Consider the following 57,671-nt stretch of genomic DNA (forward strand, 5'->3'; position numbering starts at 1 on the left):
ATCGACAAGGCAGAGGCCAAAATCGTCGATCTTCAAGCTGGAAGAATGCCGATTTACGAGCCAGGTCTCGAAGACCTTGTCTCCAAGAATTCCGCGACAGGGCAGCTCGCCTTTACAAGCGCGCTCGCGCCGGCAGTCGCAGACGCGGATGTGGTGTTCATTGCCGTCGGGACGCCTTCGAGGCGAGGCGACGGTCATGCCGACCTTTCCTATATTTACGAGGCGGCGCGGGAAATCGCGGCAGCGGTTCGCGGCTTTACGGTGGTCGCGGTCAAATCCACGGTGCCAGTGGGAACCGGAGATGAAGTCGAACGGATCATTCGCGGCTGCAATCCGGCGGCGGATGTGGCCGTCGTGTCGAACCCGGAATTCCTTCGCGAAGGAGCTGCTATCGACGACTTCAAACGGCCGGACAGAATCGTTATCGGTCTGCCGTCGGACGAGCGCAGCCGCGAAGTGATGGCGGAAGTCTACCGGCCGCTCTATCTCAACCAGGCGCCGATCATGTTCACCGGGCGTCGCACGTCGGAACTGATAAAGTATGCGGCCAACGCGTTCCTGGCGCTCAAGATTACATTCATCAACGAGATTGCAGATCTCTGCGAGAACGTGGGTGCGAACGTGCAGGAGGTGGCGCGGGGCATCGGGCTCGACAACCGCATTGGTCCAAAATTCCTGCACGCGGGCCCTGGTTATGGCGGGTCCTGTTTTCCGAAGGATACGCTGGCTCTCGTCAAGACGGCGCAAGACAGCGGCGCGCCGCTGCGGCTAATCGAAACGACGGTCGCCGTGAACGACCAGCGAAAACGCACCATGGCCCGCAGGATCGTGCTCGCCTGCGGCGGCAATGTTCGAGCAAAGACAGTGGCCGTACTCGGTCTCACATTCAAACCCAACACAGATGATGTCCGGGACGCGCCTTCCCTCTCGATTATCCAGGCTTTGATCGATTTCGGGGCGCATGTTCGAGTGTATGACCCCGAAGGCATGGAACAAGCACGGCTCATGCTTGGCGGGAGCGTCGAGTATGCGAAAGGAGCATATGAATGCGCCAAGGGTGCCGATGCCCTGGTGATTGTCACCGAGTGGAACCAGTTTCGTGCCCTGGATTTTGCGCGGTTGTCACGCACCATGTCGAAGCAGGTCGTGGTCGACCTTCGTAACATCTACAGGCGGGAAGATATCTGCAAGCATGGATTTGAATACGTGAACGTCGGCGAGGGAGTGGCAGGGGATAGTCCTGTGTTTGCCGCGGCCGCCGAATGAGGTATTTCGTCACCGGAACCGCAGGATTTATCGGATTCCATCTGGCGCGCCGCCTGCTGGATGAAGGTCACTCCGTGACCGGCTTCGACGGGATGACGCCATACTACGACGTTGCCTTGAAGCATTCCCGACATGCCTTGCTTCAGCGGTACGACGCCTTCCGCTTCCATATCGGGCAGTTGGAAGACATGGATGCCCTCCGGCGGGCGGCAGACTCGGCCATGCCCGATGTGATTGTCCATCTGGCCGCGCAGGCTGGCGTGCGGTACTCGATCGACAATCCGCGAAGCTACACCGACAGCAATCTGGTCGGCTCCTTCAACGTCCTTGAACTTGCCCGTGATCTGAAGCCAAGACATCTGCTGCTTGCCTCCACAAGTTCGGTCTATGGCGCGAATGAACAAACCCCGTTCGTAGAGACTGACAAGACCGATTGGCCACTAACGTTCTACGCGGCGACCAAGAAGGCGGTGGAGGCGATGTCACACTCGTATTCGCATCTTTTCCAGATCCCAACGACATCCTTCCGCTTCTTCACCGTGTATGGCCCCTGGGGTCGACCCGACATGGCGCTTTTCAAGTTTGTCGACGCCATCGAGAACGGGCGTCCGATTGAAGTCTATGGCGAAGGTGGGATGAAACGCGATTTCACCTATGTCGGCGATCTTGTGGAAGCCATCGTCCGACTCATCGGATGCGTGCCGGTGGCCGGCCGGCCGGTGTCTGGCCCGGATGTCGTCGACACGCTGTCGCCCGTGGCGCCGTGGCGTGTTGTCAATATAGGCGGCGGCGAGCCGGTCGGGCTGCTGCCTTTCATCGAGACAATCGAGAACTGCCTTGGCAAACGCGCTATCCGCAAGATGCAGCCGATGCAAGCTGGCGACATGCAGGCGACCTATGCTGACCCTCGCCTCTTGGAGGCGCTTACGGGCTATCGCCCTCGGACCAGTGTCGAGGAGGGGGTAGCTGCCTTCATACGTTGGTATCTGGAAGAATGGCCATCGCGGCCGACAATCGCCGCCTAGGACTGTCGCCTAACAGAATTACCAGGCGCTTAAGTGCGCTGCCTTGGATTCCGCGCGTCTGACCGTGGCACACGGAAAGCCAACATGGGACCCTCTCAGGCCGACATCAGCTTGGCGTGTATCTTGGGCCTGGCGCCGCGCCAGGATGTCACCTCAATGGTTGCTCCGTCGCCGCAAAGCACGGCAAAGCCGCTGTCGGTAAGCGTTTGCACCTGGCCAGTCAGCCCTATGTAGCGCCCTCGCCCCGCAAACATGCGTGCCTTGTCGACGACGATCTTGGCCCCGGCATCAAGGGTGAAGGCGCCCGGATAGGGATCGCCAACAGCGCGGACAAAACGCAGAATATCTTCGGCCGTCTGCGTCCAGTCGATGATCCCGTCCTCCGCCGAACGCTTGGCACAGTAGCTGGCGAGGGAGACGTCCTGCGCCACGCCCACCCTATTGTCACGGGCGATCGCTGACACAACGAGAGGTGTCATCTCCAACAGGGCCTGCTTGTGCTTTTCATAGAGCGAACGCGCGGTCTCGTCCGGCGCGACGGCAAAGAGCTTCTGCAGGACAATCGGACCGCTGTCGACGCCTTCATCGAGCCGGAAGAATGTCGACCCAGTCTCCTTCTCGTTCGCGATGATCGTCCAGGGGATCACCGCCCTGCCTCGAAAGCGCGGCAACGGCGCCGGATGGAAGCCTACCGAGCCGAAGCGGGCGACAGAACGAAATTCGGCGCGGCAAATCTGCGACCAGCCGACCACCAGCGTCAAATCGGGTCGACTTTCCTGAAGCTTCGCGATTGTATCGGGCGCGTTGATGTTCTTGGTCAGGTGGACTTCTATTCCCGCTGCGCGCGCAGGACCTGCCAAATCGACGAAATCGGAGTGGCGTGCGGAAGCGTCGACCGCAAGGGTGACGAGCAGCGACGGCGGCAGGCCCGCTTCGACGAGGGCGTCGAAAGCAACACGCGATCCTTCCACCGCGCCGACAAAGGCTATGCGCATGAAATCCTGACTCCAATTCATGTCCGCAAGCGACAGCGGACGCCGCCTTTTCTATTGTTCGCTTCGCTTCTACGCCCAAGTCCACCTTTAGAGGTAACCGATCCTCTGCGAGGCATCCCAATGTCCAACTCTTCCGAGAGACAAAAGCCCGGATAGTAAGAGGATCGGGGCTTTGGGATTGGAACGGTCGATGGACTATGGCGTCGGCTTGGCACTTCTGGATGGCGATGCCGTTGCGGCCGAGCGTCTGCGCATTGGCTCGCGCCGGCCGCATGTGTTGATCGTGCTGCCTGGACTGGGCGCCGGCGGCACCGAACATGTCGTCAACGTCCTCGCCAACCAGTGGGCCGCAAGAGGCTGGCTTGTGACTCTGGTTACATTCGAGCCACCCGGTCCCCCGCCTTACTATCGTTTCGATCCAGCGGTCAGGATAGAGCGGTTGGGATTGCCACAGGTGAAACGATCGAAGTTAGGGGCAATTGTCGCAAGCGCGCGTCGGGTATTTCTGCTGCGCCGAGCGCTCAAGAGGCTGGCCCCGGATGTGACCCTGAGTTTTCTCACGCGCACCAACGTGATGTCGCTGGCGGCAAGCCGGGGGCTCGGCCTAAGCGTTGTGGTTTCGGAGCGCAACAATCCTGCCCTGCAGGACGTGGGCCCGATCTGGCGCTTCCTTCGGACGAAGCTTTATCCATCGGCCTTCGGATTGGTCACCATGACCAATGGTGCGCTGAATTACTTCAGCCCTGCCATGCGCAAGCGAAGCTGGGTCATTCCCAATCCGGTCGATCTTCCCGCGGCAGGCAAACCGCGCCGGGGCGGCAACCGGCTCGTCGCCGTCGGCCGGCTGGTCCCGCAGAAAGGTTTCGACCTTCTGCTCAAGGCATTCGCCAACATCCACCACGATTTCCCCGAATGGAAATTGGTCATTTGGGGCGAGGGTCCTGACCGCGCCGAGCTTGAGGCCGAGCGTGATCGCCTGGGCATGCGCGACTGCGTTGAAATGCCCGGGATAACCACCCAGCCCGGCATCTGGGTGGAGACCGCCGATGCCTTCGTGCTTTCATCGCGCTACGAGGGTTGGGGGATTGTGCTGCTGGAGGCCATGGCAGCCGGCCTGCCCGTCATATCCTTCGACTGTCAGTGGGGGCCTCGGGAGATGGTTGAAAATGAGAAGAACGGACTTCTCGTCGAAAGCGGAAATGTCGATGCGCTCGCGGCGGGCCTACGACGGCTGCTTGGCGACGAAAAACTGCGCCAGAGGCTGGGCGCGGCGGCGGGAGTAAGTGCTGCCAGGTTCACTCCCGAATATGTGATGCAGAACTGGGACCAAGTCATTCGCGCTGCCCTGGCGTCGCGCGGCAACAAAGAGCTCTCGCCATGCTGACCACCGGTCGCGCTTTGCGCAAGATGGAAACACGCATCAAAATGACCTGGGCTGGCTCCGGGGCAGATGCATTCCTTGTTTCCTATCCAAAATCGGGGCGAACCTGGTTCAGGCATATCCTATCGGATTATTTCAGTCGGACAGCGCATGACGGGAATGTCGATCTCTTCCGCATGTTCGAAGTTCTTCCGAACTTCGACCTTGATCCGCAGCGCGGGATTCCTGCCTTCCGCTACGCGGAACAGCGCCCTCGGGTGCCGCTCATCCTCGTTTCGCATCTTGACTACAGGCGAACGCTGTTCTTTCGCCGGCCGGTCATTTTCATGGTTCGCGATCCGCGCGACGTGGTCGTATCGGCCTATTTCCACGCCACGCGCCACAAGCATCGCTTCGAAGGCGACATGGATGCCTTCATCTATGATTACCGGCAAGGTCTGCCCGCCCTCATTGTCTATCTGAACAGCTGGGCGAAGGGCCTGACGCATCACAGGCATGCCGTGTTGAGCTATGAAGAACTGACAGACGACCCTGTCAGCACATCCTCGCGCATCCTGCGGTTTCTCGGGCATGTCCCGTCCGCACCGGACCTCGAGGAGGCTATCGAGGCTTCCCGTTTTGAAGCGATGCGTGAACATGAGGTGGCGGGTGGCCTGCCGGCACATGTTTATGACCGGGGCGATGCGGAAAGTCGTCGCATGCGTCGCGGGAAGGTCGGTGGCTTCGCCGACTACCTCACTGACGCGCAGGCCGAGCTCATTGAGCGAACCTGCACCGAATGGTTGACCCCGGCCGCGAAGGAGTTGCTTAGCCGCGGCGGAACCCATTTCTCGCGGTACAATTGAAGGCTCGCCATCGGATTGAAACCTGGTGGGCGGTCCGTGCGCGCAACCTCGATCGTCCTGGCAATCCGGCGCGAGCGGGCAGACCCGCCGCGCGAGTGACAGAGGCGGTTGAATTCAGATGCATGACCAGGTCCGGCGGGCCGTGAATTCCTTACCGCTAATGGGCTAGGCCATCAGTCGTAGCAATGATCGGGTCGTGACTTATTGAGGTTGCAACAGAGCCGAACTTGGTTGTGGCGGGTTCTTCTTTTCCGCCGATGATGAGAGGCGTCAGCGGGGCTCTGGCGTGGACTTGGGATCTGTGTGCTCCGCAAGGACGGAGTGTGGGGTGAGTTTGACAACGATTGCGATGATCAGAGGACTGGCTCGACGTGTGACGGAGGCCCTCAAACACAGGAGCGCCGGCCGCACGCGCCTGGCCAACATCGCACATCTTTTGACGGGCAATTTTCTCGGCTCATTGCTCGGGCTCGTGGCCTTTACGCTTTCGGCGCGAGCACTTGGCGTGGCAAACTATGGCCAGCTTGCATTGATCATCGCGTTCACGCGGGTCGTTGAGCGCGTCGTCAGTTTCCAATCGTGGCAGCCAATCATCAAATATGCGGCGGGCCTCAACGCGTCCGAAGACCGCGATGGCCTGCGTATTCTCATGAAATTCGGCCTGCTTATCGACGTTGGAGCCGCCGTTTGCGCCTGGGTCATCGCCGTGGGCGTCGCCCTTCTCGTCGCACCATTTTTCGGTTGGTCCGCGGAAATCGTGCATCTTCTCGTTCTGTATTCCAGCGTCCTGCTGTTCCAGATCTCAGGCGTTCCGGTCGCGGTGCAGCGCATGGCCGGCAACTTCCGCCTCCTGGCCTATGGGCAGTTGCTCAACGCGGTTTTGCGGGTGTTGCTGTGCCTCCTCGGCGTGCTGCTCAAAGCCGATCTCGCCTATTTCGCCGCGGTTTGGGGAGGAACCCAGATACTCGGTTCGCTGACGCTGTTGACGTTGACAATGCGGGCGCTGCACCGGCAGGGCGTCCACAATATCCTGCGCGCGCCCCTGGCCGGAATCACAAGCCGCTTTCCCGGCATCTGGAATTTCGCGTGGTCTTCAAACATTTCGCTGACCTTGCGCGTAAGCGCGCAGGAACTCGATACATTGCTGGTCGGATTCCTCGCCGACCCCGCTTCAGCCGGCCTGTACCAAATCGCCAAGCGCATAGGACGTGTCGGCCAGCAAGTCGGCCCCCAGGTGCAGAATGTCCTCTATCCTGATGTAGCCCGCCTTTGGGCGAAGGGAAGCATCAAAGAATTCAAGCGGGCGATCTTTCAGGCCGAAGCCATGCTGCTCGGCTTTGGGATCCTTTGCATCCTGGTTGTCGCGGCGCTAATTCGGCCGCTGCTGATCTGGACCGCAGGGCCTGATTTTCTCGGCGCGGCCAACCTCGTCATCGTGCAGATGGTGGCGGTCGCCTTCGTGCTTTCCGGCTCCGCCGCCCGATCCGCGCTGCTGGCCATGGGCAAGCAGCGCGAGGTATTGCGAATCGTTATCCTCGCGACAGTCGCCTTCCACGTGACGGCACTCCTGCTGATCCCGCGGATCGGTGCAATGGGCGGCAACATCGCTCACATCGTCCTGGGCATACTGTGGACCACAGGTTTGGCGCTTTCATTGCAACAAGCGTTCAAGACTATTCACACCGACAGGCAAATACGGCCAGCGGACGGCCTCAATCCGGCAAGTCTTTCCTCTTCAAAGGCAATCTAGATGACTCCTGCACCTCAAGCTTTAGCCACTTTGCCCATAGCGCAGCGACGCGCTGGTCCCTTGTCGCCGTCCCTTACCCATCTGCAGCGGCTCGAGGCTGAATCGATCCATATTATTCGAGAGGTGGCGGCCGAGTTGCGCAACCCTGTGATGCTGTATTCGGTGGGCAAGGATTCCGCGGTGATGTTGCACCTCGCGATGAAGGCCTTCTACCCGTCGCAGCTGCCGTTTCCGCTGCTCCACATCGATACGACCTGGAAGTTCAAGGAGATGATCCGCTTCCGCGATGAGACCGTGGCGCGGCTTGGCTTGAATTTGCTGGTGCGTCGCAACGAAGCCGGTCTCGCCGAGGGCATCACGCCTTTTACCCACAACTCATCGGTCTACACGCAGATCATGAAGACGGAAGCGTTGAAATCGGCATTGTCCTCGTTCGGATTCGATGCCGCTTTCGGCGGGGCGCGGCGAGATGAGGAAAAGAGCCGCGCGAAAGAGCGAGTGTTTTCGCTTCGCAGCGACAGCCACGGCTGGGATCCAAAGAACCAGCGCCCGGAATTGTGGAACCTCTATAACGGCCGGCTGAAGGCTGGGGAGTCCGTTCGCGTCTTCCCCCTCTCGAACTGGACCGAAACCGATATCTGGCAATATATCATGAGGGAGCGCATCCCCCTCGTGTCGCTCTACTTTGCCGCAAAGCGCCCGGTCGTGGAGCGCGACGGACAGTGGATCATGGTGGATGACGACCGTCTGCCGCTACGCCCGGGCGAAGTGCCCGAAATGCGCTCTGTCCGCTTCCGCACCCTTGGTTGCTACCCACTCACCGCGGCCACCGAAAGCACTGCCGCGACAGTTCCCGAAGTGCTCCAGGAAATGCTTGTCGCGAGGACTTCCGAGCGATCGGGCCGCTTGATCGATCATGATGAGGCGGCGTCAATGGAAAAGAAAAAGCGTGAGGGGTACTTCTGATGCTGGGTTTTGCTCAAACCGAGGAACTCGAAGCTTCGTCGAAATCCGAGGCCGTCTCGCACTACCTTCATGCCCATGAGCGGAAGAGCCTGTTGCGGTTCCTCACCTGCGGCAGCGTGGACGACGGCAAGTCGACACTGATCGGCAGGCTGCTCTACGACACCCAGTTGCTGATGGAAGATCAACTTGCGGCACTTGCGGCTGATTCCCGCCGACACGGCACGACTGGCGACGATCTCGACTTTGCCCTTCTCGTTGACGGCCTCGCAAGTGAGCGCGAACAAGGCATTACGATCGATGTGGCCTACCGTTTCTTCGCCACCGAGCAACGGAAGTTCATCGTCGCCGACACACCCGGCCATGAGCAATACACACGCAACATGGCCACCGGCGCCTCCAACGCCGATCTTGCGATCATCCTTGTCGATGCAAGGCAGGGAATCCTCGACCAGACCCGCCGACATTCCTTCATCGTTTCCCTGCTCGGAATCCGGCACGTCGTTCTTGCGATCAACAAGATCGACCTGGTTGGCTATTCGCAGGCTGTATTCGACGAGATCGAGACGGCCTATCGAAGTTTTGCGGAGCCGCTCGGCTTCGTTTCACTGCAGGCCATCCCCCTGTCCGCCCGCTATGGAGACAATGTTCTTACCAGAAGTGCGAACCTCCCCTGGTATCAGGGCCCGACACTCATCGAGTACCTGGAGTCCATCGAGGTGGAGAGCGACCGTCGCGCCGCCCCATTCCGCATGCCGGTGCAATGGGTCAATCGTCCCAACCTCGACTTTCGCGGATTTGCCGGCACCATCGCAGCCGGGGTGGTAAGGCCGGGAGACCGCGTGGCGGTGGCGCGCTCAGGCGTGACGACCTTGGTGAAGCGTATTGTCACCCAGGATGGAGACCTGCCCGAGGCAGGCGCCGGCGAGGCGGTCACACTGACGCTCGAAGACGAGATCGACGTCTCCCGCGGCGACGTTCTGGCAGCCGCGGCCGAACGCCCGGAAGTGTCCGATCAGTTTGCGGCGCATGTGCTCTGGATGCATGACGATCCGTTGATCCCCGGCCGCCCGTATCTGATCAAGCTCGCCACCAGCGCCGTAGGTGCAAGCGTCACGCACATAAAACACAGGGTGGACATCAACAATTTCGCGAAGCTCGCGACGAAAACCCTTGAAAAGAACGAAGTCGGCTTCGTCAATATAATGACCCAGGCGCCGCTTGCTTTCGATCCTTTCTCCCGAGTGCATGAAACCGGCGCGTTCATCGTCATCGACCGGATAACCAATCACACGGTCGGGGCTGGAATGATCGATTTCAGTCTGCGCAGGGCAAGCAATATCCATTGGCAGGCGCTGGACGTGGACATGAACGCGCGCGCGATCGCCAAAGGCCAAAAACCGGCGCTGCTGTGGTTCACAGGCCTCTCGGGTGCCGGGAAGTCAACGATCGCCAATCTGGTGGAGAAGCGTCTTCATGCGATCGGCAAGCACACGTATCTTCTGGATGGCGACAATGTTCGCCACGGCCTGAACAAGGACCTTGGCTTTACCGACGCTGACCGTGTCGAGAACATTCGTCGTGTGGCCGAAGCCGCCAAGCTGATGGTCGATGCCGGGTTGATAGTGCTGGCTTCGTTCATTTCACCATTCCGGGCGGAACGCCGGATGGCGCGCGACCTCTTTGCCGCCGGACAGTTTATCGAAATCTTCATCGATACGCCGCTGGAGGTGGCGGAAGGTCGTGACCCAAAGGGCCTGTATCAACGCGCCCGAAACGGGTTGATCCAGAATTTCACTGGCATTGGCAGTCCCTATGAGCGCCCCGAAGCTCCGCATATAACGATTACGCCAGATCTGAGCGCCGATGAGGCCGCTGAGCTGATCGTCAGCCATCTTGACCGAGGCAGTTACCTTGGAAGCGCAACCGGGTAGCGGGCGATGAGCGATGGGCCTGGCCAGGAGCCGATACGGGTTTGCTTTCCATTTGTCGGTGACGATGTCGGGGGCAGCCACATCTCGGCACTGAAGCTTATCCAGAATCTGGACAGATCGAGGGTCGAGCCGGTCTTGGTGCTGCAGGAGCCCACCGGCCCCCTGGCGACCTTTCTGCAGCGACAAGGCCAACCTTTCACGGGGCTCCCGCTGTCGAAAACGCTGCCGGCGAAAGGAGCGACCCTAGGCGACATCGCAAACTACCTGACCAACACGCTCCCCTGCATGCGCCGTTTCATCAGGGAGCAACGGTTCGACATCGTTCATACCAACGATGGCAGAACGCATGTCAACTGGGGCATTGCCGCACGGCTGGCGGGCGCACGGCTGGTTTGGCATCATCGCGGCGATCCCGATGCGAAAGGCGCCAATGTTCTTGGGCCGCTGATCGCGGATCGTATGGTGACAGTGTCCCGATTTTCGCGGCCGAAACATCCGATCAGGTCCCTGAATGGACGATTGAGCGTCATCCACAGCCCCTTCGATCACCCATCGGCAATTCCTGACAGGGCCGCCGCCAAGGCCGCGCTCCTGGATGAGCTTGGCCTCGAGCCGGGCACACGAGTCCTGAGCTTCATCGGCGGCCTGATCGAGCGAAAGCGCCCCCTTCTCTTCATCGACATCATTGAACGTTTCGCGCGCGAGTATCCTCAAATCCCGATTGTCGGTTGCGTGTTCGGGATTTCGCCGGCTGGCTCGCTGGATTTTGAAGCCGCCGCCATGGCACGGTGCGCCGAGCGCGGGCTCGGTCGAACGGTTCGCCTCATGGGCTTTCGCAGCCCGATCGAGCCTTTCCTGGCGGCCACGGATGTTCTCGTCGTTCCCGCCGTTGGAGAGCCTTTTGGAAGGACCCTGATCGAGGCGATGTTTCTTGGTACGCCGGTGGTTGCGACCGATCATGGGGGCAATCCGGAGGCGATCGAGAATGGCCAGACAGGGTTCCTGGTCGCCCCCGAAGACACCGGGGGGTTCATGCAGCCGCTATGGCGGTTGCTCTCGGACCCGCTCCTTTGGACCAGGATCAGCCAGACAGCACGAGACCAGGCCTTCGTCTCCTACGGCACCGACCGGCATGTCGAAAGTGTCACGGAAATCTACGAAGGGGTGCTTCACTGCCCTTCGCGGCATCGGCCTGGCGCGTGACGTTGCAAGTCAAGATGGGCACATAAGGGTTTGACGAATGCAGGCGCAAGACATCGACTTTCTTATCATCGGCGCGGCAAAAAGTGCCACGACGTGGCTGCAGCAATCTCTGCAGGCAGATCCGGCCGTCTGCATGCCAGATCCCGAGTTGCACTATTTCAGCCGCTTCTATGATCGAGGTGACGACTGGTACTTCAGCCAGTTTCCGGAGATTCAAGCCGGACAACTCGTAGGCGAAAAGTCGAATTCCTACCTGGATACCCCCTCGGCTCCTCAGAGGGTTCACGACCTGCTGCCGCATGTCAGGCTGATCGTACAGCTCCGCAACCCGGTTGAACGGGCCTATTCAGACTATTGCATGCTCTATCGCCGCGGCGAAGTCGGTCGTGACATAGATTCCTATCTCGATGCAGGCATGGGCTCCCTGGGCCGCTTTCTTGTCGGCGGCCTCTACTGCGCGCAGCTGCAGGCTTATCTCGATCTCTATCCAAAGGATCGGGTGCTGGTTCTCTTTTTCGAGGAGATGGTGGCAAGGCCCGTGGAGCATTTGAGCAAGGTCAGGCAGTTTCTGGGCCTCCCCGCGGCCGAAACGGCGCTGCCCGTGGCGAAAAAGGTGAAAGACCGCAGGGAACCAATGATTGGGCCGCGGCTGCGCAAGATCATGAAACCATTGAAGCCGCTGGTTCGTCCCTTCAGGGACAGTTCAGTTTTCGCGGCCGCACGGGGCGCCCTGGCCGGCCAGATTGCCTATCCGCCGTTTACCCCGAGGCTGCGATCCCGACTTGTCAATTTTTATGCGGACGATGTCGAGAAGTTGGGTGCGCTGGTGCAGCGCGACCTGTCGGGCTGGCTGGGCCAGGCTGGCGGAAGTACCTCTTTGGATTGAGCCCGCTAAAGTCTCTCTTGCGACCTGGGGTAGTTGCTTCATGCACAAAAGCAGGTGTTGCGCCGGAAGTCCGCAAGGCTTTCCATAGCAACTATAAAGTCGTTAGCCTCGGAGACAGGTGAGCTCGGGCCAGCTTGTTCTTGAATGAACAAGAGTTGGCACGTGTGGATTTGTGTCCGCGAACTCAACAGCCGTTCATCTTAACGCGCTCTCTTGACGCGCGGCGGCGAAGCTTTGTCGAGGTCCTGGTAATGAGCCAGTTAGATCAACCACTGGAAACAGTCGGTCCGCTCGGGGGGCCATCCCTTTTGATAGCCTCCGCAATCGCTCTAGGCCGTCTTGTCAGCAAACCGCGGACAATCCTTCATGTCCTTTCATATTTCCGTCGACGTCTGACCGGGCGCACCAAGGCCGTTGGCAAGAATCTTCCCCTCTACGTCATCGATCTGTCGATGGCTCTCGCGGCGCTGTCATTCGCTTCTTTCATGCGGTTGGGCCTCGATGGCGAAGTCAACAATCCTGAGAGCTTCCAGTCACTGCTCTTCGCGCTGCCTTGCTTCTTTCTCACCTGTGCCATCGTCTTTCCGGTGACTTGCCTCTACACCCGCAACTGGCGCTACGCGTCAATCGGCGACATGTTCGGCATCGTTCGCGCGGTGCTCGTTGCATCGCTGGCATTCGTGTTCGTGATGTTTGTAGCGACACGGCTCGATTCAATTCCCCGCTCGGTGATCGTGATCGAGGCACTCTTGCTGGTGCCGATGCTCATTTCGGTTCGGATCCGCTCCAAGCTCCTCGAGGTCCGCCGATTTGGTCCGGCAGCGAGTAGAGCAGGCAATGGACGCGATATGGTACCGGTGTTGCTGGTCGGCGCAAGCGATGCGGCGGACCTCTACATTCGTGCCTTGCAGCGGGACCAGGATGCTCGCCACTGGCCAGTCGGCCTGCTCGAGAGGGGCGCGACGACAGAGGGCTATTTCCTGCGGGGCGTGCCGGTTCTGGGTAGCATTGAAGACTTCGACGCCGTCGTCAGCGATCTTGAGGCTCGCGGCATCAAGCCCAGGCACGTGATCTTCACCGAAAGGATGCCTGGTCTCGTCGACCCAGCGCTCGACACGCTGATCGACCGGGCCGAACGGCTGGGCATCGCTGTTTCTCGCCCTGCCCCTGTCCTTGAACTGCGCAATCCCAAACACGAGAGTCGCTTCGAACTGCGCCCCATCGAACTTACCGACCTGCTGGAGAGGCCGCAGGCGGTGCTTGATAAGGGCGCGCTGTCCAGAATGATCGAGAACAGCCGCGTCGTCGTCACCGGCGCCGGAGGCTCGATCGGTGGCGAGCTTACACAGCAGATCGCCGCGCTCGGTCCTGCAGAAGTGATCCTGATCGATAACAGCGAGTACAATCTCTACGCTATCGATCTGGAGCTGGCGGAGAAATTCCCGGGGGTGAGCCGGAAGCCATATATCTGTGACGTACGCGACGCAGTTCGCCTGGGCGAGATCTTCCAACGGCATAGCATCGACCTGGTCTTCCATGCGGCGGCGCTCAAACATGTGCCGATGGTCGAGTTGAATCCCTGCGAGGGCATTCTTACCAACGTCATCGGTACGATGAACGTGGCGGAAGCGACCCGTCTCTGCGGTGCCAAGGCAATGGTCCAGATATCGACGGACAAGGTGGTCAACACGACAAACGTCATGGGCGCCACCAAGCGTTTGGCCGAACTTTATTGCCAGTCCCTGGACCTCGCTTTTGTCGCGAGCGAAACCCCGGTCCGCTTCATGACTGTTCGCTTCGGCAATGTTCTGGGTTCAAGCGGGTCGCTGATCCCGCTGTTCAAGCGCCAGCTCGCCCGCGGCGGTCCGCTGACCGTGACCGATATGGAGATGAAGCGCTTCTTCATGACGATAAGGGAGGCGGTCGAGCTGACCTTGCAGGCATCGGCCCACGGCTTGGAAAAGAAACTTGGCCAAGGCGAAATCTTCGTTCTCGACATGGGCGCGCCGATCAAGATCATCGACATGGCGCGCCGCATGATCAAGCTCGCGGGGTATCGGCCGGACGAAGACATCAAGATCGAGATTGTTGGTTGCAGGCCTGGAGAAAAGCTGTTCGAGGAGCTTTTTGACGAGAGGGAAAGACGTGTCGACGTTCCGATCTCCGGGGTCTTGGGCGCCGTGCCCAACCCGGTGCCGCTTGACACGCTTCGCAAGGCATTTTCGCAATTGCGCCGCCTGGCCAGGGCTGGCGACACCGCGGGAGTGTTAGACCTTGTTGCCGAGCTGCTCCCCAGCTACCGGAGAGGGGATGCAAAACCCGCGGCGGCCTCCTCGGCGTCCTTCGTGCCTCATGTGATACGCGGTTCGGCCAAGGCAGCCATGCCTCCACGCGACGCTGCCGCTTGATGCCCGGCGGGAGCGCTGCCGTGCCAAGACATATCGCCTTGGTTCTGGCTGTCGCGTTGTCGTGCGGTACCGCACTCGCCGGAGAACCTCAACCGACCGCGGCCGAGGCGCGGCGCGCGATCGAGCGCGCGGGCACCTACTTCCGCGATCATCTCGGTGTAGCGGGAACCTATGTATGGAAATATTCGCTTGATGGCCTGAAAAGGGTGGGCGAAGGCGGTGCCGTGCCCGCGAGCGTTGGCTGGGTGCAGCCGCCAGGCACGCCGGCCGTCGGAGCTGCCTTCCTGCGCATTTTCGAAGTTACCGGCGACAAGCAATGGCTTCAGTCTGCCCAGGTCGTTGCAACGGCCCTGGTGAATACGCAGCTGGAGTCCGGCGGATGGTTTTACAAGATCGAGACCGACCCGCAAAAGGCGGCGACATGGTGCTACCGCGCACTGAAGGTGAGCGGGAAGTCTTGTCACGATATCAAGGACAATCCGCATCGCAACGAGACCGTACTCGACGACAACAACACACAGAGCGTGCTGAATTTTCTGATGTGGTTCGACCGGGCGAGCGGCGGTTCGGATCCGGACGTCCGTACCTGCATCGACAAGGCGCTCCGCCGGCTGATGAAAGTGCAGTACCCGAATGGGGCCTTTCCAGTCTTCTTCACAGGATCCGCGCCTGGTGCCGACGTAGAGACAGCAGCCAAGGCGAGTATACCCGCCAGTTGGCCTCACGAATGGCAGAAGCCTGACAGTCCGCCCTACTTCATCGTCAATGACAATCTTCCTCGCGATATGGGTCGTCTCTTTCTCAACGCCTACCGCACATATCGAGATCCCGCATATCTCAAGACAGCGCAGAAGGTCGGTGATTTTCTCCTTGCGGCCCAGCTGCCTGAGCCACAACAGGGCTGGGCTCAGGGTTACGATCGTTCGATGCAGCCAGTATGGGGCCGCAAGTTCGAGCCGCCTGGCGTCGTCTCGCGCGAAACCGCCGGCAATATCGACTACCTGATCGAGTTGAGCGAACAAGACAAGGATGCGCGGTTGCTTGACGCGGCAGTGTCGGCGGCCACCTGGCTGAAAGCGGCGCGCCTGCCCGATGGCAAATGGGCACGTTTCTACGAACTCAACACCAATCGGCCGCTTTACATCGATGATGGTGGCAAGGTGACCTTCGATTACAAGAACCTCTGGCAACATTACGGCATGAAAACCGGTGCCGAGATCGAGCCGGTTTTCGCCCGGCTGGAGCTTGCCAAGCGTGGCTTGACAGTTCCCCATCAACAGCTGTGGATCAGCGCCGCGGATGAGTTGAGCGCTGACGAACTGAGTTCGAAGGTACGTCAACTCATCGATAGCCAGGATGCTCAGGGACGTTGGGTTGTGGGTCGGCTTATCCAGGGGGAAGACTTTGTCGACGGCGTGTTCGCCCTCGCTCGTTTTATCTCCCCGGAAGCATCACCATCGGGCCAGTAGTTTCCGCACGTCGCTCTTGCAGATCCTGATCCAGGTCTTCCGTCAGTGTCGATTGGGCCTTAAGGTTGGCAAGCCCAGTTGGCGTGGCCTCAGGCCGGTCTGCGTTGGGGCTGCAAACGAACCCGCTCGGAGCGAGCACGACGAAGGAAGCGGGCGACCGATTTTGGAGCCGGGCCGTCACGCAAAATCGCAACACTGGGCGCGATCCCAAGCAGCAGGGGCACAATAAAGAAACGACCATAGAGGTGCGGCAGCGCGTTGGCCAAGGCCGCGAAGAGGAGGACCGTCGCAAGCGTGCAAATGGCGGCTATTCGTCCTTCGCGAAGCCGCGCAGCGAGCATCCCGACGACTATGCCGGCGACCAGCATGAGCAGAAAGCCGATCAACCCAGGCAGCCCCGCCTCGACCCATATCAAGAGATAGGTGTTGTGGACCGGAGCATGCAACTCGCTGACCAGTCGATACTGGTCGGCACCGATGCCAAGCAGAGAATTTTTGTCCGCTTTGCCAATGGCCTCCTGGATAAGCCGCATGCGGTCCGCAAACGTACCCGCCTCGTCAATGTCGCCATTTTGCAACGCGTTCAGCACACGGCGTTGGAAAACGGCTGGCAGGAAGTCGCGGCCCCACGTGATGACGATAAAGAACGTGGCCAACGACGATCCCGCCAGCAAGATGATACGGCGCCACGAGCCGGTCATGGCAACGAAGATGGTAAGCGCGAAGACGAGACCAATCAGGCCTGTATTGGATCCGGTCAGAACAATGCCATACGCAAAGAGCGGCACTCCTATCCAGGCCCAGCGAGGCCGCGCGCATCCCGAGGCCACCATCCACAACAACAGGGGAACCGCGAGTGCAATCAGCGTCGCACACTCGTTCTCGCGTTCGACCCAGCCGATAAAACGGCCATTGCCGCTGACGAAACTCGAGCCTTGTCCCTTGAGGACGTCGATCACCACTATTCCCTGCACGCACATCAAGGCGATCGAGCAGGTGAACGCTTTTATCAAGACAACGGTTTCGGCCCAGGGGCGCGATGCGAGCATGAAGGCCAGAAGAAAGTAGGCGTACAGATATTGCGCCGAGATGACGAAACCTCGCGCTGGATCTCCGACGACAAGGCTGCTCAGCAGCAACATGCCACACAACAGCGCGATCCCGGTGTTCCACAGAAGCGTCCCTGCAGCCAAGGGGGCAAGCGGAAAGGATTTCCCGAGCATCATCGCCAAGACAGCCGCCAGAGCGAAGGCGTCGCTGGCGGTAAAGTAGAATGTGTCGACACGCAGGATGTTGAAGGGAGCGAGGAAGACGGACGCGGCAGCCAACCAGAGCGCGATTCTCCCAGTCACCTTTGGCACAGGCGGGGCAGCCGGCCTGCGGTCGGGCTTTGCCCAGTACCCGCGAGGAGTCCCGGCGTGATTCATCCTCACTCCTGATCTACTTGAAGGCTTCTTTTCACCAGCCTCATGGACATGCAGTTCGGTGTATCTGCCAAGATGGGCCCCCGGCTAACCACGCTATCCTTTCGGATAATACCCTTGCCGCGACTAAGTCTCTTGAACGCGCTCGCGCCCGCGCATCCATGCTAAAAACCTGTCGCTTGGGTTCGGTCTCGAAACTCGGCTTTTTGGAAGACCGGTGAGACCGGCGAGGATAAATCTAAGGGGCGTGATCTGTGAGCTTGATAGACGAAAACAGCGTGTGGAACCGACTGGGACCATTCCTTCAGGATTCGCCCGAGCCATCGGAGGAACGAACATTCGGCGTTCGTGAGCTCTACAATCTTTTCCGCAGACGCCTCCCCTTGATCATTGCGCTCATCATTGCCGGCACCGCTCTTGCGCTTGTCGCCGCCCTCGAACTTCCCAAGACGTATACGGCTCGTTCCATGATCGTTGTCGAAACCGACAACCCCAATCCTCTCGATACCGCGCAGGCGCAGCCGAACCAGCAGCCCGACAAGTCGCGGATGGACACCGAGGCGGATCTGATCACCTCTCGGGTATTTGCCAGCCTGGTTGTCGACAGGCTCGACCTCATCGAGGATCCTGACTTCAACACCTATCTGCCGCCAGCCGCAGCCAGTGGGACTTCGGGCACCGGAGTGCTGTCACAAGCCGTCGGCTTGATCGCCTCGATACCGCAGAAGATGTTCGCCCTTGTCACCGGCGGCAACCCGCAGGATACGTCTCTCCCGCCCAAGGCTGTTCAGCAGGACCGGGCGATTTCGTTGTATCTGGCGAGCCTGTCGGTTGACCGTTCCGGCGAAAGCGCGGCGATGACGATCTCGTTCGTCAACGACGACGCAGCGACCGCGGCCAAGATAGCCAATGCAACGGCCAGGCTGTTCGTGGAATGGTCTCGTGACAACAAGCGGCAGGACATCAAGGACGCCGTCGGCTTTTTGAGACAGCAATCGACCGAGGTTGCGTCACGGATTGCCGCGATCGAAGGCCAGATCGCCAAATACGCGAATGAACATGGCGTCTCCAGCGATCCGCGCGATGATCTGCTGCGCGCCTCGATCCAGCAGGCCAACGAGCAGCTCAGCACCGCGAGGGGTGAGTACACGCAAGCGCAAGCGCGCCTCGCCCAGGTCAGGCTTGCGGCCAAGACCGGCGACACGGGGGCCAACGTCGATCCCCTGCTCTCGTCGGATTTTCTCACGTCGCTGCGCAACGACGAAGCGACCGCGATGAGGGACCGCGCGCAACTGGCCAGTAATTACGGTCGAAATCATCCGTTGGTCCAGGAGGCCGATGCAAAGATCGCGGCCGTCCGTGCGATGATTTCCCAAGAGATGCTGCGGACGATTGCCATCCTGGAAAATGACGTGCGTGTCGACGAGGGCCGGGTGGACCAGCTCACCAAGAGCCTGGAGGCTTCCAACGAAGAACTGCGCCAAAGGAGCCTGGCGGAAGCAAAGCTGCGTGAGCTGAACAACAACCTGACAACCGAGCAAAAGCTCTACGACCTCGTGTCCGGCAGGCTCGGCAGCCTCGATCCGTTTTCCGAAGCGGTCGCGCCTGGTGTGCGCACCGTCTCCGCGGCGGAGATCCCGACGAGTCCTTCCTTTCCCAAGCTTCGTTTGATGGTTGCGGGCGGTTTCACCGCATCGCTTGTCCTGGCCTTGATCCTTGTGCTGACCCTCGAAAGCATGGATGTGCGGGTGCGGGATCCGCGACGGGTATCGAAGCTGATCCGCGCTCCCCTTCTGGCGTCAATTCCGCAGTTGCCACAGAAGTTCCTGCAACGCGCGCTGCCGCCTCTTGAAACCTTGCTGTCGCAACCGCGGTCGGCTTTTTCCGACGCGTTCCGATCGCTTTACGGTGCCTGCACCCGGATGAACGGTGGGCGAGGCAAACATATTATCCTGGTCAGCTCCGGCTTACCGCAGGAAGGCAAGACAACGACGGCCATGGGCCTTGCCATGGCAGCTGGGATGGACGGCGCCCTGACAGCGCTGATCGATCTGGACCTGCGGACCCGCAGCCTCCACGGCGCCATGAGGCTTGGCTCCGCCAGCAAGACACTCAACGACTATCTGAACGGTGATTGCGCTCTGGCGGAAATCGTCCAGACGCTGCCTGAAATTCCGCAACTGGATGTGCTGGCGCCATCCGCCGACGATCACACCTCGCCTGAATTTCTCAACTCCAGCCAACTCGCCAAGTTGCTGGAGGCATTCCGGCTCGAGTACGACGTGGTGATCATCGATGCACCGCCCGTGCTCTTTGTCGAAGACGCAATCAGGATTGCTGCCTCGGTGGACACCATCGTGGTCGTGGCCGCATGCGACAGCACCACGCAAGAGGCTCTTTCCCAGGTTGTCGAGCGCCTGCGGTTCGCCGGCGGCCCATCGATCGGCTGGGTGTTGAATCGGGTCGACCCTTTCCAACTGGCCCGTGGTGCCTTGCGGAAAGCCTATCTGAGACGGCAGCAGATAAAGCGGTATTTCCCCGCTTGATTGTCGGTTTGACTGTCGATGGCCGCGCAGCCGATCGCGCTCGACCGGCTATATTCCCATAGCCTCGAGCAAGGTGTGGTTCACCTTGTGAACGTCGAAGCGTTCTTCCGCGAGCTTTCTCGAATTGGCGCCCATTTTTGCGGCGAGATGCTCATCTTCAAGAAAAGCCCGCTGCGCCGAGGCGAGAGCATCCACGTCTCGTGGCTCGACCCGAAAACCGTTCTCGCCGTCGATGACCGTTTCCTGACAGCCAGGCGCGTTGGTCGTGATTATTGGCCGGCCCGTCGACAAGGCTTCCAATGCGCTGCGGGGGATGCCCTCGCGGTAGTAGGAAGGCAACACAAACACCGTGGATGCGGTCAGATAGGGGCCGACATCGTGTGTTTCGCCGAGATATTCCACGGCGCCTTCCCTGGTCCACGCGTCCATTTCGGCCTTCGAGATGGAGAGCGGGCTGGGATCGAACGGCCCGAGAATCTGGAAACGGGCGGTGCGGTACCTGGTCTTCAGGATGCGCGCGGCGGCGGCAAACTCGGCAATTCCTTTCTCGCGAAGCAGGCGGGCAATCAGAAGGAAGACGGGAGGTCCCGACGGTGGACGGCTGGCGGCAAACAGCGTCAGGTCCACTCCTGAACCTGGAACCATGATCACCGGCGTCGTCGCGGAGACCATCCCATAGCGTCTGATGTCGGAAGCGTCGGCATCGTTGTAGGCGAAAACAGCCTCGCAGCCGACAAGAGCCGAGCGGTAGAGACCAATGCTCAACCGGCGCAGAACAGCTGCGCGCAGTCCCGTCATGCTGCCGCTGAATATGAACCCGAACCCGGTAAAGAGTGCAAACCGCCGAGGTACTCCGGCAAGGCGGGCAGCCAGCCCACCATAGATGATCGGCTTCATCGTGTAGGCCAGGACGATGTCCGGGGCCAAGCGGCGCATCAGCCTGTAAAGCGCCTTGAGCGTTCGCAGATCGGCCAGCGGATTTGTACCTGCCCTGGCCATCGGAATTTGCCGGAAAGCCACGCCAATTTCCTGGAGCCTGGCGATCGCCTGTTCATCCGCATCCGGGGCCAGCGTGATGACCTCATGCCCTGAAGCGACCATGGCTTTCAGCAGCTCGATGCGAAAGTTGACAAGCGAACGCGTCAGGCTCGCCACCACGACGATCCGCTTGCGGCGCGTCGCATTGTCCGTGGCGGACGGCGCATGATCTCGGCCATTCATATGCACAACAACCACCAATCGCTCCTATCGATCCGGAATATGGCGACGCCGCGCCAGGGCCGCTTCGTAGAGTTCCAGGTGCCGACCGACGTAAAGCGGAAGAGAGAAGTTCTCCATGACGCGGCGACGGGCTTGTTGACCCAAAGCGTCGCGGTCGGCCGGCTCAAGGGTGACGAGCCTGATCAATCCCGCGGCCAGTGCGTCACTATCCCCCGGCGGAACGACCACCCCACTGTCGCCGACCAGCCAGCCGGAGTCGCCGACCTCAGTAACCACCGCCGGTACGCCACTCGCCATCGCCTCGCCCACGGCAAGGGAAAAGGCCTCACCCCAAGCCGAGCAAAGCGCGTAGACATCGAAGCCCGGCATGAGGTCGGCGATGTCACCGCGGATGCCCGGCGTTGTAATGCGGTCGTCTATGCCGAGCTCGCGGGCGGCGCGCCGCACCGGGCCGTCGGCATGTCCGTCTCCGATAAACACGCCTTGAACGTCGTGCCCCAGCGCCAACAGACGGCTGATGGCGCGGACCAGGCTGACCTGGTCCTTCATGGGATGAAACCGTGCCACATGTCCGATTATCAACCGTCCGGGCGGCAAGCCGAACAGGCGGCGCAGTTTCGTGCCGGCGTCGGCGGAGGGAGAAAACTGATCACAATCAGTCCCGTTCGGAATAACCACCCTGCGGCGCGGATCAAAGCCGAGACGCTCGTGATCGTCGGCGGCGACGCGTGAGCAATATGAGATCGCGCTGGTGCGGCTCGACAGACAGGCTGAAAGCCGGATCAGCTGGCGCGTCAACGGTTTCTCGTCGGCGAGATCGCGAATTGTGTGGTGGATGCTCCAGATTACCGGTGAAAAATTGAGCCCGAGCACCGAGCCGAGCATTGCCGCGACGTTGCCATGATACATCCAGCCATGGAGGAGATCGGGCGCCGCCCTGCTTATCGACCGTGTCAGCCGAACGACATCGCCTGGACGCGGCCGTTCCGCCATGTCCAGCGACATGACCTTGGATTTTGTATGCTCCACCTGTGCAGCCAACGGTCCGGGAGAAAGCAGGGATAGAACCGAAGACGAGAAGCGATCTTGGTCGAGCTTGCCCAGAAAACGGGCAAGCATGATCTCGGCACCGCCGACGTTGAGACCGGTTATAGTGTGAAGAACACTCGTGTGCACGGAAGCTTCCCAGCTGTCTGCAACGCTACGCCACGAGGAAGCGTTCAATCGGCCGACAGTACCCAGCCGCACCATACGTTGGTTGCGGCTCACATCCAGTTAGCCAAATTGGGTGGGCACGAGACCGAAGGTTATCAGCGCTCCACCAAAGGTATGACTCATTGTGCTCGCGCAGGTGTCGCTAGGGTCTTTCACAGGAAATTTGTGTGGCGGGCTGCTATGGGGTTTTATTGCTATGCTGGGTGGAGCGGGCGGCCGACAGGCGCCTGGACCAGTACGTTCATCGGGAAAGCGTTGAGGCACGCACGGATTGCGGTTTTCGCGATTGCAGCGATCCTTGCTGGTTCCCAGATTGGTGCCTGGGCCGCTGCCAGCGATGACTACAAGCTTTCGGTCGGCGACGTGGTGTCGTTTGATTTCATTGACGATTCGCTTCCTGCCGAACAGCTGACCGTGGCCAGCGATGGCGCCGTCATTATTCCGCTGATCGGCAGTTTCGAGGTCGCCGGCCTGACGGTGCCGGAAGCCCTGGGCCAGATTCGCAAAACCTTCATCGAGCGTCAGTTCTTCAACGATCCCCGGATCTCCTTGGCGGTGGTTAGCTTCCGTCCGATTTTCGTCCTTGGGGATGTCAAGGCGCCGGGCTCGTTTCCCTACCAGCCAGCACTGAATGTCGAGCAGGCGGTGGCACTTGCCGGCGGCCAATCCACAGGCGGAGCCACTGCCGAGGACCGCGTGGTTACGCGCGCCCGGCTGCGCGGAACCCTCGATGAGAGCGTGGTGCAGATCGCCAAGGAAGCGATGGCCGCGGCGCGCATCAAAGCTCAATTGGCAAACAGCGACAAGATCTCGGAACTGGATCTGCCACCCAAGATCAAAGGCCTCATGAATGCCAGTCTGATCGCAACGCTGCTTCCTACGGAGCAGCGCATCCTTGAAACGGATCAACACGCGCTGAGCACACGTCGCAAGCAGCTCTCGGCGGGGATCGACGAAGTGAACGTCGCCCTCTCCAACATTCAACAGCTTTCCGATATCCAGAAGACGGTGATCGCTTCGGCACAAGCCGATCTCGATCGCATCAGGGCCCTCAACAAAAAGGGTCTCGTCACAATTACAGACCTCTCGAACGCCGAGCGCGAGGCGACCACGCAGCAGTCGCATCTGCTTGAAATCTACAATCAGGCTTCGACGGTGCGCCGAGAGTTGAGCCAGTTGCAACGTGACCTGGACGATGCCACCCAGATCTGGACGCACACGGCGCTGACGGATCTTCAAGCCCACAACTCTGAAATCGAACGCCTGATCGCGGTTCGCGAGTCTACGGAGGAGCAGATCCTGCTGTTGAGCTCCCTGGCCGCGGAGCAGACACGCACCAACAACACCATCGCGTTCACGTACCAGATCCGCCGCAAGGTAAATGGCCAGACCGTCACGAAGGTTGTGACCCTCGACGACGCGGTTGCGGCCGGAGACACGATCCTGGTGTCAATAAACCGCATGGACGGTGCCTTGGACACGGCAAACCGTGTGGACGCGACCGTGGCGGCTACCCCGTCCACCGTCCAGGTCGGACCGACGCAATGATCGGCCTGAGCAACCCGATGGCTCGTTCCGCCGACTGGGCCACGCGAGTGCCGATTGGCAGGGCGATGCCCAGCCGGATCGCTTCGGTGGTGCTTTTGGTCCTCAGCCTGCCGCTATGGATCGTGGCTGCCGCGATTGTCTGGGCGAGTCTGGGCCGTCCACTGTTTTTCCGCCAGTCTCGCAGCGGACTGGGGGCTCGCCCCTTCGTGATCTGCAAGTTTCGCACGATGAATGAGGGGCGAGATGCGGACGGCGCGCTGCTCCCCGACCACTTGCGTGAGACTCCAGCCACGCGGCTGATGCGCTCCACACGCATCGATGAGCTGCCGCAACTTCTTTCGATAGCCAAGGGCGACATGGCCTTCATAGGGCCGCGCCCGTTGCTCCCAGCCACTGTCGCCGAGTTCGGCGAGCTGGGACGTATTCGTGGCACGGTTCGTCCGGGCTTGTCCGGATGGGCACAGGTGAACGGCAACACCCGTCTCACCAACAGCGAGAAGGTGGCGCTTGACCTCTGGTATGTGCGCAACCGCAGCCTGTGGCTCGATCTGCGCATACTGGTTCTGACCGTGCAAGTCGCACTGTTGGGCGAACGCGTCGACCGCCGCCATGTCGACCACGCTGTGAAGGCGATGCCCGCCGGGACGGTTCGGTCATGAGCCCTACCCTCGGTCGAGTTCTGGTGATCGCACCGCATCCGGACGATGAGGTCCTGGGGTGTGGCGGCACGATAGCCCGGGTGGCTGCACAAGGCGGGGAAGTCCACGTTGCCGTGGTTACGCGAGGCTGCCCCCCGGCTTTCACCGAGGAGATGACGCAACGGGTTCGCTGTGAGGCGAAGGCGGCCCATGCCTGTCTGGGCGTACGCCAGACGCACTGGCTTGATCTGCCGGCAGCCCAGATCGCCGAGACGCCGCACACGACCCTCAACACGGCGCTGCAGACCTTGTTGCGGGAGGTCATGCCGGACACGCTGCTTATCCCCTTCGTCGGCGATGTGCACATGGACCACCAGCTGATCTTCCTGTCGTCACTGGTAGCGGCTCGTCCCGTGCAAGCCCAATACCCGCGGACGATCATGGCCTACGAGACCGTGTCCGAGACGAACTGGAATGCACCCTATGTGACGCCGAGTTTCGTGCCGAACGTCTTCATGGACATCGAAGCGACGCTCGCCCGCAAACTCGAGGCCGCGTCGATGTTCGCCTCGCAGATAAAGGCCTTCCCGCACGAGCGCTCGATCGAAACCTTGCGGGCGCTGGCGATTGTCAGGGGCACCGCCGTCCATTTGAGGGCGGCCGAGGCCTTCGTCCTTTTGAGAAATGTCATCTAAGTTCTAGCTGGAGTGTTCCAAGATGAAACGCTGGCCAATCTATGACGAAGAGCAGATAGCCGATGTGGTCGAGGTTCTGCGATCGGGCCGGGTGAACGCCTGGACAGGCGACCATGTGAAGACCTTCGAACGAGCCTATGCGCGCAGCCTCGGCCGACGTCATGCAGTGGCGCTTGCCAATGGCTCGCTCGCGCTGGATCTTGCCATGAAAATTCTCCACATCGGCGCCGGCGACGAGGTCATCGTGACGCCCCGCAGTTTCGTCGCCTCCGCTGCTTGCGTCATGTTTGCCGGCGCTACACCTGTTTTCGCCGATGTCGATCCGATCTCGGGCAACCTTTCCGCTGAAACGATCGCGCCGAAGATAACGGCGCGAACAAAGGCCGTCATTGTCGTGCATATCGCCGGGTGGCCATGCGACATGGCGCCGATCATGGCACTTGCAAAGCGCAGCGGCATCAAGGTCATCGAGGATTGCGCCCAGGCGCATGGAGCCGAATACAACGGACGGCCAATCGGCTCCTTCGGAGACATTGCGGCGTTTTCGTTCTGCCAGGACAAGATCATCACGACCGGCGGTGAGGGTGGGCTTGTCGCAATGGACGACAGGAAATTGTGGCTCGCCGCCTGGAGCCTCAAGGACCACGGCAAGAACTACAATCTGGTCTTTGCCCCACATCGGGCGACCGGGTTTCGCTGGCTGCATGACAGCATCGGCACCAACTGGCGCATGACATCGATCCAGGCCGTGCTCGGCTTGCGGCAACTCGAACGCCTGCCCGACTGGGTTCGTCAGCGCGAGCAAAATGCCGACATCTGGCTAAGGACGCTTGCCGATCTGCCGATGCTGCGCGCGCCCCGGCTCGATCCGGCGCACCGGCATGCCTGGTATCGATGCTATTTCTATATCAAGCCGGAGATGCTCTCCTCGGGATGGTCGCGTGACGAGCTGATCGCGGCCATCAATGCGGCAGGCGTTCCATGCTTCTCGGGAAGCTGCTCCGAGATCTATCTGGAACATGCCTTCGCGGATGCCGGCGTGGCACCTCCCGAACGTCTTCCGGTTGCGCGGCAGCTCGGGGAAACAAGCATAGCCTTCCTGGTCGATCCGTCCTGGACGACCGAGGAGACGACGGCGGCGGCAACGACGACGCGATCCATCCTGGTAGGGGCCGCTCGCCAGCTCGAGGCGGCATGATGAACGAGCATGCGATCAGGAAAGACAGAGACGTTCCAGCGTCTTCCCTTGGAGAGCTGAGAATCGTGACGACTTCGGCGTTGCAGAACCTTGCCCTTCCCAAGGCAGGCAATACGCTGCTCGGGTTCGAATTGCCGATCGAGGTCCGGCTTTATCAGCAGATGATGCTCATCCGGCTCGTCGAGGAGCGCTTGCTCGATCTTTTTTCCCAGGGGCTCCTGTTCGGCACGACGCACACGTCCATTGGACAGGAAGCCAATGCAGTGGGGGTGGTGAACGCCCTTGACCGGGACCGCGACATTATTTGGAGCAACCATCGCTGCCATGGTCATTTCATTGCCTATTCGGGCGAAGTCGAAGGCCTGTTCGCGGAGATCATGGGGCGTGTAACCGGCATTTGCGGGGGACGCGGCGGCAGTCAGCATCTGTGTTTTCGCAACTTCCACTCAAATGGCATCCAGGGGGGCATAGCGCCCGTGGCGGTAGGCAGCGCGCTGGCGCGAAAGGACGAGGGCGCTGTCGCGGTGGTCTTCCTGGGCGATGGCACGATGGGTGAGGGAGCCGTTTACGAGAGCTTGAACCTCGCCGCCATTTTCGGCGCCCCCGTCCTTTTTGTGATCGAGGACAACGAAATCGCCCAAACGACGCCCAAGAATCTGACCGTCTCCGGTTCGATCGTAGCCAGGGCGGAACCGTTCGGTATCCGCACATTCGCCTATGATGGCAACGATCCGGTCGAGATATGCGAGCTCGCCCAAGAGGCGGTAAGCTATGTCCGCGCCGAATCCCGCCCCTGCTGGCTCTACTTGCGAACCGAACGGATTGGTCCCCACAGCAAGGGAGATGACACTCGGCCAGCCTTGCGCCTTGAGCAAGCTCGAGCCAGGGATCCGATCCCCCCGATGCGCCGGCGCGTCGCGAACTTCGAGGAGATCGATGCCTTTTGTCGATCTGTCGTCGACCGCGCGGTCGAATCCGCCGCCGCGGCTGCCATGGCGCGAGGCTGACCCATGCGTGTCGTCGAATCGATCAATCGCGCGCTTCACGATCTCATGGAAGCAAACCTGCGCCTGGTGATCCTGGGTGAGGACATTATCGATCCCTATGGCGGCGCATTCAAAGTCACCAAGGGACTTTCCTCGGCCTATCAGGATCGGGTCTGGACCACGCCGATCAGCGAGGGTAGCATTGTCGGCATGGCGGCGGGACTGGCCCTCAAAGGCAGGCCTGCGATCGTCGAGCTGATGTTCGGAGATTTCATCGCCCTTGCCGCCGACCAGATCATCAATCACGCTGCCAAGTTCCGCTGGATGTATAACGATCAGGTTGAAGTCCCCATCATTATCCGCGCTCCCATGGGTGGACGGCGCGGCTACGGGCCGACGCACTCGCAAAGTCTGGAAAAGCATTTTTGCGGCGTGCCCGGCCTTACAGTGCTTGCCACGCATGAATATGCGGACCCGGGTGCGCTGTTGCATCGGGCCTTCGCTTCCCGATCCCCTCACCTGATCATCGAAAACAAGGTCATGTATTCGAGGCCCGTGCTCGGCGCGGCCGCGCTCCCATGTCCGCCGGATGCAGATATCGTGATCCTGACATATGGGGGTTGCGTCGAGCACGCGGTTGCGGCCGCAAACAAGCTCGCTGAAGAGGAGGAAATCGCGACCGCAGTGGTGGCCGTTGAGCAGTTGTCGCCATTTCCTGTCGAGGATATCGTGAGCCAGGTCGGCAATTGCAGCCGCGTTATCGCCGTGGAGGAAGGCACTCCCGGCTGGGGCTTCGCATCCGAATGCGCCCGAGCCCTGATCGGTCGGGTCAAGCACTTCAGTGCATTGGCTGGACCGGATCACCCCATTCCCTCCAGCCGTGAATGGGAGGACGATCTGCTGCCGGGTGTGAACGCCATCCGGGCGGCCTGCGTCGATCTGTTCACGAGAGGCTAAGCGTTCATGAGTGTGCTTGTCGAAGCCCCGCGGGTTAACGCCAACGAGGACAATCTTCAGCTGATCGAAATCAGGGTCGTGCAGGGTGAGAGGGTCGAGGAAGGGGCTATTCTCTTTGTCCTCGAGACCACGAAGGCCGCGGTTGAGGTTTATGCTCCGGAGGCAGGAACCATCGGCCGGCTCGACAGCAAGGTCGGTGACTTCGTCACTGTCGGCGCGGTGCTGTGCGAAATCGTCGACGAAAATGCCAACGCCGCATCCGGAACGGCCAGCACGGCCAATGTCGGCGTCAACGAGATCGCGATAACGGCCAAGGCCCGCAAGGCCGCGTCCGAGCTCGGGATCGACCTTGCGGATGTCAGTCCCTCCAACGGCCGCATCGGCGAAGCCGAGGTGCGCGCGGCAGCCAGCCGCCGGTCCGGGGCCATGGTGGCAGGACCGGACGAGTTCCAGCCCGTCCTTCCTTCCGGGTCCACGCGACGGGCCGTCATCATCGGTGGCGGCGGCCACGCCGCCTGCTTGATCGATGCGCTCGATGGGTCCGGATACGACATCCTCGGCTGCACCGATCAAGCTCTGCCCGTTGGGCAGCACGTCTGCGGCGGCATTTCGGTGATCGGTACGGAAGAGTGCCTGGAGCGTTTGCTCGCCGAGGACACGCGCTACGCCTTCATCGGCATCGGGGGTGCGCAGTCAAGCGAGGTGAGGCGGGCGATGTTTGAACGCGCCCTGGCCATGGGCTTCGTTCTGCCGCCTGTGATCCACCCTTCCGCGATCGTCTCCAAGGCAACCAGGATTGGACATGGCTGTCATATTCTGGCCGGCGCGAGCATCGGTCCGCGCTGTACGATCGGCAACAACGTCATCATCAACCAGGGAAGCATCGTCTGTCACGACAGCATCGTGCAGGACAATGCGCACCTGACCCCGGGCGCCATCCTCGCCGGCGGAGTGAGCGTCGGAGCGAGGACTGTCGTGGGAATGGGCGCAACCGTGCTGCTGGGCGTCCAGATCGGCGCTGACTGCCTGATCCACAACGGCGCGCATATCAGCGCCAATGTCGGAGACAATACCATCGTTGACGCTCAGGGCCGCCGACATCTCCGCTAGAGTATCCGTGTTGGTCAAGGAGGGGATGGCAGCCATTTCCGGCCGTCCCTGAGGAGCGCGTTTGCGAGAACGATCAGCTTTCGCATGATGGCGGTGATAGCGACCTTGGCAGCTTTGCCGCCGGCTTTGAGGCGGTCGTATTTTGCCGTGAGATCGGGATTGAACCGCATGGCAACGAGAGCCGGCATGCAAAGCGCCTGGCGGACATTGGCCCGGCCGCCGCGGATGAAGGCGCGGCCGGTCCACTTCCCGGACTGGCGTGCGACGGGGGCGAGGCCTGCAAGAGAGGCTGCCTGGCCCTGGCCCAGCATGCCGAGTTCGGGCATGTCGATCAGGAGCGCGAAGGCGGTGATCGCCGAGATGCCCGGGATCGAGACGAGGATATCGAAACGGCGGGCGAGATCGGGATCGGCCTTGATGAGGGCGATGATCTCGTTTTCGATCGCGCCGATCTGGCGTTCGATCTGCCTGAATTGCTCGCCATTGTGACGCTTCAGGATGGGAAGGGTGATCGTCTTTGCCCTGTTCTTGGCCGCTGTCCGGTTCTTCACCAGCGCCTCGCGGGCCATGTGCAGGTCCTTGAGATCGTTGAGGATCAGGCTGCGCACCGGTCTCGCCTCGAGGTCGAGGACCGCGCCCATGCGCGCCAGCATGACGGCGTCCAGCCGGTCGGTCTTGGCGAGCCTGCCGGTGGCTTCCGCGAAGCGCCGGGCTTGGCGGGGATTGACCTTGACCAGTGCTGCGCCTGCCGCCGCCAGCCTTCGCTCGAAGGCCCGGTGGTAGGGGCCGGTCGGTTCATAGATGATGCGAGGACCCACGCCGTTCAGCCAGCTCACGAATGCAGTGTGGCCGGCCTCGTCGTTGGCGAAGTGGCGGCTGGCGCCGTCGCTGATGCGATGGGCGTCGAGATGGTCTTTCGAGATATCGACCCCGATGGTATCGTTCGTCATCTTTCGCTTGTCCTGTGCTTGTCATACGCAGCCCAACTGCGGGTATCCGTTCAGGCCTCAAGGAAAGACGAGGGCGATCCGACTCTAGCTCGACCCGTCAAACGGTCTGCATTTCAACGATCCGACCCTCGCCGCCGAGGGAGGGCGGCTACCCTCTCCCGGCGGTTCCCTTTTCGCCCGTTCGGCAGAAAAAGTCATAAGACAAGCAATCCCAGGAAAAGTGTGAAACGGTTTTCCCGGGAAAAGCGCCTAGCGCTTTCCCTTGGGAATTGCGTCAAAACAAAGAGTTAGAGCGGTTTGCCGTTTCCGTGAAACGGTGAACTGCTCTAGTGCCTGGCGAGGCGTCAGGCGCCTCGCCGCAAAGCTCTTTCAAACAATGGCACGAGTATCCTGGAACCCGGAATGCTGAGGTGGTGGCTGTCAAAGTACAGCGGCTTCCCATCCATTATGGCAACACACCGGTCCTGCGGACAAAGTACTTGCGTCGGATATACGCGAATGAGGCCGACATGTCGGCCCAGCCTGTCCAAAATGCCAAATGCAATCTGCTGTCGCTCCCGATAGAGGCTCTCCGGTATGCTGAAGCTGGACAGCGCATGGCCCCGCAGGGCATGGCCCTGCGCCACGAGCCGGGCAGCCGTGGAGGGTACGTCATAACCCACCTCCGGGACTGGGTAGACGATGACCACCTTTTTCCCGGCTTGCAGGAGCCGACCCACGGTTCTCCTGAGCGATGTTTCGAACGCGTGACGCGCCTCGACGGAGAAGCGGTCGAATTGAATGCCGTCCCGGTCCTGCAATTGCGGAAGATTGCCGTTTCGTTCCGCTGGTCCAAGTTCGATCGCACGGCCCTCGAGATAGAGCGACCATCTGGCAGCGATTATGACGGTCTTCAGCTCCGGGTGGCCGAGTGCGTATCTAAGCCGCAAATCGTTTCCTCGGATGCAATTTCGGTCCGTTCCGACGCCCATGAGGGGGGGGCAGCGGGGGGTCGCGCCGTAGACCGTGCTTGCGCCATGCGCGGCCAGCTCCGACATTGCACCGAACATCGCCCCCGCATGAGAATCTCCCCACAGAAAGATCCGGGCATTCGCGGTGGCGCCTATTGTACAGGGGGAATTCGCAGCGAGCTGAAGAGACACGTTTGCGCATTCATCCGCTTCAGGATTGGCGGACAAGGCATAGCTGGACAACACATTCACATCCTTGGAGAAGCGGGTCGGCCAGCCATTGTCCAGATAGATGACTGAGCCGGTCATGGCCACGGCGACGATGGCGAAGGCGCCTCCAGCCAGGACAGGCACTGGGCGGGCTACCCGCGACGGCACCCGCAACGGGCGCTCGATGTATCGCCAGGACATGAACGCCAGCGTGAATGAGGCGGCCACCAGGGCGGCCGACTGAAGCGAACTGAGCTGATCGATTGCCAGATAACCAACCAGGACAATCAGCGGCCAATGCCAAAGATACAGGGAGTAGCTTATCAGACCCACGCCGACGAACGGCCTTGTTGAAATCAGTCGTGTGACCGAGCAATTCCCAGCACTTCCTCCGTGAATGACAAGGGCAGCGCCGATGCATGGAAGGAGTGCCGCGACGCCGGGGAATGAAGTCACATCGGAATAACGCAGCACGGCAGCAAGGATCAGCAGCAATCCGGCCCCTGTCGCCACCTCGCACTGCCAGCGCCTGGCGAGGCGCGGGAAGGTTCCAAGCGCCAGGAGGCTGCCCAACAGCAACTCCCACGCCCTGAACGGAGTGAGGTAAAAGGCGGCAGTAACGTCGTACCGCATCACCATGACAGTCGCGAGGAACGAAATTCCTGCCACGCTCGCCAGGAGGATGCGAACATTGCGAACTCCCAGCCACCAGATGGATATCAAAAACAACGGAAACAGGATGTAGAACTGCTCCTCCACCGCCAGTGACCAGGTGTGGATGAGTGGCTGGTCGTAAGTTTCCCCGTCAAAATAACCGGTCTTCAGCCAAAACCCGATGTTGGACGAGAAGAGGGCCGTGGCGACGGAGTTGCGACCGAAGCGCCTGAAGTCATCCGGCAGGAAGATGAAGGCGCATGCCAATGTACAGACGGCCAGCATGGCGAACAACGCCGGAAAAATGCGGCGTATACGCCGCTCATAGAAATGCCAGACCGAGAACTCGCCTGCTCGCAAATCCCTGGCGATCAATTGGGTTATCAGGTAGCCGGAGATGACAAAGAAGATATCGACGCCAACATATCCGCCGCTGAACACGGTGAAACCGGCGTGGAACAGCACAACCGAAACGACAGCGACGGCGCGTAAACCATCAATGTCGGCTCGGTAGGCTGGGGCCGCCAGGGCTGCATGTTGCGATGCCGACCCCGGAAGTTTCCGCGAGTCCAACATCACACCAGCGGCGAGGCTGGGCCTATGACCTTGGTAGCTTGGCATACTGGTCCTGTATAACGCGCCTACGCGCTGATGCCCGCCCGCAATAAAGGGGTAGCCCATGCCTTAAATCGGACTAGCGGGCGAAGGGCCGCTGGCCATTCCTGGCGCCGGCAGGACGCATTTTCACAGCATTTGACTTACCGTCTGCACGGGCCGCCAGGGACCCGGGTTCGGCAAGCGGCATCCGTCTGCTTTTCAAATGATTAAAAGCTGGGCAGAGCAGCGGGTGCGCGAACCGCGTTTGCGTGGCCGACGATCCGCTGAAGGATTTTGTAACGCCCAAGCCGCGGTTGGGCACCGTCCACATCCGGCGGCGGCGGCGCATCTCATCTCGCGACAGCCCCGACCGCCATCAGGCATGCCGCGCCCGCTGGACGATCTTGATGCGTGTCTCGACCGGATCTTCCGTCGACGGCTCTCGCAGCCCGCCCAGGCCTAACCATTCCGGTCAATTGTTCCTGGCTGCCCCCCACTTTTGGGCTGGGGGTATCCGCCTATTTCCCCAAGGATTGCAAGACATGGACTGCTGTAGGGTGAAACGATCTGCCAAGGTCAGGTTTGAAAGCTCAAGATGGCTGCCACCCATTCCAGCCCTGTGAGACTATCGGATACCCAGCATTTGACCGCTGAAGCGTCAGCGAAGCCATCCGCGAAGCCAATTGGCGACAATTCGTTCAATATAGCCGCGCATGGGCTGCGCGGCATCGCGTCGCTCATGGTGTTCTTCGCGCATCTCCTGGGTGGCACGGCAGAGCACGTCTACGCCTCCAATGCGGCCTATGTCGACGGCATCACGCCGTTCTGGAACTTCGGCACTTTCGGGGTTTGTCTTTTCTTCGTCATCAGTGGCTTCGTTATCCTGCCCAGCGCGATGCGCTACAGTCCAACTGAGTTTGCCGCCCGACGCTTCATGCGCCTCTACCCTCTGTTTTTCGCGTTCAGCGTGCTTTTCATCCTGCTGAATGCCACAACGAACCTTTATCCCGAAACCAACAATCTCACGTCGGTTCTGGCTGGATTAACATTCCTGAATCTTTTCGCCCGCACCGAGCAGCTCACTCCGAATGCATGGAGCCTGACTTTCGAAGTCTGGTTCTACGTGTTTATGGCAGCGTTCGTGTTTGTGGCTGTTCGTCGCCCTAGCAAGCTTGGCCTGGTCGTCCTAAGCCTCATTGCCGCGCTCTTTATCGCCAGGTATCCGATCGCCCTGTATTTCGTCGCAGGGGGCCTGATCCGCCTCGCCCACGACCGATATGAATGGGTAAGTCGGGGTCACCACCGCCTTGCCGAGAGCGCGGCCTTCGCAGCCTGCGTCTTTCTGTCGACCCGCGGCCACTACGACTATCATTTGTCCGATTTCCAGAATGCCGAGGTGCCCTTGCTGGTTGCGGCAACCGCTCTTTACTTCTGCCTCGCGGTATCGCGAAACAGCTTGACGGCGCTGTTGCTCGGCAACCGGCTCCTTCGCTATTTCGGGACGGTCAGCTACAGCCTATATCTGGTGCATCCCTACACGTATTTCTTATCCCGCGCGGCCTTCTCGCACGCTCATCTCTTCACCGCCAACGTCGCAGTCTCGATGGGCGCCTTCATTGTTGTGACAGGCGCGATCACCTGGATCCTGACGCATTTCGCGAACCGCACCCTCGAACTGTGGCCCTATGAGTTCGTCTATCATCAGAAGATCTATCGCTCGACAGCGCAACCCAGTGCCGCGCGGCTGTGGCTGGCCTTGAACACCAAACGATCCGCCTGGCTGCGGGGATAAGAGCGCCGCCGCAGCACTGGTTTGAAACCAACCATGGCCGATTAATCGTCGGACCTTGCCAGCAAGTCCGTCAGGCGGGACACATCGGGCACAAGCAGCTCCTTTGCGCGGCGCAGAACTATTCCGACACTCTGCAGGTAGCTGAGTTCGCGGGCCACGGCTTCACGATGCGTGCCGATGCGATTGGCCAAATCCGTGTGTGTGGGAATGGGAGAAATGACAGCCGAACCGCCGGTTTCGATATTTTCCGCACACAAGCGCAGCAATTCACTATGAACGCGCGATCGCACGCTGAGTGTCGAGAGTTCGACGATATGCTCGACAATCAGATGCTGGCGTTCGACCAACATCTGGACGAGGGCCTGAAGCGCCTCGGGATCGTTCTTGATTATATCCAGGAAGGTCCGACTTCCGATGGAAGCGATCGTGCATGGTCCCGCTGCTTCAATCGAATAAGGCACCAGAGGGAGCTCGCCGCTCAGGGCTGCTCCGTTGACGAGTGATCCCTGGTGCGCCGACGGGAGCCACACGATCTTGCCTGTGCGGGTGTAAACAGGGAAGCGGAGTTCGCCATCCAGAAGAAAGAAAACCCGATCGACTTTTTCGCCGGCCGGGATCAAGACATCACCGTCATCGAGATGGAACCAATGACAGCGGCGGTTCATCTCGGCCAGCGTGGATGGACGAACGGCGTGGAAATGTTCGATGCCGCTCAAATCCAGGCTTTGTAACGTGTTCCGATCAGCCGCGGGAGCGGCCTCCCTCTCAGTCCGCGGAACGGAATATCGCTCAGGCGGCTGTTTCACCTTCCTCGCCCCTCGCAAAAATGTCTAACCCCCCTGCGGGCCCTCAAGAACGAGGGCCCAATAAAGCCATCCACCATGGTTGCCGCGGGTAGAAAACATCACCCTTTCATCGAGGCGGCAGCCATGCCTCAATTTCGCATGGTAACACCATCATATGGCGTCGTGTTAAGGATATAAGCTACCTCAGTACGATTTCTGGCGCGCAGCTTTTTCATCACATTGCGGATGTGCACCTTGACTGTGCTTTCACACATGTTGAGTTCGTATGCGATAACCTTGTTTGCCTTGCCTCGGCGCAACGCTTCGATCACCGACATCTGGCGTGACGTAAAGACATTGTCGCCCTGCGGCTGCTTGGCTGGCTGGCTGTCCCTGATTGCCTGGCCCGAACTGAAGAGAACACTGGGCGGTATGAAGGTCCCGCCCGCCGCGACAAGCTGGATCGCCTTTGCCGCAACCTGCAAGCTGACGCTTGTGGGGATGTAGCCGCGCGTGCCGCTTTCCACCGCTTTGACGATATCGTCAAAGTTCTCGATATCCGACAGCATCACGATTCCCAGAGACGGCCTGGTTGCCTTGAGATGAGCAATCCGCGCAAGATGATAGTCCGCGTGAGAGTTCGACCACATGACGCACAGCAAGACCGTCGAAACCCGTTCGGTCTCCTCTGGACTCGCGGCGTCGAACGCTTCGACGGTCGCATAGCGTTGGATGCGAAATGATGGCTCGATGAGTTCGAGGCTTCTGGCGAAGCAGTCGCACATCAGTGGCCGATCATCGATGATCGCTATCTCCATCCCCTCCCGTGAGGGAACAGGTCCTATATGATTTGTATTGGCAACAGCTGAATAGAGAGCCAGATCGGTATTGATCGGCTGATCGTTGTTCGACAGACTTGTCATGGCTTACCCCCAACCCGAAATTTTCACTGCGACGTAGAATTCACCCCAACGTAGAATTCGACTTCGAGAACCCACCTCCTTAATCCATTAGGAACCTACCTTCTTAAGGTATTAGTAATAACTTGTGGATTGGGAGCGCGGTGTGACAAAACGCACAGCGTGAATATAATCTCGTATTTGTGAAGCTCTGGACCGAGGTGGACAGGTGTCGAAGCGTCGAGTCGGCCCCACCGAAAGGCGTATGCATCAACAGGATGGATAGCCGGCTACGCCGGATGCAGTCTATGCCCTGTACTGCAAACCGATATTTGACGCATTGCCACTTTCAAAGCTGCAACGTCCGCCGCCCTCTCCAAAGGCCGCAAGCAAAGCTGCAAATGTACCATTGTGAAGCGAAGTGGTAACTTCGGAAATGCTCGCAGTCCGATCTCCAGACAACGGTCGCCCCAGGTCAATCGGGCGCTCCACCAACGAGGAACGGACCTTTACTCAAGCCATTGTTGGAGATTCTGGCCCAATTTAATGGCGAGTGCCACAATGGTCAGGGTGGGCATATCGTTTCCCCCGGTTGGAAAGACCGAGCTGCCGGCGATGAAAAGATTCGCGAGGCCGTGCACCTGGCATTTGCTGTCGACCACACCCGTTCGCGGATCGTTGCTCATCCTCGTTGTACCCATGTGGTGCCTGACCCAGCGGTATGGGATGTCCTCCTCCCCGGTCGGGGTTTCGTCGGTGCCGGCCTGGACGTCGCTTCTGTGGCCCAGCAGCCGCATCTCTTCCGTGATGATGGTCTGCATCCGCTCCAGTGTGCGCCGAACGAGAGGTCCCACCTTCCATTCCAGCTTCACGCGCGGAAGATTGAATTCGTCACGCTTTGTATCCAGGGTAACCCGGCTTTCCGGGTCCGGCTCTTGTTCGAGGATGGTGTCAAAGTGAAAATGCCTGGCGCGGTGGCGTGAGTGCCAGATGCGTTCGATGCCTGACGAGATTGATCCCGCGGGATGCCGAAAGATCGTGCGGCCACTCTTGATAAGGTCGCGATGCAGTCGACCCTTGCGCAGCCAGAAGGCAAGATACTGCAGGGCCTCGGAGCCATCCATATCGTTGACGCAAGGCCCCGGCTTGATCCACGTCCGGGAGCCGAGAAGGCCTTCGCTTGCGCGGATCTCTGGGCGCAGAACAAGCCCGAATGCATCGTTGATGCCGCCGCCCGCGGGCCCCGGCAAATCAGCCATGCGGGTCCCGACCGAGGGTACGTGAAGGGCGACGGTTTTGTCAGGCCGGCTGACTTGCAAACTCCCCCACCTTACTCGCGGATGCTCCATGAAATAGCGGCCAACCAGGTCATGCTGGTTGCCGATCCCATTCGGCATCTGTCGGTTGGAAACCAGGAGGAGGCGTGCGTTTTCGATCCCGCCGCAGGCCAGCACAAAGAAACGCGCCTCTATCTGGAATTGATTGTTCGGTGCGCTGGCTACCTCGATGGAGCGAACCCGTCTCCCTGAGTCGTCGGTGTCGAGCCGAAGGGCTGTGGCGTGCAGGATAACCTGCACGTTCCTTGCCGTTTGTAATCTCGTATGCAGCGTTGCCCCGAGATCCGGGACGGGGCTGAGAAAGCAGCGTTCGGAAAAAAGCGGTCCATTCGTGCGTAGCGCCGCGGAGGCCGGCTCATCAGCCAGCAGGTTCTTGATCCCGAGCAAGTCTGCGGCCGATTCGTAGTGGGGAAGTAGCGACTTGCGATCGACAGGCCACCCGCTCATCGGGATCCAATGCCGATGCTCGAAATCGGCGCTATCAAGCATCTTGCACCATCCACCCCAACCAGCCTTGCCGGTACTGCCGCCAAACTGGCGAATTCGGCAAAGGTCCAGCGCCTCATAGGGCCTGCCTACAGATTGCCCCCGCGACAGTCGTTGACGCCGATGCTCATAGTTGAGGCCGCCGCTTTCAATGACGCAGACGCGATGCCGCGTTCCTGCGAACTGCGCGGCGAGCGCAAGACCGGCCGCGCCCGCTCCGACTATGCACAAATCCGTCTCGAGCCGGACGCCTTCCGGAAAGTCCTTGCAGTCTTCAATCATGTCGGTGCCGATCGGGAGGAAACAGCAACGGGCTTACGAGGCAGTGGGCGGCCATCTCCACGCTTCCCCCACCCCCCGATCCAGCTGTCTGCTGGCATTGCATCGGACAGCGGACGGAATTTGTAGCCCGCGCAAGACAGTTGCAATAATATGACCGAAGCTGTCATAGCCGTCGAGGCCTGAGGCGGCAGCCCATTGGGTCAGGTTGCGGAAGTCTGATTACTGGCATTCCGTTGTCCAAGCCTGATCCTCTTGGCCGCTTGCGAACGCAATTCGGTGAAATTTGGCGCGACCAATGGGTAGTCCGGCGGCAAACCCCATTTCCTGCGATAATCCGCCGGTGTCATTCCCATCGAAGCCAGATACCGCTTCAATGATTTCATCCTGCGTCCGTCCTCCAGGCTGATGATGAAATCGGGCGTCACCGACTTGCTGATCGGCACGGCGGGAACGAGTTTCGGTTTGGGCTTTTCCGCGCCTGCGGAGAGGGCCTGCAACGTGCGGCCGACATTCTGGACCAGATCCACCAGATCAGAACGGGAGGCCTGGTTCCTGCTGACAAAGGCCGAAACGATCTTGACGGTTAATTCCAAATGATCGACGGGGTCAGGGTCCATAATCCGCTCTCGACTGACGATGGTTGTCGTCCGTGACAAATGCGGAGCAGGCTTTGGATCACTCGTCTGCCGAATTATCCAATATCAAATCGGGAGCATATGCTCCTGATCCCCCCGCGTTTGGAGCCTCCAATGGCATCCCTGGGTGGCACTTATGTCAATTGCCCTTGGTGGTATTGAATCCACCCAAAAGTGGTAACCGATCGTGCCGGTCAAGGTACACCGTCCGCTGGTGGCCAAGCACGTCGTGCTGCGCTTGCTCGGCGTTTTCTTGGAAATTGCTGACCCAAACACGCCTTATACGTGAAAAATCATCAGATATTCCATATATATTTGGCCTTTTGGAGGGGTCGAAGTTGCTACCTCCGCCGACTGCTACACAATTACCAGAAACATATGATAAATCATGTCTTTTAATTACTTAATCAAATTGGCAAGATGGCAGAAATAACCTTGTATCATACTGTCATTAAATGTGTCCAATTCGATCGAGGTTTTGAATAACCTTCCCGGGAGAATCCTATTAGTAATTATGTGGGGGGCTCGGATATCAGGAGATGATATGACCACTAAAATTACATCTACGGCGAAGTTGCTGGTGGGGGCATTCTTTGCTCTGGGAACGGTCGGGATTTCTCATGCCGGCGCCGTTGGCGAGTCCAGTGTCAAAGTCAGTTCGTCCGGTGAGACCGGCGGCAAGGCTGGCGGCGCTGGCGAGACTGGCGGCAAGGCCGGAGGCGCCGGCGAGACCGGTGGCAAGGCTGGAGGCGCCGGCGAGACTGGCGGCAAGGCCGGAGGCACTGGCGAGACCAGCGGCAAGGCCGGCGAGACCGGCGGCGGCGGCGCCACCCTTAGCACGGCCGCTACGTTAAGCGAGACCGGCGGCACTGGTGAGACCGGCGGCACCGGCGAGACCGGTGGCAAGACCGGAGGCGCCGGCGAAACCGGCGGCAAGGCTGGCGGCGCTGGCGAGACCGGCGGCAAGGCTGGCGGCGCTGGCGAGACCGGAGGCAAGGCTGGAGGCGCCGGCGAGACCGGTGGCAAGACCGGAGGCGGCGGTGAAACCGGCGGCAAGACCGGAGGCGCTGGCTAGACCGACAAAATCTGAAGCTTATCGGATGCCGGCGCGCGGATGCTCGCGTGCCGGCATCTGTTTGTCGAACTCGACAGCCAGGCTGCTTCGAAATCACCGGAATAAATGGGTTCGCGAGCGGTGCCGGGCTCGTCACTGGGCAGGCCCAAGGCAAGCCGCTTTTGAATTTTGATCTCGCGCAGGGGACAACCGTCCCTGCATTGTTCGCGCCGTTCCGAACTACCTGCCCGAGCCGGTGTAACGCGCTGCTTCCTTCCACAAAGCCAGTGCAATTGTTGGCGACCGGCCTTTCACCTCGATATCTCGACCTCGATGGCGTCCGGCCGCGATCCACACGGTCTTTGAACGCTGATAGACGGTAACGCCAAGAGCGTTAGCCAGCGTCCGCCATTCTTCGTAATCTCGAGGCATTCATTCGGGCTCCGTGGCATGGCGTCGTCAATTCGATCGGACATCTGGTCCGAGCCGCACCTACCCCCCTCAGGCTGCCCATACCCATCGGCCCATCATCGTTCGGCCTCCCTCGGGCGAGGCCATCAACTGGAGCCGTTGTCTTCGGCCCCAGCCACGACAGCTATTGCGGCAACAGCCAGCGACAACCCCCCGCTGCGAAAACACCGCGCAAGGTGAATATGGAACCGCGCAGTTGAGATTGCTCACATCGTATTGTCACAACGATCACGGGGCCGTGGCCTTGACCCAAATCAAGATGAATCGGACACCGCCCGCCGGAATTCCCCCCTTGGCCAGCGCCACCCGCTGAAAGGAAGGATATCCCTCGCCCTACCCGAAAGTTTAGCGAGAACGCCCACAGGCCTATCTGGAGTCACGTCGCCTAATCGCGGTACCGTTCACGTCATGATCTGCGCGCAGCAGGCACCCACCCCCGCTTGATGCGCAACGCTTGATCGCCCGCCGCACCAGACCATGCGGCGGGTCTCTTTTGCGAGATAGCACCGATGCGCGAGCCGCCAAGGACATCGACACAGACGTGGTTACCTTGCTGTATGACCGTGTGTAGGTAAGATCCTGGCATGCGAGCATTGTCGCGAAGGACGTTTGCGCAGGGAACCCTTCTCAGCCTGTTACACGGGTTGGGCGTTTGCGGGCCAGCTGGCGCGCACGATCAACCAGCCGGCGCGCACGATCAACCAGGCAATGGCGTGACACTGGTGGCCAGAGGCAGACCGGCCTTCACACTTGTCACATCGGACAAGCCGAATGATTCCGTACGGTATGCCGCCGTGGAACTCGGCTGGCATATTCAGAAAGCGACCGGCTTCCAACCTGCCATAGTGACCGAGAGCAAGGTAAGTTCGGCTAGCCTGGACAAAGCCCACATCTTTCTGGGCGATACCCATTTTGCCCGAAAGGCCGGAATCAATTTCGACGCTCTGGGGCCGGAATCATGCGCTATTCGGACCATCGGCCGCCACCTGTGTATCGCAGGGCACGACACAACCGGCAGCCCTCTCGATGAAAACACGTCCGCGGGAACACTTTTCGGCGCATACGAGCTTCTCGATCGGTACTTCGCGGTTCGGTGGCTGTGGCCAGGCGAGCTGGGAACGTTTGTTCCAAGAGCAGAGTCCGTGGTCATCCCTGCTCAAGATTGCGTCGTAACGCCTCGGTTCGTGCAGCGTCACGTGCGCTCAGCCGCGGGCTTGAGGGCTAAAGATCATCCCGAAATGGGCTTCACCGCCGCCGCGGCTGAAGAATACATGAGCGCACAGGCTGCATTTCTGCGCCGCAACCGCATGGGCCGCCGAATCCCGGCCAACTACGGACATGCCTTCGTCGACTGGTGGCAACAGTATGGCGGAGAGCATCCCGAATGGTTTCAGCTGGTCAACGGAAAAAGGGGGCCTTCGAGGCCGGGTGGGCGCTTCTCGATGTGCATTTCCAATCCGGGTTTGCGCGAAGAGATTGTCACACAATGGCGCCAGCATGGAAGCGCGCCCCAGGAGCACCCTCCACTTTTCGTGAACGCGGTTGAGAATGACATCCCTGGCCAATGCGAATGCGACGTGTGCAAGGCGTTGGATGGTCCTGAGCCGTCGAACTATCGAAAGTTCATCCCGTCGAAATCGAAGATCGCTGGCAAGCCTTTCGTGTCCGACCGGTACGCGCGTTCATGGCAAGCGATCCAGCAGATCGCCGCAAAATACAATTCGAACGCGGTCGTCGTGGGCTACGCCTATATGAACTACTTCGCCGCGCCGACCTCGGGCGTAAAGCTGGGCTCGAATGTCATAATCGGATTCTGCCCGTCATCCTGGTTTTATCCAAGAAGTAATGAAGAGCAAGGCTGGATCAAGGACCAGTGGCAAGGATGGGCGGAGACGGATGCGAACCTTCTTATGAGGACGAATTACTTTCTCGATGGCTATTGCATGCCACATATTTTTACAGACCAGTTCTCTGACGAGTTTCAAAAAGCATCCAGCAAAGGGATGATCGGAACTGATTTTGATTCCCTGACAGGTCATTGGGCCACACAAGGCCCAAATATCTATCTGTTGATGCGCCTGCAGATCCATCCAGATGTACCCGCCAGCTCGATCCTGTCAGAATATTATTCGGCCTTCGGACCCGCGGCGGATGACGTAAAGAAATATTTCGATTTCTGGGAGGCGTATACGTCGAACGGGCGCACACGGCTGCATGACACGTTCGAGGCCCTTGGGGCCTCCCGTTGGCGAAGCTGGGCGAAAGCGGCGCATGCGATCTATCCAGAGGAGAGTTTCGCGCCGGCCGAAGCCCTGCTCGACAGTGCGGCCTCTTCTGCGAAGGGGGACCAGGAAGCCTCCATGCGGGTGAACTTCCTTCAATTGGGACTGCAGCACGCGAAGCTGTGCTCGCAAGCTGCCAGCAAACTTACGCTCGGCGGTCCGGAATCCAGCTACGAGCGGGGCAGGCCGGAACTGCAAGCGCTGCTGGAATTTCGACGCGCGCACGAGCGTATGTGGATATCCAATTTGAATCACTGTGCGTGGGTCGAGAGCAGCAGCTGGACCCTTCCAGGCGCCCCGGTTCAATTGCAGGATCCCGATCCGGAATGATCTTTGTCAGTGAATTGGAGCGGCATCGCACCGCGAAGGTGCCAGCCGGGAGGGCGCCAGCCTCGGACCCTGCGCGGCGGGACTCTCGCACGCCGTGAAAACACCCCCGCCAGCATTCACGCCAGCAGGGGTGCGCTTCTTGTCTTGGCAGAAACTACAAGGGCTATCAGCCGCCCTTGCCGCCCTTGCCGCCACCTTCTCCGGCGCCGCCGGCTTTGCCGCCGGACTCACCGGCTCCGCCGGCCTTGCCGCCGGTTTCGCCAGCACCACCGGCCTTGCCACCGGTTTCGCCGGCGCCACCCGACTTGCCAGCCTCGACCGACTTAACCTTGACCGACGACTCAGCAAAGCTGGCCGTAGAGAAGGAAGCGACAGACGCGGCGAGAGAAATTGCGGTAAGAATGCGAATGATCACGATAGGCCTCCATATCTGGGCGACAATTTGCCCTGAGGAGCTTGTGGTGTATTTTTGGGGGGAGATCGAGTCTTGTTCGACGCCGAGGTTATCAGACCGTTTTATAATTGATGAAACAAATTTTATATGAAAATTTATTTACTTCCTCTTCGAAATACGAATATTAGCTGTATCTGAGATAACGTCCCAAAATTTGCCAATCAATGTGGTCGGCGGCAACAGTCGTCTGCATCGACCGCGATGGCCAGAGGTCTAGCGCCCACCACCACAAAGTAGAAACTGACCTATCTATTATGAATAACCGAGACTTCGGCCAGCAGGGCAGCCTGACTGTTCGTCACATTCTTGCTCCTCGGCTGACAACGCCTGGAGTTCACCTGCAACGATTTGTTAACTATCTGACGAGGTGTTGGTCCTTGCGTAGCCACGCAGCGCTCTAGCGGGCAATGTGAAGTTCTTCATAGCCGGGAGAAGCCTCGCGCTACATCCTTGAAGGACTTTGGGTGGGGCAGAAAAATGATGGCAGCCAAGAAAGACCAAGAGCGCATCGCCTGCGCGTCGGCGGCGTGCGGTTTTTACCAAACTGTGAAGCGGCATTGCCAGTTCGAGAGGCACCGAGCTGGGCCGGTGCTATAATGTATCGAAAGGGCGAAGAACTGTGTGACTGGGCGAGTGCCCAGGGCATCACGATCTATCAGCGTTCAAAGACGGTGTGGATTGCGGCAGGAAGCTATCGGGGCCGCGATTTCGAAGTGAAGGGACGTTCCCCCGCCATCGCGCTTGCATTGTGGATGGAAGCCGCCCGATACGTTGGTCCACGGCTTTAAGGCTTTTAAGGCAGGGGAATCCACGGAGAGCAACCCGAATTCCGAAAACCTGCCTGGGCGGAATTGAGCCCGCCACGGTCCGGCGTGCCGGGGTAACGTGCCCGAGCTTCTTGCTTTCTCGCAGATAAATGTCGGTCTGTTCGCGGATGGCGTCCGAAGAAGGCGAAGCGCCGCTGGCGGCCAGCGCGGCACTTATGGACAGTTGCCTGAAACCGCGCTGGCCTTCGGCGGGATTGGGGCCCCGCCGCCCTCTAAAATTAGCCGATTCTAAATAAACGGGAAAATAGTGCGATCGCGGAAGGACCGCGCCAACCGCACGCCGCGCCATTGTGAGTGGGCGGCTAGCGTCAGTGGGGTCGAGAATGCGCTATCCCTGATATGCGAACGGCAAGCGCATCCAATCCGTTGGCATAGATGCGCGTCAGCACGCTTTCCGCGGCGTTTGCCCGCTGGGATGTGCAACCAAGCAGGTCACGCCCTCCCAAGCTTGCCGGAGCATCGGTAATGCGGTCCCAAACCGCCCAGGTTCCGCCGGTCTCCAAGTGACAATAAAATCTGTGTTGGTGATTTTCCATGATGGGAAACGTTCAACGCCCGCATTGGGTCCCATGCAGATGGCGACGTGGTTACCTCGCAACGACGTTTCGACAGGAAGTAGCCCAAAGTGGGTCTGCGCCGGCGGGATGAAGTGTGCGTCTCCCTGTTGTCTTCCGTCCTGTCGGGCGGCGCCATCTGCAAAGAGTTCGAAAGGTCGGACCTGCGAAGCGCCGCCTCAAAGACACATTTGCTTTGATCGGTCGCGCCGTTGCCCTACAGTTGTCCATGTCACAACAACACCGGGAAGCCGCATGCCAACCGCCAGCGCGAACGACAGAAATGATCTGCCGCGCCCGGCGCGGATCGATCCGCGCCAGTTCGATCTCCTTTTCGCTGGTTGCAAACTCGAACGCTACGCCGCCGGCCAGCACTTGTTCGTCCAAGAAGATGCCGCCGACCGCATCTACGGTGTGATGAAGGGCACGGTGGAAATCTCGCTTTATTCGCCAGGCGGCCAAAAGCTGGTGGCCAATATCGAGCTGTCGCGCAGCCTGGTCGGAGAGATCGGGGCACTTGACGGACGCCCACGCACGGCCACCGCGATCTGTCTTACCGCATGCGAGCTGGTTTCGCTCAGTCGAACACAACTGTTTGATCGAATTGAGAAAAACCCATCCCTGGCGCGCGCCATGATCGAACTTTTGTGCGCGCGGCTGCGCTGGGTCAGCGGCGAACTCGGGGATCAGGCCTTCTTCGGCATCGAAGCAAGGCTGGCAAAACGACTGGTCTTTCTGGGCGGCATCCTGGCCGACGGCGCAGGCTGGATACCGATCTCGCAGTCGGAACTGGGTGAGTTCCTTGGCGCCACGCGCGAGTCGGTCAACAAGACGCTCAACGACTGGCGCAACCGGCAGATCATCGCCATCAAGCGCGGAGGCTTGCGCATAGCCGACGCCGGCGCGCTTCGCCATATCGCCGAGTCGCAGGACGACGACTGACAGCGGAGGCGCCGGGGCGAATCAGAGTCGCGAAATCAGAAAGCGCAGTGCTGACCGGCTCGGCATGAAGAAATATCCGCCCCCCGGGTGGTAACGAATTGCGGGATGCCCTTCAGCACCGTGACCTTTTCCCAGGATGGTATGGTGAACCTGCCGGCGCTGTCGCGCGAACCGATCGTCGGGTCCTTTTCGGCAACAAGCCCCTGGAATGAGGTCGACGACACCCAGGTTTGCTGGATGAACTCATACTGCCGCTCGATATCGGCGTTGAGGCACATGAAGAGCAGCCCTTTTTCGACCTTGCCGCCCTTCTTGTCTTGCTTCTGGTAGCTGCGACCCACCCGGATGATCCGGTGGCGCTTGCCGATCCTGATCTGCGTCTCGCGGTCCTCGCCGAGCGAATCGCGGGGATTCGACCGCCGGACATGGGAGCCAAGCGGGCAACGATGCCCCTGGGGGTCCTCGACGCCAAAAGCAAAATCATTGTCGGCACTGCGACCCGGGCGGCCGTCGGGATTGCGCACCAGCGAGGTGCCATCGGGCCAGCGGCCGAGCATCTTGGCGGCGATCCAGCGCGGGGTAATCGCCGGGTTGTCGGTTTCGCTGGCCGCCTGCATGGCCGCCGCCTTGCAATAGTCGTTGAAGGTGTCGACGTGTTGCTCGAACTGGCGCACGACAAGGAAGGTGCCGTTGCGGCCAAAATCGCGCGGCGGCGGCGGCAGACCTGGTATCTGCCGGTTGCGGCGCACTGGTGACAGGATGCCGGTGCGGTCGAGCGATGCGTCGACGGAGGGTGACGCTGGATAGAAACCATGCTCGTCGCGATAACCGAACAGAAACTCGCCGGGCGCGACAAGATGCATGGGTGGCGCACCGATGTTGGCGCGGGCGGTTCCCTTGACGATCGGCTGCGAGACGCCGTCGACGAAGCCAAAATGCTCGACCGCGCGCTTGCCGTCGCGGTTTACCGCCAGCGGCAGTTCCGAGACGAGGTTCATGCCAGCGGCCGTCATCTTTCTCTTCGCGGTACCGATCTCGGTCTTCAGCTTCTCCGGACTTTCGGCGTAGCAAACCACCACCACATCAACTGGTTTCTGCGGCGAACCCCATTGCCATTTTTGGGGCACGCTTTCGCCGAGATCGTCCAGAATGCGGCTGCGTTCGGGATTGCCCATGCCATGGCGAAAGGCGACGGGGAATGTGTCAAGCGGGTTGTCGTCGACACCGCCCTCCAATCCGAGACGGCGAAGGCCATCGGGACCGAACGCAACGGTCATCGCCCGCGCCGGTGGCACGCCGTCCCCGAAGCTGGTCTGCTCGACGATAAATTCCAGCCAGGCCTTGCGTCTGGCCCTGGAAAGGCTTTCCGGCACGGCGATCGCCAGCATATGGGCATGGGCCAGAGATCCGAACGGTCCGAAGAACAAGGACTGGATCTCGCCGGTTTCCAATTGCTCGACGGGCAACGGCGCGGGTGCCGCGGGGCCGAAGGCATCCGCCTTCCTGGCCTGCGGGCGCGGCAAGGATCCGAACAGGCTCAGCCAGTCGCGCGCCTCATTGCCCGTTGCGGAGGCGATCCCGCGCCTGATCCTGGAATTGGCGCGGATGCGCGTGGTGTTGAGACCAGGATAGGCCGAATACCAGAACAGGGTCGGTATCTGCTGCCGGCGCGCCCAGCGCTTGAAACGGTCGCCGTCGCGTGCGCCGTCGAGGAAGAGCCAGCGCGTGCGCGGATAGCCCTCGGTGTTGCTCCATACGCCGGTCAGGCCGGCAGCGGCTTTGGCGATGAAATCCTCGAGATAGCTTTCCCAGCTGCCACCATAATTGGAGAAGAACATCAGCCTGTTGGTGCCGGGCAACAGCACCCAGCGAGCGAAGTGGATGGTGTTGATGGTGGCAAGGAACCCCGGCTTGAAGACCTTCTGTGCCGAGATCGAGATCAGGTAGAACGACAGCCTGAGCGCCAGTCTCCGCAACGTTCCAACCTTCATCGTCGAGATAGCCGTCAGATGGTTCTGGGCTTGGCCAGGCTGGTCTTCGTGGACCAGGATCTTGTCGAGGGCGCCGAGATCGACGGGTGTGCTGTGCGGGCGATCAATGTCTTCCATGCGCCGCAAGGCGAGAAAGCACAGACCGAGGATCAGCGCTGCCACCGCCAGAATTCCAAGCACGCTCAGCAGAAGCGCCGTGCCGGCTATGACAATGGTGCCAAAGGTGACGCCGGCCGGATTGCCGAACACCAGCACGTAGGTCATCCGCCAGCAGGCGAGCACCAGCACAGCGACCGTGGCTAGCACGGCCGGCGCCAGCAGCGTCGTCGTTATGGCTTGCCACCATTTTCCGGGTGGCCGTTCGAGCAGACTTTCGGCTGGCTCGAATGCCCAGTCGAACTTTCCCAGGGACCGGACGTGCCGGCGGGCTTCGTCAAGCACGGCGGCCGCCCCGCCATTGGTGGCGCGCGGCTGCTCGACCACGGGCCGAACCGCATCGGCAAGCTCGGCTTCTGCCAGGATGCGCTGCACCGAATGGCCCGGCGTGCCGGAAAAGACCAGTCCGGCGTTGCTGCCGAAAGACGGTGATATCTCGAGACTGTGCTTGCGCAGGAAATTGTCCAGCGCATCGCCGTCACGCAGGTCGCAGACGTCCTTGAAGATCGGCTGCAGCCTATTTCCGATGGCATGCGTAATGGCGCTGATGACGTCCTCGGTGCTGCCGTCGCCAGAGATTTCGAGAACCAGCGCTCCTTCCTCACCGCCGGAGGCGTCGTTGGCCTCACCAGTGGCAACAACAGCCAGGCTGGCAAAATGGATGGTGCCGGCGGTATCGAGCGCGGCGCGAACCTCGTCGCTGACCGGATTGCCGAGCGCGGCGACCCTGTCGCGGATGGCGTCCAGCGATGCGGCCCGGGTGATCGGGCAAACCACCGTCACCATCGAATGGCTGACCGTGCTGCAAAGGGCGGGCCGATCGAAATCGACCTTGAGGCTGTCCGGGTAAGCGCCGACCTGCGTCATCCTCCCGGCTTTGCCGGGCGCGCGGCGGACATTGTGCTTCTGGAACAGGGCGCGAAGACTTTCGCCAATCTGGATCCTGGCGATTTCAGCGCCGATGCACTGGTGAATACCGTAGCCGAAGACCAGATAGTCGCGATGCGGGCGCGACGTGTCGAAGCGGTTGGGACTTTGCACCACCTCAGGATCGAACATCGCCGACAGCGTTGACGGCATGACCACGGTTCCGGCCTTCACCAAGCGCTCGCGGCGCGTGCCCCTGGCGATGGTTGCGTCGCGCGCGGTGTAGCGCCAGGGACCGACCCAGATCGGCTTGAAGCGCATGGCTTCCAAGATCGCCTTGTCCAGCCTGCCTGTGTCGTTGTTGGCCAGGGCCGCATCGACAGCTTGCCGCGCATCGGACCGGGACAGGATCACGTCGAGGCAGTTGCTGCCGGCGAGCACATTGGTTGGAACAAAGCCGGTGATCATGCCAAGCATGATCGAATGGATGTCGGGCAACGACAGGCGATCCTGGTCCAGCAGGCGGACCAGCCTTGCCAGCGGCTGCTCATCCTTGGCCCCCCTCTCCCGGATCGCGTCGATGGAGCGGTCGATGACCTTGATCAGGCGGTCGCCAGCCACCACCGCCAGCTGGCGCGTGGCGGGGCTCGCCGTCGGATCCGAAAAAAACAGCGCGCTCAATGCTATGGCCCAATCGGCAAACTCGGATTCGTCGTCGATCTCAAGACCGAAATAATCGCGGCAGATGCGCACCGGAACGATTTTCATCAGGTCCGCGATCGCGTCGAAGCCGGGGCTGGCGCGCGTCATGATTTCTTGTGAATGCCGCGCGGCGATCGGTCTGACCAGGGCCTCGATTTCAGCCGGTGGGAAAGCGCTCAGCACCGACGATTTCATGCGCCGGTAGTCGGCGCCGTCTTGCATGCCGAGAATGAAGTTCGATCCGCGCGCCAGCTCGGTCATCTCCGGCCCGTAAGGCGTCTCGAATTCATCGCCGCGCTCCAATATGTCGCGAACGTCGGCATTCCTGGTCACGAGCAGGAAATTGCCTATGGCGAGATTGGGCCAGAACCGGCGCAGCAGCGCCAGCGCCCAGCGCGGATCATTGAAGAGAAAACCAGCGATGCGCGACGCAACGCCCTTGGAGCGGAGACGTCCCAAGTCGAATGGCGGCATTTCAGACAGCGGACGCTGGCTTTTCTCTGCCGCGCGGATGGCGTCGAAATACTTTATCCTGATCATGCGCGTTCAGGCCCCCCGGCTGTCCACGTCATTGCGATGCCGGCTACCCATGGCCTAGGTTTGCAGCCGTCCCGCGTATGTGAATATTTTCACAGTTATCGGTCTTCGGCCACCTCGATTACGCATCGCTCGCGACGCATTATTTGGCCAGTTCGAAATTGGCCAGGAGAAATTCGTTGGCCGCCTTATCCGCGAACGGTATCCAGCGCACCCTTTGCTCCGAAAAATCCGGATGTCTCGTCGTGAATATGGCCAGCTCCCGCTTGGCCTCTTCCTTGCGCCCGCTTCTCGCCAAGGCGCCGATCTTCAGGAACCGGGCATAGAAATAGCCGGGCGACAGATCGAGTGATCGGTTGGCTGTGGAGATCGCGGATGGCCAATCCTCGACGAAGCTGTAAGCCGCGGCCAATTCCCCCAGATTGTGGAACCGGTAGAGGTCGAAGGGGCTCAGCCGCTCCGTGTCGATAAAGAACGGTATGGCGCCGGCGGCATCGCCGAGCAGCAGGCGCGCACTGCCCATCGCCGAGCGCGCAAAGGCGAAGCTCGGATTGATATGGAGCGCTTCCTCAAGATGATCGACCGCCGATCCGGGCTGTCCCCTCATGATGTCGGTGACGCCGAGATGAGCGTGCGGGCGGGCATCCAGGCTGTCCATCAGCAAGGCCTTGCGCGCATATTGCTGGACCTTGTCCAGATCGTCGCTGTCGCCGAACCGCAGCCAGGCCCGCCAGAAATACCACCACGCCAGTTCATTCAGCACCGCGCTCGAATTCGGATCTTCCCGGTAGGCCTTTTCGAAGAACTCCAGCGCGATTTCGGTGTCGCCCCGCGTGCGCCGGTTCATATGCCAGCGTCCGCGCCGCACCAATTGCCATGTTTCCAGACTTTCCCACGGCACCTGGAAGGTCCGCGCCTGTTCGGCACGGTCGACCTCCTTGTCGAGGATCGAGACTATCTCCGCGCCGATCTGGTCGCGCAGACTGAAGATGTCGACCAGGTTGCGATCGAAGCGCTGCGACCACACCAATCGCCCGTTTGAGACGTCGGCAAGCGAGGTGCTCAGACGAATCTGCCCGCCATTGCGCATCAGTGTGCCGCTGACGATGTAGCGCGCACCGAGGGCGTTACCGATTACCCGCGTTCCCAAAGTGTCATCGCGAAACTGGAAGCTGGAGCTCTTGGCGATCACCGAGAGCCATTTGCTGTTGGAAAGACCGTAGATGATGTCTTCGGCTATGCCGTCGGCCATATAACCGACGTCGCGCTCGCCTCCATCGCCCTGGAACGGCAGCACGGCGATCGCGGGCGGCCCCTTGGACGACAGCTTCTGCTGACCATTGACGGTCGGCACGGCCGCGACCAACGGCGCGGGTGACAACCCATTGCCAATGCGCCCCGCGATCAAAACGCGCACCGGCAGCGCGATGTTCTTGAGCATGAATTCGCCAAGATCGGTGAATTCGGCCGCGGTCTGGTCCTTCACGTGGTGCCATGTTGTTTCCGAGACGGCGAGACCCCCGTGCGGCGCGAATTCCTGGATCCTGGCGGCGATGTTGACGTCGTCACCGTAGAGCCGGCCGTCCCTAACAATGACGTCACCGGTGTTGATGCCGACGCGAAAGGGCATGCGCATGGCTTCGGCGACCGATGAATTGAGCGCGACAATGCGGTCCTGAAAATCGAACGCCGCGCGCAGCGCCTCGATTGGACTGCCGAATTCGGCCATGATGCTGTCGCCGGCATCACCGAAAGTGCGGCCGCCAAAGGTGCTGCAGCTGTCGGCGATGATGTCGCGCCGTTCCTCAAATGCGGCGACAGCCGATTCATCGTCAAGACCCATCAGCCGCGAGAAACCGACGGCATCGATAGAAATGATTGTCGCCAGCTGACGGGTGTAATTCCGTTCAGCCATGTTCGTGCCCCCGGTCCCTTCTGGTTCTGCCCCAGCCCAGGTAACTACCCGCTCCTGAACATTTCGCCGCTTTGCTGGGAGAAGACCCTCGGCAGGTGCGACGCGATGCCGACCTGTCGTGTCCGGAACTCTAACAGGGTCTCGGCAAAAGCTCTACCACGATCAGCGGCAGATCGCAGGCCGTTGCATCGGCGACGCTTGGCTGCCGGTTGCCGATGATGGAGCATTGTTGCTGCCCCCGAAATCTACACCTCTCTAGCAAGCGAGGCGGCAGAAAGCCTGACCGTCAGGCTGTGCGGAAGTGCCCCGTCTAGGCTCCTTCTGTCGCCAACACGAAATCGTGCTCAACGTCCCAGAAAGGATTGGCGAATTCGAGGCTCTTGGCGCGTGCCGGATCGTCGATGCGCTTGAACCGCGCCAGCAGACTCTCCTTCACGCCGAACACCGCGTCCGAATTGATATAGGGGTCGTCGGGGTCGAAGATGTGGGTGGTCAGTGTCTCGAAGCCGTCGGCCTTGAGGATGTAGTGCAGATGCGCGGGGCGAAAGGGATGACGGCCGAGCGCGTGGAGCAGCTTGCCCACCGTGCCGTCGTCGGGGATCGGGTAGAATTTCGGCTTCACCGCTCGGAACCAATAGCGGCCATCGGCGCCGGTGCGGAAGACACCGCGCAAATTGAAGTCGGGCTGGATGCCCTTCTGCTGCACGTCGTAGAAACCTTCGTCGTTGGCCTGCCAGACATCGAGCACGGCGTTGGCGATTGGCTTGCTTTCGGTATCAAGGATGCGGCCATGGATGAACATATCCTCGCCCTTGTGGTCGAGGCAGATGTTGGCGCCCATCGGCAGTTCCGGCGCGTCGGCGAGATGGAAGGGCCCGAGCACCGTCGATTCCGAAGCCCCCGACGGCTTGCGGTTGTTGGTGGCGTCGACCAGCATCGACACGCCGAGAACGTCGGAGAGCAGGATGAACTCCTGCCGCCAGTCGGTGCACAGCTGCCCGGTCCTGGTCAGAAACTGGATGGCGGCGAACCACTCATCCTGCGTCGGCTCGATCTCCTTGACCGCCTCGTGCAGTTTCCGCGTGATGACCTCCATCACCGTCTTCAGCCGCTCGCTCTTCGCATTCTTGTTGCGGCCGGTGACGACCTCGACCGAATTCTCTTCGGTGAAGAAGCCTTTCTCGTGCGCTTCCATATCGGTCCTCACCTGTCCAGAATTGCCGTCAGAGCCCGGCGCAAGTCGGCTACCGGGTCGCTGCTGATCGCGTCCCTGCGCCAGCCGACATGCTGGTCCGGGCGCACCAGAAGAATGCCGCTGTCGCGCACTTCGCGGGCACGCGCCCAGTCGCCGGAAAAGTCCTGCCAGGGCTGGCGCGGACCTATGAGATGGCCAGTGATGTCGATGCCCAGCTCCTTGCCGACCGTCCTGGCGGCGTCGAGCCAGCCCTGGCCGCCAATGCCGGTCAAAACGGTGAACTTGCCGTGGCCGGTCAGGTCCAGGGTGGAAGTCTTGTCGCCCTTGTCGGAGTGAACCCAGACATGCGGCAGCCGGGCGCCTGGCCAGGACGTCGGCTGGTAGTGCAGTTCGGCATCCTTCTCGAAGGCCGGCTCCTTCTGGCCGTCGGTGACGATGGCGTTCGACTTGTAGCGCTGGTTCATCTCGACGCCATGCGCGTCGAATTCATAGACCTTGAAGGCGATGGTCTCGCGGATCCTGGCGCGCTGCGCTTCGGCTGCCGTCGTGTCGTCGCAGCGCGCATCCATGTTCGACTGCATCTTAACCGGGTCGATGGAATCGAGCAGGCCGAGCGCCTTGAAGATCGGGCCGAACTCCTCGATCGACTTGTTGGCGCGAGTGACGATCTGTTTGGCGACCGGCGCGCGCTCCTGCGAATAGCTGTCGAGCAGTCTTTCGCCGGCCTTGCCCTTGAGGACATAGGCGAGCTTCCAGGCGAGGTTGAAGCCGTCCTGGATCGAGGTGTTGGAGCCGAGCCCGTTCGACGGCGGGTGGCGATGGATGGCATCGCCCATACAAAAGACCCGACCCTTGGAGGTCTGCGTGGCATACATGTTGTTCACGGTCCAGGTCGACACCGACTGGATCTCGATCTCGAGTTCCGGATCGCCGACCAGGTCGCGCGCCACCTTCCTTGCGAAGGCGTCGTCGACCTTGGGCGCCGGCTGATTGATGTCGTACCCCCAGACGATGAGCCACTCGTTCCACGGCCGGATCATGCGCACCAGGCCCATGCCGATGCCGCCGACATCGGCGCCCGGCTGCACCACCCAGTAGAGCACCGAGGGGCGGTGGGCGACGTATTTCGACAGGTCCGCCTTGAACAGGATGTTCATCGAGCCGCCGACGCCCATCTTGCCTTCGAAGGGCAGGCCGGCATGTTCGGCGACCAGCGAATTGCCGCCATCGGCGCCAACCAGGTATCTTGAGCGGATGGTGATGTCCTTGCCAGTCAAGCGGTCGCGGCAGGTTGTGGTGACGCCGTCGGCGTCCTGGACGTGGGAAAGGTACTCCATCGACATGCGCGACTGCGTGCCGCGCGAACAGGCGGTCTTGAACAGCAGCGGCTCCATGAAGGTCTGCGGCAGGTCGTTCATGTGCGAGGGCGAGGACAAGAGATGCTCGGCGCGGCTGAGCGGGTGCTTGCCCCAGCTGCGCATGCGGCCGATCTCCTCGCCGGCGAGCGAGGTGCAGAACACGTTCTCGCCCATCAGATCCTGCTCGGTGGCGTGCATGTAGGCCTCGGCCTCGACCTCCCTGCCGAGATCGCGCAGCACCTCCATGGTGCGCTGGTTGGTGATGTGCGCGCGCGGCGTCGCGGCCAGCCAGCGATAGCGGTTGATGACCATGTTCTCGACCCCATAGGTCGAAAGCAGCGCTGCCGTCGCCGAGCCCGCAGGCCCGGTGCCGATGGTCAGCACGTCGGTAGAAATGTCAGCCATGCGGCCCTCCCTTTTTGGCTATTGGTACAGGTCCGCCGGTCAACCGGCGGCGAACCGGAAAAAGCTGGATGCCGGTGCGCTCGGCAAACAGGCCCCACAGGCCGCGCGGCGCAAACAGCATGATGACGATGCCGATCAACCCGAGGATCAGAAGATACCAGGAGCCGTAATCGGCCAGCAGGTTCTGCAGGATGTAGAAGACGATGACGCCGACGACCGGCCCTTCGATGGTGCCGATGCCGCCAATGACGACGATGAAGATGACATAGGCAGTCCAGTCGATGACGGAGAAGGCGGCGTCTGGCGAGATGCGGGCTTTCTGGACATAGATCAGCGCACCGCAGAGCCCGGTGCCGAAGGCCGCGGCCAGATAGACCAGTGTCTTCATGCGGCGCGCGTCGACGCCGACCGAGCGTGCTGCTTCCTGGTTGTCGCGCACGGCGGCCAGCCCCAGTCCCTGCTTGGAGCGCAGCAGGCGATAGACGAGGCCGATGGTGGCGATGGCAAGCAGCAGCGCCAGCCAGTAGGTCAGGATGTCGCCGGCACCCGAGGATTTGACGCCGAACAGCTCGCCGATGAGCTTCAGCGCCGGCATATCGCGGGTCGCCTCGCGCGGCAGCGACGTGCCGGTGCCACCGCCCAGCATCTTCCATTGCGCCAGCGTCAGGCGAACCACTTCGGCGATGACCCAGCTGCCGATGGCGAAATAGGCGCCCTGCAGGCGAAACAGGAAGAAGGCAGTCGGGATCGCGAGCAGGACACTAGCGATCCCGGCCAGCAGGATCGCGGCCAGCGGGTCCATGCCGCCGAGAACGACGAGGGCGAACATGGCGTAGGCGCCGAAGCCGACAAAGGCCTGCTGGCCGACCGAGACCAGCCCGGCATAGCCGGCCAGCAGGTTCCAGTTCTGCGCCAGCACCAGCATGGTGAGGATGAAGAACAGATCCTGCAACACGCTGCGCGAGAGGAGCAGCGGTGCGGCAAAGGCGAGCAGGATGATGAGTGCGGCGACGATGGCGAAAGCACTCGATGCTTTCGTCCGCGTTTCAACCTTCCAGCGTGTTAGTGTGAGGTCGGTCATGGCGCTCAATCCAGCGCCCGCGGAAACAGGCCGCGCGGCTTCGCCAGTAGCACGAGCAGAAACGCCAGATGCCCGGCGAGAATCTGCCATTCCGGGTTGATCGCGGCGCCAAAAGTCTGCGCGACGCCGATGACGATGCCACCGAACAGCGTTCCCCAGAGCGAGCCTAGGCCTCCGATGATGACCGCTTCAAAGGCATAGATCAGCCGCGCCGGTCCGATGGTCGGATCGAAATTGGCGCGCGTGCCGAGATAGAGTGCTGCAATCGTCACCACCACCATGGCGATGCCGGTGGCGGTGGCGAAGATCTGTTTCGGCTGGATGCCCATCAGCCCGGCGGTGACCGGATCGTCAGAGGTGGCGCGAAAGGCGCGGCCGATCGATGTGCGGTAGAAGAGCTGGTTGAGGCCGACGATCATGGCGATGGCCGAGGCCAGAGTCAGCAGCGGCATGACGCCGACATTGATCGGGCCAAGCGCCACGGATACGGATTCCAGGCCGCCAACCGAGATACGGCGGCTGTCGGCGGAAAAGCCTTGGAGCAGGCCGTTCTGGATGACGATCGATAGGCCGAAGGTAACAAGCAGCGGCGGCAGGATGTCGGTGCCGAGCGTGCGGTTGAGCAGGAAGAACTGCAATGCCCAACCGATGGCGAACATCAGCGGCATCGCCAACAGGGTCGCAAGGAACGGATTGAGGCCGAGGGCCGAGACCAGCATCAGAATCAGGAAGGCAGCGAGCACGATGAGATCGCCATGCGCCAGATTGACCAGCCGCATGATGCCGAAGACGAGGCTGAGACCCGCCGCGAAGAGGGCATAGAGACCGCCGAGCAGAATGCCCTGGATGATGGTGTCGAGCCAGGCCATGTCAGGCCACCCCGAAATAAGCGGCGTGGATTCTTTCACGCGTCAGCGCAGCCGGCGCACCGGAAAGCGTGATGCGACCTTCCATCATGCAGTAGACGCGGTCCGAAACTTTCAGCGCCTGGCCGATGTCCTGCTCGACCACGACGATCGAAGCGCCCGCGTCGCGGATGCGTGGAAAGGCGGCGTAGATATCCCTGATGACGAGCGGCGCCAGGCCAAGACTGATCTCGTCGCACAACAGCACGCGCGGGTTGGACATCAGCGCGCGGCCGATCGCAACCATCTGCTGCTGGCCGCCGGACAGCGCCGTGCCCGGATTGGCGCGTCTCTCCCTGAGGATCGGGAACAGCTCGTAGACCGTTTCGAGGCTCCAATGCCCGGCAACGGCGCGGCCATAGCGGCCAATGAGAAGGTTCTCTTCGACGCTCAACGAAGGAAACA

At 60.7% G+C, this 57,671-nt stretch carries 41 protein-coding genes (2 of these 41 only partly in view); 23 read left to right on the forward strand and 18 right to left on the reverse strand.

Annotated features, from left to right (window positions below):
- On the forward strand, positions 1-1,266 hold the 3' portion of the coding sequence (locus AC56QP_RS09330) for a UDP-glucose dehydrogenase family protein (RefSeq protein ID WP_489863644.1). The gene continues 84 nt to the left of window position 1, outside the view; the window shows 1,266 of its 1,350 coding nt (coding positions 85-1,350); its start codon lies beyond the left edge, outside the window; its stop codon occupies positions 1,264-1,266.
- Positions 1,263-2,291: an NAD-dependent epimerase/dehydratase family protein gene (locus AC56QP_RS09335; RefSeq protein ID WP_497100596.1), complete on the forward strand. Its 1,029-nt coding sequence runs from the start codon at positions 1,263-1,265 to the stop codon at positions 2,289-2,291. The genes AC56QP_RS09330 and AC56QP_RS09335 overlap by 4 nt, the downstream gene beginning before the upstream one ends.
- Positions 2,292-2,386: 95 nt before the next feature.
- Here the strand turns inward: AC56QP_RS09335 and AC56QP_RS09340 are convergent, their stop codons facing one another.
- Positions 2,387-3,286 (reverse strand): formyltransferase family protein, encoded by a 900-nt coding sequence (locus AC56QP_RS09340; protein WP_489859973.1) that lies wholly within the window; start codon positions 3,284-3,286, stop codon positions 2,387-2,389.
- 190 nt (positions 3,287-3,476) lie between these two features.
- Between AC56QP_RS09340 and AC56QP_RS09345 the strand changes: the two genes are divergently transcribed.
- The 9 genes from AC56QP_RS09345 to AC56QP_RS09385 all read left to right on the forward strand — a co-directional run bounded on the left by AC56QP_RS09345 (position 3,477) and on the right by AC56QP_RS09385 (position 16,125).
- Positions 3,477-4,670: a glycosyltransferase family 4 protein gene (locus tag AC56QP_RS09345; protein ID WP_489859972.1), complete on the forward strand. Its 1,194-nt coding sequence runs from the start codon at positions 3,477-3,479 to the stop codon at positions 4,668-4,670.
- Positions 4,664-5,512: a sulfotransferase domain-containing protein gene (locus tag AC56QP_RS09350; protein WP_489859971.1), complete on the forward strand. Its 849-nt coding sequence runs from the start codon at positions 4,664-4,666 to the stop codon at positions 5,510-5,512. The genes AC56QP_RS09345 and AC56QP_RS09350 overlap by 7 nt, the downstream gene beginning before the upstream one ends.
- 328 nt (positions 5,513-5,840) lie before the next feature.
- Positions 5,841-7,262, forward strand: coding sequence for a lipopolysaccharide biosynthesis protein (locus AC56QP_RS09355; RefSeq protein ID WP_489859970.1), 1,422 nt, complete (start codon positions 5,841-5,843; stop codon positions 7,260-7,262).
- Positions 7,263-8,228, forward strand: a complete 966-nt coding sequence (cysD, locus tag AC56QP_RS09360; RefSeq protein ID WP_489859969.1) for a sulfate adenylyltransferase subunit CysD — start codon at positions 7,263-7,265, stop codon at positions 8,226-8,228.
- Positions 8,228-10,159: a sulfate adenylyltransferase subunit CysN gene (gene cysN / locus AC56QP_RS09365; RefSeq protein ID WP_489859968.1), complete on the forward strand. Its 1,932-nt coding sequence runs from the start codon at positions 8,228-8,230 to the stop codon at positions 10,157-10,159. The genes cysD and cysN overlap by 1 nt, the downstream gene beginning before the upstream one ends.
- Before the next feature lie 6 nt (positions 10,160-10,165).
- Positions 10,166-11,362, forward strand: coding sequence for a glycosyltransferase family 4 protein (locus tag AC56QP_RS09370; RefSeq protein ID WP_489859967.1), 1,197 nt, complete (start codon positions 10,166-10,168; stop codon positions 11,360-11,362).
- A gap of 37 nt (positions 11,363-11,399) precedes the next feature.
- Positions 11,400-12,248 (forward strand): sulfotransferase family protein, encoded by an 849-nt coding sequence (locus tag AC56QP_RS09375; RefSeq protein ID WP_489859966.1) that lies wholly within the window; start codon positions 11,400-11,402, stop codon positions 12,246-12,248.
- Positions 12,249-12,388: 140 nt separating this feature from the next.
- The gene (locus tag AC56QP_RS09380; protein WP_497100595.1) at positions 12,389-14,656 is read left to right on the forward strand and encodes a polysaccharide biosynthesis protein; all 2,268 of its coding nucleotides are present in this window, start codon (positions 12,389-12,391) and stop codon (positions 14,654-14,656) included.
- 20 nt (positions 14,657-14,676) lie between these two features.
- On the forward strand, positions 14,677-16,125 hold the full coding sequence (locus AC56QP_RS09385) for a hypothetical protein (RefSeq protein ID WP_497100594.1): 1,449 nt from the start codon (positions 14,677-14,679) through the stop codon (positions 16,123-16,125).
- Positions 16,126-16,214: 89 nt separating this feature from the next.
- Here the strand turns inward: AC56QP_RS09385 and AC56QP_RS09390 are convergent, their stop codons facing one another.
- Complete coding sequence (locus AC56QP_RS09390) at positions 16,215-17,453, reverse strand: O-antigen ligase family protein (RefSeq protein WP_489859963.1); 1,239 nt, start codon at positions 17,451-17,453, stop codon at positions 16,215-16,217.
- Between the two features lie 350 nt (positions 17,454-17,803).
- On the opposite strand from AC56QP_RS09390, the gene AC56QP_RS09395 reads away from it, so the two are divergent.
- Complete coding sequence (locus AC56QP_RS09395; RefSeq protein WP_489859962.1) at positions 17,804-20,095, forward strand: GumC family protein; 2,292 nt, start codon at positions 17,804-17,806, stop codon at positions 20,093-20,095.
- Positions 20,096-20,143: 48 nt separating this feature from the next.
- On the opposite strand, the gene AC56QP_RS09400 is transcribed toward AC56QP_RS09395, so the two are convergent.
- Entirely contained in the window at positions 20,144-21,316 is a 1,173-nt protein-coding gene (locus AC56QP_RS09400) for a glycosyltransferase family 4 protein (RefSeq protein WP_489863643.1), read from the reverse strand.
- A 24-nt stretch (positions 21,317-21,340) separates the two neighbouring features.
- A complete protein-coding gene (locus AC56QP_RS09405) occupies positions 21,341-22,492 on the reverse strand; it encodes a glycosyltransferase (protein WP_489859961.1) in 1,152 nt (383 codons plus the stop codon).
- Between the two features lie 294 nt (positions 22,493-22,786).
- On the opposite strand from AC56QP_RS09405, the gene AC56QP_RS09410 reads away from it, so the two are divergent.
- The 7 genes from AC56QP_RS09410 to AC56QP_RS09440 are packed head-to-tail and all read left to right on the forward strand — an operon-like array spanning position 22,787 to position 29,663.
- Positions 22,787-24,079, forward strand: coding sequence for a polysaccharide biosynthesis/export family protein (locus AC56QP_RS09410; RefSeq protein WP_489859960.1), 1,293 nt, complete (start codon positions 22,787-22,789; stop codon positions 24,077-24,079).
- Positions 24,076-24,738: a sugar transferase gene (locus AC56QP_RS09415; protein ID WP_489859959.1), complete on the forward strand. Its 663-nt coding sequence runs from the start codon at positions 24,076-24,078 to the stop codon at positions 24,736-24,738. The genes AC56QP_RS09410 and AC56QP_RS09415 overlap by 4 nt, the downstream gene beginning before the upstream one ends.
- Positions 24,735-25,412: a PIG-L deacetylase family protein gene (locus AC56QP_RS09420; RefSeq protein ID WP_489859958.1), complete on the forward strand. Its 678-nt coding sequence runs from the start codon at positions 24,735-24,737 to the stop codon at positions 25,410-25,412. The genes AC56QP_RS09415 and AC56QP_RS09420 overlap by 4 nt, the downstream gene beginning before the upstream one ends.
- Positions 25,413-25,434: 22 nt before the next feature.
- Complete coding sequence (locus tag AC56QP_RS09425; RefSeq protein WP_489859957.1) at positions 25,435-26,610, forward strand: DegT/DnrJ/EryC1/StrS family aminotransferase; 1,176 nt, start codon at positions 25,435-25,437, stop codon at positions 26,608-26,610.
- Entirely contained in the window at positions 26,607-27,617 is a 1,011-nt protein-coding gene (locus AC56QP_RS09430) for a thiamine pyrophosphate-dependent dehydrogenase E1 component subunit alpha (RefSeq protein WP_497100593.1), read from the forward strand. Before AC56QP_RS09425 ends, AC56QP_RS09430 begins: the two co-directional genes overlap by 4 nt.
- A 3-nt stretch (positions 27,618-27,620) precedes the next feature.
- Complete coding sequence (locus AC56QP_RS09435; protein ID WP_489859954.1) at positions 27,621-28,553, forward strand: alpha-ketoacid dehydrogenase subunit beta; 933 nt, start codon at positions 27,621-27,623, stop codon at positions 28,551-28,553.
- Between the two features lie 12 nt (positions 28,554-28,565).
- Positions 28,566-29,663, forward strand: coding sequence for a NeuD/PglB/VioB family sugar acetyltransferase (locus AC56QP_RS09440; protein ID WP_497100592.1), 1,098 nt, complete (start codon positions 28,566-28,568; stop codon positions 29,661-29,663).
- A gap of 14 nt (positions 29,664-29,677) precedes the next feature.
- On the opposite strand, the gene AC56QP_RS09445 is transcribed toward AC56QP_RS09440, so the two are convergent.
- Both AC56QP_RS09445 and AC56QP_RS09450 read right to left on the reverse strand, forming a co-directional pair.
- A complete protein-coding gene (locus tag AC56QP_RS09445) occupies positions 29,678-30,613 on the reverse strand; it encodes an IS110 family transposase (RefSeq protein ID WP_489859952.1) in 936 nt (311 codons plus the stop codon).
- Positions 30,614-30,957: 344 nt separating this feature from the next.
- On the reverse strand, positions 30,958-32,892 hold the full coding sequence (locus AC56QP_RS09450) for an acyltransferase family protein (protein ID WP_497103984.1): 1,935 nt from the start codon (positions 32,890-32,892) through the stop codon (positions 30,958-30,960).
- 775 nt (positions 32,893-33,667) lie between these two features.
- Between AC56QP_RS09450 and AC56QP_RS09455 the strand changes: the two genes are divergently transcribed.
- The gene (locus AC56QP_RS09455; RefSeq protein WP_489859950.1) at positions 33,668-34,816 is read left to right on the forward strand and encodes an acyltransferase family protein; all 1,149 of its coding nucleotides are present in this window, start codon (positions 33,668-33,670) and stop codon (positions 34,814-34,816) included.
- Between the two features lie 41 nt (positions 34,817-34,857).
- Here the strand turns inward: AC56QP_RS09455 and AC56QP_RS09460 are convergent, their stop codons facing one another.
- The 4 genes from AC56QP_RS09460 to AC56QP_RS09475 form a co-directional block, all read right to left on the reverse strand.
- Complete coding sequence (locus tag AC56QP_RS09460; protein WP_489859949.1) at positions 34,858-35,532, reverse strand: Crp/Fnr family transcriptional regulator; 675 nt, start codon at positions 35,530-35,532, stop codon at positions 34,858-34,860.
- A 218-nt stretch (positions 35,533-35,750) separates the two neighbouring features.
- A complete protein-coding gene (locus AC56QP_RS09465) occupies positions 35,751-36,524 on the reverse strand; it encodes a LuxR C-terminal-related transcriptional regulator (RefSeq protein ID WP_489859948.1) in 774 nt (257 codons plus the stop codon).
- A 485-nt stretch (positions 36,525-37,009) separates the two neighbouring features.
- The gene (locus tag AC56QP_RS09470; RefSeq protein ID WP_489859947.1) at positions 37,010-38,605 is read right to left on the reverse strand and encodes an FAD-dependent oxidoreductase; all 1,596 of its coding nucleotides are present in this window, start codon (positions 38,603-38,605) and stop codon (positions 37,010-37,012) included.
- Between the two features lie 200 nt (positions 38,606-38,805).
- Positions 38,806-39,222, reverse strand: a complete 417-nt coding sequence (locus tag AC56QP_RS09475) for a Ros/MucR family transcriptional regulator (protein ID WP_489859946.1) — start codon at positions 39,220-39,222, stop codon at positions 38,806-38,808.
- A gap of 562 nt (positions 39,223-39,784) precedes the next feature.
- Here AC56QP_RS09475 and AC56QP_RS09480 point away from each other — a divergent pair.
- Both AC56QP_RS09480 and AC56QP_RS09485 read left to right on the forward strand, forming a co-directional pair.
- Positions 39,785-40,315: a hypothetical protein gene (locus AC56QP_RS09480; RefSeq protein ID WP_489859945.1), complete on the forward strand. Its 531-nt coding sequence runs from the start codon at positions 39,785-39,787 to the stop codon at positions 40,313-40,315.
- A 1,163-nt stretch (positions 40,316-41,478) separates the two neighbouring features.
- Positions 41,479-43,377: a DUF4838 domain-containing protein gene (locus tag AC56QP_RS09485; protein WP_489859944.1), complete on the forward strand. Its 1,899-nt coding sequence runs from the start codon at positions 41,479-41,481 to the stop codon at positions 43,375-43,377.
- A 166-nt stretch (positions 43,378-43,543) separates the two neighbouring features.
- On the opposite strand, the gene AC56QP_RS09490 is transcribed toward AC56QP_RS09485, so the two are convergent.
- Entirely contained in the window at positions 43,544-43,792 is a 249-nt protein-coding gene (locus AC56QP_RS09490; protein ID WP_489859943.1) for a hypothetical protein, read from the reverse strand.
- Between the two features lie 1,675 nt (positions 43,793-45,467).
- On the opposite strand from AC56QP_RS09490, the gene AC56QP_RS09495 reads away from it, so the two are divergent.
- Positions 45,468-46,154, forward strand: coding sequence for a Crp/Fnr family transcriptional regulator (locus tag AC56QP_RS09495; protein ID WP_489859942.1), 687 nt, complete (start codon positions 45,468-45,470; stop codon positions 46,152-46,154).
- A 35-nt stretch (positions 46,155-46,189) separates the two neighbouring features.
- Here the strand turns inward: AC56QP_RS09495 and AC56QP_RS09500 are convergent, their stop codons facing one another.
- The 7 genes from AC56QP_RS09500 to AC56QP_RS09530 form a co-directional block, all read right to left on the reverse strand.
- Complete coding sequence (locus AC56QP_RS09500; protein ID WP_497100590.1) at positions 46,190-50,410, reverse strand: cytochrome P450; 4,221 nt, start codon at positions 50,408-50,410, stop codon at positions 46,190-46,192.
- Between the two features lie 139 nt (positions 50,411-50,549).
- Entirely contained in the window at positions 50,550-52,322 is a 1,773-nt protein-coding gene (locus AC56QP_RS09505; RefSeq protein WP_489859940.1) for an adenylate/guanylate cyclase domain-containing protein, read from the reverse strand.
- Between the two features lie 310 nt (positions 52,323-52,632).
- A complete protein-coding gene (locus tag AC56QP_RS09510; RefSeq protein ID WP_489859939.1) occupies positions 52,633-53,517 on the reverse strand; it encodes an intradiol ring-cleavage dioxygenase in 885 nt (294 codons plus the stop codon).
- Positions 53,518-53,525: 8 nt separating this feature from the next.
- Positions 53,526-55,280 carry an FAD-dependent oxidoreductase gene (locus AC56QP_RS09515; protein WP_489859938.1) on the reverse strand — a complete coding sequence of 585 codons (1,755 nt, stop codon included), beginning with the start codon at positions 55,278-55,280 and terminating at the stop codon, positions 53,526-53,528.
- Entirely contained in the window at positions 55,273-56,361 is a 1,089-nt protein-coding gene (locus tag AC56QP_RS09520; protein ID WP_489859937.1) for a branched-chain amino acid ABC transporter permease, read from the reverse strand. Before AC56QP_RS09520 ends, AC56QP_RS09515 begins: the two co-directional genes overlap by 8 nt.
- Before the next feature lie 5 nt (positions 56,362-56,366).
- Positions 56,367-57,230, reverse strand: a complete 864-nt coding sequence (locus AC56QP_RS09525) for a branched-chain amino acid ABC transporter permease (protein ID WP_497109033.1) — start codon at positions 57,228-57,230, stop codon at positions 56,367-56,369.
- Position 57,231: 1 nt separating this feature from the next.
- Positions 57,232-57,671 carry the 3' portion of an ABC transporter ATP-binding protein gene (locus AC56QP_RS09530; RefSeq protein WP_489859935.1) on the reverse strand. It continues 265 nt past the right edge of the window, so 440 of the gene's 705 nt are visible here — the last part of the coding sequence; its start codon lies beyond the right edge, outside the window; its stop codon occupies positions 57,232-57,234.

Source organism: Mesorhizobium sp. RCAM 05104 (assembly GCF_059683645.1).

Excerpts from the sequence above, each read along its gene's own strand:
- cysD (WP_489859969.1), top strand. The coding sequence starts at position 7,263 with ATGACTCCTGCACCTCAAGCTTTAGCCACTTTGCCCATAGCGCAGCGA.
- AC56QP_RS09510 (WP_489859939.1), bottom strand. The coding sequence starts at position 53,517 with ATGGAAGCGCACGAGAAAGGCTTCTTCACCGAAGAGAATTCGGTCGAG.
- AC56QP_RS09415 (WP_489859959.1), top strand. The coding sequence starts at position 24,076 with ATGATCGGCCTGAGCAACCCGATGGCTCGTTCCGCCGACTGGGCCACG.
- AC56QP_RS09505 (WP_489859940.1), bottom strand. The coding sequence starts at position 52,322 with ATGGCTGAACGGAATTACACCCGTCAGCTGGCGACAATCATTTCTATC.
- AC56QP_RS09480 (WP_489859945.1), top strand. The coding sequence starts at position 39,785 with ATGACCACTAAAATTACATCTACGGCGAAGTTGCTGGTGGGGGCATTC.
- AC56QP_RS09525 (WP_497109033.1), bottom strand. The coding sequence starts at position 57,230 with ATGGCCTGGCTCGACACCATCATCCAGGGCATTCTGCTCGGCGGTCTC.
- AC56QP_RS09375 (WP_489859966.1), top strand. The coding sequence starts at position 11,400 with ATGCAGGCGCAAGACATCGACTTTCTTATCATCGGCGCGGCAAAAAGT.
- AC56QP_RS09420 (WP_489859958.1), top strand. The coding sequence starts at position 24,735 with ATGAGCCCTACCCTCGGTCGAGTTCTGGTGATCGCACCGCATCCGGAC.
- AC56QP_RS09370 (WP_489859967.1), top strand. The coding sequence starts at position 10,166 with ATGAGCGATGGGCCTGGCCAGGAGCCGATACGGGTTTGCTTTCCATTT.
- AC56QP_RS09495 (WP_489859942.1), top strand. The coding sequence starts at position 45,468 with ATGCCAACCGCCAGCGCGAACGACAGAAATGATCTGCCGCGCCCGGCG.
- AC56QP_RS09425 (WP_489859957.1), top strand. The coding sequence starts at position 25,435 with ATGAAACGCTGGCCAATCTATGACGAAGAGCAGATAGCCGATGTGGTC.
- AC56QP_RS09465 (WP_489859948.1), bottom strand. The coding sequence starts at position 36,524 with ATGACAAGTCTGTCGAACAACGATCAGCCGATCAATACCGATCTGGCT.
- AC56QP_RS09350 (WP_489859971.1), top strand. The coding sequence starts at position 4,664 with ATGCTGACCACCGGTCGCGCTTTGCGCAAGATGGAAACACGCATCAAA.
- AC56QP_RS09400 (WP_489863643.1), bottom strand. The coding sequence starts at position 21,316 with ATGAATGGCCGAGATCATGCGCCGTCCGCCACGGACAATGCGACGCGC.
- cysN (WP_489859968.1), top strand. The coding sequence starts at position 8,228 with ATGCTGGGTTTTGCTCAAACCGAGGAACTCGAAGCTTCGTCGAAATCC.
- AC56QP_RS09500 (WP_497100590.1), bottom strand. The coding sequence starts at position 50,410 with ATGATCAGGATAAAGTATTTCGACGCCATCCGCGCGGCAGAGAAAAGC.
- AC56QP_RS09435 (WP_489859954.1), top strand. The coding sequence starts at position 27,621 with ATGCGTGTCGTCGAATCGATCAATCGCGCGCTTCACGATCTCATGGAA.
- AC56QP_RS09475 (WP_489859946.1), bottom strand. The coding sequence starts at position 39,222 with ATGGACCCTGACCCCGTCGATCATTTGGAATTAACCGTCAAGATCGTT.
- AC56QP_RS09335 (WP_497100596.1), top strand. The coding sequence starts at position 1,263 with ATGAGGTATTTCGTCACCGGAACCGCAGGATTTATCGGATTCCATCTG.
- AC56QP_RS09470 (WP_489859947.1), bottom strand. The coding sequence starts at position 38,605 with ATGATTGAAGACTGCAAGGACTTTCCGGAAGGCGTCCGGCTCGAGACG.
- AC56QP_RS09515 (WP_489859938.1), bottom strand. The coding sequence starts at position 55,280 with ATGGCTGACATTTCTACCGACGTGCTGACCATCGGCACCGGGCCTGCG.
- AC56QP_RS09520 (WP_489859937.1), bottom strand. The coding sequence starts at position 56,361 with ATGACCGACCTCACACTAACACGCTGGAAGGTTGAAACGCGGACGAAA.
- AC56QP_RS09345 (WP_489859972.1), top strand. The coding sequence starts at position 3,477 with ATGGACTATGGCGTCGGCTTGGCACTTCTGGATGGCGATGCCGTTGCG.
- AC56QP_RS09340 (WP_489859973.1), bottom strand. The coding sequence starts at position 3,286 with ATGCGCATAGCCTTTGTCGGCGCGGTGGAAGGATCGCGTGTTGCTTTC.
- AC56QP_RS09430 (WP_497100593.1), top strand. The coding sequence starts at position 26,607 with ATGATGAACGAGCATGCGATCAGGAAAGACAGAGACGTTCCAGCGTCT.
- AC56QP_RS09445 (WP_489859952.1), bottom strand. The coding sequence starts at position 30,613 with ATGACGAACGATACCATCGGGGTCGATATCTCGAAAGACCATCTCGAC.